At 43.3% G+C, this 41,694-nt stretch carries 33 protein-coding genes; 9 read left to right on the top strand and 24 right to left on the bottom strand.

Annotation, left to right across the window (positions count from 1 at the left end; genetic code table 11):
- From LG34_RS06890 to LG34_RS06875, 4 genes are all read right to left on the bottom strand, one after another.
- A partial coding sequence (locus LG34_RS06890) for a DUF1667 domain-containing protein (RefSeq protein ID WP_109215444.1) occupies positions 1-285 on the bottom strand: 285 nt, incomplete at its 3' end.
- Complete coding sequence (locus LG34_RS06885; RefSeq protein ID WP_109215443.1) at positions 285-1,550, bottom strand: NAD(P)/FAD-dependent oxidoreductase; 1,266 nt, start codon at positions 1,548-1,550, stop codon at positions 285-287. The genes LG34_RS06885 and LG34_RS06890, both read right to left, overlap by 1 nt.
- Before the next feature lies 1 nt (position 1,551).
- Positions 1,552-2,988, bottom strand: coding sequence for an NAD(P)/FAD-dependent oxidoreductase (locus LG34_RS06880; RefSeq protein ID WP_109215442.1), 1,437 nt, complete (start codon positions 2,986-2,988; stop codon positions 1,552-1,554).
- Between the two features lie 307 nt (positions 2,989-3,295).
- Positions 3,296-3,490 (bottom strand): ATP-binding protein, encoded by a 195-nt coding sequence (locus LG34_RS06875; RefSeq protein WP_333491079.1) that lies wholly within the window; start codon positions 3,488-3,490, stop codon positions 3,296-3,298.
- A gap of 394 nt (positions 3,491-3,884) precedes the next feature.
- On the opposite strand from LG34_RS06875, the gene LG34_RS06870 reads away from it, so the two are divergent.
- The 6 genes from LG34_RS06870 (at position 3,885) to LG34_RS06845 (ending at position 9,566) form a co-directional block, all read left to right on the top strand.
- Entirely contained in the window at positions 3,885-5,108 is a 1,224-nt protein-coding gene (locus LG34_RS06870) for an NRAMP family divalent metal transporter (protein ID WP_109215440.1), read from the top strand.
- Between the two features lie 16 nt (positions 5,109-5,124).
- Positions 5,125-5,853 (top strand): 5-oxoprolinase subunit PxpB, encoded by a 729-nt coding sequence (pxpB, locus tag LG34_RS06865; protein WP_109215439.1) that lies wholly within the window; start codon positions 5,125-5,127, stop codon positions 5,851-5,853.
- A gap of 3 nt (positions 5,854-5,856) precedes the next feature.
- A complete protein-coding gene (locus LG34_RS06860) occupies positions 5,857-6,864 on the top strand; it encodes a biotin-dependent carboxyltransferase family protein (RefSeq protein ID WP_109215438.1) in 1,008 nt (335 codons plus the stop codon).
- A gap of 104 nt (positions 6,865-6,968) precedes the next feature.
- Positions 6,969-7,403, top strand: coding sequence for an acetyl-CoA carboxylase biotin carboxyl carrier protein (gene accB / locus LG34_RS06855; protein WP_109215437.1), 435 nt, complete (start codon positions 6,969-6,971; stop codon positions 7,401-7,403).
- Between the two features lie 12 nt (positions 7,404-7,415).
- Positions 7,416-8,762, top strand: coding sequence for an acetyl-CoA carboxylase biotin carboxylase subunit (gene accC / locus LG34_RS06850; RefSeq protein WP_109215436.1), 1,347 nt, complete (start codon positions 7,416-7,418; stop codon positions 8,760-8,762).
- A 33-nt stretch (positions 8,763-8,795) separates the two neighbouring features.
- Positions 8,796-9,566, top strand: coding sequence for a LamB/YcsF family protein (locus LG34_RS06845; RefSeq protein WP_109215435.1), 771 nt, complete (start codon positions 8,796-8,798; stop codon positions 9,564-9,566).
- Between the two features lie 246 nt (positions 9,567-9,812).
- Here LG34_RS06845 and groL read toward each other — a convergent pair whose 3' ends face one another.
- The 3 genes from groL to LG34_RS06830 all read right to left on the bottom strand — a co-directional run bounded on the left by groL (position 9,813) and on the right by LG34_RS06830 (position 12,733).
- Entirely contained in the window at positions 9,813-11,438 is a 1,626-nt protein-coding gene (groL, locus tag LG34_RS06840) for a chaperonin GroEL (protein ID WP_021739516.1), read from the bottom strand.
- A gap of 24 nt (positions 11,439-11,462) precedes the next feature.
- Positions 11,463-11,747: a co-chaperone GroES gene (gene groES / locus LG34_RS06835; RefSeq protein WP_022036466.1), complete on the bottom strand. Its 285-nt coding sequence runs from the start codon at positions 11,745-11,747 to the stop codon at positions 11,463-11,465.
- 206 nt (positions 11,748-11,953) lie between these two features.
- Positions 11,954-12,733, bottom strand: coding sequence for a Cof-type HAD-IIB family hydrolase (locus LG34_RS06830; protein WP_109215434.1), 780 nt, complete (start codon positions 12,731-12,733; stop codon positions 11,954-11,956).
- Positions 12,734-13,045: 312 nt separating this feature from the next.
- Between LG34_RS06830 and LG34_RS06825 the strand changes: the two genes are divergently transcribed.
- Together LG34_RS06825 and LG34_RS06820 are read left to right on the top strand one after the other, a co-directional pair.
- Positions 13,046-13,459 carry a hypothetical protein gene (locus LG34_RS06825; protein ID WP_109215433.1) on the top strand — a complete coding sequence of 138 codons (414 nt, stop codon included), beginning with the start codon at positions 13,046-13,048 and terminating at the stop codon, positions 13,457-13,459.
- A gap of 436 nt (positions 13,460-13,895) precedes the next feature.
- Positions 13,896-15,239, top strand: coding sequence for an MATE family efflux transporter (locus LG34_RS06820; RefSeq protein WP_109215432.1), 1,344 nt, complete (start codon positions 13,896-13,898; stop codon positions 15,237-15,239).
- 184 nt (positions 15,240-15,423) lie between these two features.
- On the opposite strand, the gene LG34_RS06815 is transcribed toward LG34_RS06820, so the two are convergent.
- From LG34_RS06815 to LG34_RS06745, 15 genes are all read right to left on the bottom strand, one after another.
- On the bottom strand, positions 15,424-16,917 hold the full coding sequence (locus LG34_RS06815) for a glutamate synthase subunit beta (protein ID WP_109215431.1): 1,494 nt from the start codon (positions 16,915-16,917) through the stop codon (positions 15,424-15,426).
- A 103-nt stretch (positions 16,918-17,020) separates the two neighbouring features.
- Positions 17,021-21,565: a glutamate synthase large subunit gene (gene gltB, locus LG34_RS06810; protein WP_109215430.1), complete on the bottom strand. Its 4,545-nt coding sequence runs from the start codon at positions 21,563-21,565 to the stop codon at positions 17,021-17,023.
- Between the two features lie 591 nt (positions 21,566-22,156).
- Entirely contained in the window at positions 22,157-23,638 is a 1,482-nt protein-coding gene (gene panF, locus LG34_RS06805; RefSeq protein WP_109215429.1) for a sodium/pantothenate symporter, read from the bottom strand.
- Positions 23,631-23,885 (bottom strand): YhdT family protein, encoded by a 255-nt coding sequence (locus LG34_RS06800; protein WP_109215428.1) that lies wholly within the window; start codon positions 23,883-23,885, stop codon positions 23,631-23,633. The genes panF and LG34_RS06800 overlap by 8 nt, the downstream gene beginning before the upstream one ends.
- A gap of 222 nt (positions 23,886-24,107) precedes the next feature.
- Entirely contained in the window at positions 24,108-24,770 is a 663-nt protein-coding gene (locus LG34_RS06795; RefSeq protein WP_109215427.1) for an HAD hydrolase-like protein, read from the bottom strand.
- A gap of 37 nt (positions 24,771-24,807) precedes the next feature.
- Complete coding sequence (folK, locus tag LG34_RS06790; protein WP_109215426.1) at positions 24,808-25,638, bottom strand: 2-amino-4-hydroxy-6-hydroxymethyldihydropteridine diphosphokinase; 831 nt, start codon at positions 25,636-25,638, stop codon at positions 24,808-24,810.
- A 136-nt stretch (positions 25,639-25,774) separates the two neighbouring features.
- Complete coding sequence (gene folP, locus LG34_RS06785; RefSeq protein ID WP_109215425.1) at positions 25,775-26,581, bottom strand: dihydropteroate synthase; 807 nt, start codon at positions 26,579-26,581, stop codon at positions 25,775-25,777.
- 181 nt (positions 26,582-26,762) lie between these two features.
- Positions 26,763-27,407, bottom strand: coding sequence for an HD domain-containing protein (locus tag LG34_RS06780; RefSeq protein WP_109215424.1), 645 nt, complete (start codon positions 27,405-27,407; stop codon positions 26,763-26,765).
- A 206-nt stretch (positions 27,408-27,613) separates the two neighbouring features.
- The gene (locus LG34_RS06775; protein WP_158582241.1) at positions 27,614-28,981 is read right to left on the bottom strand and encodes a bifunctional folylpolyglutamate synthase/dihydrofolate synthase; all 1,368 of its coding nucleotides are present in this window, start codon (positions 28,979-28,981) and stop codon (positions 27,614-27,616) included.
- Positions 28,978-29,532, bottom strand: coding sequence for a 5-formyltetrahydrofolate cyclo-ligase (locus LG34_RS06770; protein WP_109215422.1), 555 nt, complete (start codon positions 29,530-29,532; stop codon positions 28,978-28,980). The genes LG34_RS06775 and LG34_RS06770 overlap by 4 nt, the downstream gene beginning before the upstream one ends.
- A 218-nt stretch (positions 29,533-29,750) precedes the next feature.
- Positions 29,751-30,077, bottom strand: coding sequence for a rhodanese-like domain-containing protein (locus LG34_RS06765; protein WP_158582240.1), 327 nt, complete (start codon positions 30,075-30,077; stop codon positions 29,751-29,753).
- A 95-nt stretch (positions 30,078-30,172) separates the two neighbouring features.
- Positions 30,173-31,144, bottom strand: a complete 972-nt coding sequence (locus LG34_RS06760; RefSeq protein WP_109215420.1) for an alpha/beta fold hydrolase — start codon at positions 31,142-31,144, stop codon at positions 30,173-30,175.
- Between the two features lie 24 nt (positions 31,145-31,168).
- Positions 31,169-32,524, bottom strand: a complete 1,356-nt coding sequence (locus LG34_RS06755; RefSeq protein WP_109215419.1) for an MFS transporter — start codon at positions 32,522-32,524, stop codon at positions 31,169-31,171.
- Positions 32,525-32,652: 128 nt separating this feature from the next.
- Positions 32,653-33,339 (bottom strand): TetR/AcrR family transcriptional regulator, encoded by a 687-nt coding sequence (locus tag LG34_RS06750; RefSeq protein ID WP_109215418.1) that lies wholly within the window; start codon positions 33,337-33,339, stop codon positions 32,653-32,655.
- A gap of 305 nt (positions 33,340-33,644) precedes the next feature.
- Positions 33,645-35,657 carry a sodium-translocating pyrophosphatase gene (locus LG34_RS06745; RefSeq protein WP_109215417.1) on the bottom strand — a complete coding sequence of 671 codons (2,013 nt, stop codon included), beginning with the start codon at positions 35,655-35,657 and terminating at the stop codon, positions 33,645-33,647.
- Positions 35,658-36,094: 437 nt separating this feature from the next.
- Here LG34_RS06745 and LG34_RS06740 point away from each other — a divergent pair, with 437 nt between their 5' ends.
- Positions 36,095-37,369, top strand: a complete 1,275-nt coding sequence (locus tag LG34_RS06740) for a M18 family aminopeptidase (protein ID WP_109215416.1) — start codon at positions 36,095-36,097, stop codon at positions 37,367-37,369.
- 359 nt (positions 37,370-37,728) lie between these two features.
- Here LG34_RS06740 and LG34_RS06735 read toward each other — a convergent pair whose 3' ends face one another.
- Both LG34_RS06735 and LG34_RS06730 read right to left on the bottom strand, forming a co-directional pair.
- Complete coding sequence (locus LG34_RS06735) at positions 37,729-39,969, bottom strand: DNA gyrase/topoisomerase IV subunit A (RefSeq protein ID WP_109215415.1); 2,241 nt, start codon at positions 39,967-39,969, stop codon at positions 37,729-37,731.
- 182 nt (positions 39,970-40,151) lie between these two features.
- The coding region (locus tag LG34_RS06730; protein WP_109215414.1) for a DNA gyrase/topoisomerase IV subunit B at positions 40,152-41,694 on the bottom strand (1,543 nt) is incomplete at its 5' end.

Below are 41,694 nucleotides of genomic sequence, written 5' to 3'. Positions count from 1 at the left end.
AACCGGTGCTGTAAGTGTCACTCCTTTTAATGCCATCAGGCATTCCCGGATTTTCCCTTTTGGAATATCCGATGCCGTTTTCACCGATACCACCGGCAGATTGCCGCCCATTACCGGAACCGTGGATGTCACGATTCTTCTTGGATCTGTCAGCTCTTTTCTGGCATAATCATCCCCGCGTTTGCAGGTATTTCCACTTACGGATATCACCTGCACGCCATCCATTTCCACTGTCAGATTACAGCCCAGCGGGCAGCCGATACAAATCAGTTCTTTTCGTTCCATTATGCTTCCCCCTGTTCGATTCGAATTGTTATTTTGGATAAATGCTCATATTCCTGCAGTTTTTTCTTCTGCAAAATCACCTGCTCCATTTCACCCGGTGACATAACTTTCTTTTTTAAACGCATGATACAGGTATCGTCAAAATAAACACAAAGCTCACAGTTTTTGTATACATTTCCGACCCGGAAGCGTACAATCTGTTTGTCCTGCATCCGATGCGGATGAACGGAAGACGGCACCGTATAGCGCACACCACCCTCCGGGCAAATATTGATTTCTGTTGCATCTTCCGCAAACTGCTGTGTCACATATTCTGCCGCGAACGTTCCTGCCGCCCCGGCTTCCTCTGACACATAATCCACCAGATCATGCACATGCAGGACATTTCCACATGCAAACACACCCGGAATATTTGTCTCAAGGCTCTCATTGACTACCGGTCCGGAAGTCACCGGACTTAATTCCACACCTAATTTTCCGGAAAGCTCATTTTCCGGAATCAGACCACAGGATAACAGTAAGGTATCACATTCGTAGGTTTCTTCTGTTCCCGGAATTGGTTTTAACTTCTCGTCCACCTGCGCGATGGTCACTGCCTCTACCCGGTCTTTTCCTTTGATATCCACCACGGTATGACTCAGTTTCAATGGGATATTATAATCATCCAGACACTGTACAATGTTTCGTTTCAAGCCGCCGGAATACGGCATCAGTTCTGCCACCACCTGCACTTTTGCACCTTCAAAGGTCATACGTCGTGCCATGATCAATCCGATGTCCCCGGAACCAAGAATAACCACTTTTTTGCCCGGCATCCGTCCCTCAATATTAACGTAACGCTGTGCTGTTCCGGCGGAATAAATGCCTGCCGGACGATAGCCCGGAATATTTAAGGCTCCCCGCGGGCGCTCTCTGCATCCCATGGCCAGAACGATGGCTTCTGCCTCTACCACAAACATCCCCTGCTCCCGGTTCATGCAGGTAATTTTTTTATCCGGACTGATATCCACCACCATGGTTGTCAGCAGATATGGGATCTGCATCTTTTCCACTTCCGCAATAAAACGTGCCGCATATTCCGGTCCGGTCAGTTCTTCCTTAAAGGTATGCAGTCCAAATCCATTGTGAATACACTGGTTTAAAATTCCGCCCAGCTGCTCATCACGCTCCAGTATTAAAATATCTTTCACACCGGCCTTTCGTGCCGCAACCGCTGCTGCCAGACCTGCAGGTCCGCCGCCGATAATCGCAATTTTCGTTTTCATGCTACAGATCCTCCTTATCATATCCGGTCAGGAATCCTGAATTTCTGCCTTTTTTCGTAATTTCACTGATGTCGCATCCAAGTTCCCTTGCAAGAATCTCCACGGTCTTCGGGGAACAAAATCCTGCCTGACATCTCCCCATTCCGGCGCGGGTTCTGCGTTTTACGCCATCCAGTGTTGTCGCTCCCAATGGGCGGTGGATTGCATCTAAAATCTCACCCTCTGTCACCATCTCACAACGGCAGATGACGTTTGCGTATGCCGGATTTTTCTGAATCATCGCATGGCGTTCTTCCACAGTCAGTTCTTCCATGCAGACCACACCTTTTCTGGTAGATACAAACTCCAAATTATCCTCTGCCGGAAGCAGTTTTTCAATCAATTCTGCCACATAAACGCCAATGGCTGGTGCACTGGAAAGTCCCGGAGATTCAATCCCGGCCACATCGATAAAGCCCGGCGCATCTGCCACTTCCTCAATGATAAAATCATTTTTCTCTGTATGCGCCCGCAAACCGGCAAAGGATGTGATAGTCTGACGTTTTGGCAGGTTCGGTGTACTAAGTAGCGCACGCTGCTGCAGATCTTCCAGACCTTCTGCTGTGGTTGCGATATTTTCCTTATCTGATTCGTCTACCGCGGTCGGTCCCAGCATCAGATTGCCATGTACAGTCGGCGTTACAAGCACACCTTTTCCATACTTTGTCGGAAGCTGGAAAATCGTATGGGATACAAAGTCTCCAACCTTTTTATCCAGCAGGCAATACTCGCCTTTTCGTGGGATGATCTGAATTTTATGTTCGCTGACCATGTTGTGGAAAACGTCCGCGTAAACTCCGGCGGCATTTACCACCAGTTTTGTCTCATACACATGATCCTGCGTATGAATCTCATAATATCCGTCCTTTTTCACAATTTTCTGTACTTCCTGATTTAACAAAAACTCTGCGCCGTTGGTACATGCATTTTCTGCCAGTGCGATTGTCAATCCAAACGGACATACAATGCCGCCTGCCGGTGCATACAGTGCTGCCACAACCTGTTCGGACACCTGCGATTCCATCTGCCGCACTTCGTCGCCGGAAATAATCTCGCATCCTTCTACACCATTTTTCTCTGCCTTTTCCAGAAGTAGCTCCAGCTTTGGTCTGTCCGCCTCACTAAAACAAAGTACCAGCGAACCGTTTCGTTTATAGGAAAAATCCAGTTCCTTTGAAAGTGCTTCCATCATCCGGCTTCCCTGTACGTTCATTTTCGCTTTTAGGGTTCCCGGTGTCGCATCAAATCCCGCATGCACGATACCGCTGTTTGCCTTGCTGGTACCTTCACAGATATCGCTGCAGCGCTCCAGTACCGCAATGTTTCGTTTCTTTCGCATCAGCTCCCGGGCAATGGCACTTCCGGTGACACCTGCCCCAATGATCATTACATCATACATAAAATCGCTCTCCTTTTCTCAGTTTCGCTTCCTTCAGATCCAACTCATCAAATATTTTTTCATTCATAAATACTTATTTATACACTTTTCAAAAATCTGCTTGAACCTGATGAAATTAAAAAGAGCCGAACAAAAATAAACCATCTTCATGGTCTCCTTTTTGCTCAGCTCATAATCTCATGCAAATCAATATGTTATTTTCTGGGTTCATTGTAACACTTATTGCCACCAGACTCAAGTTACTACTACAAATTTTGCAATATTTCCTTCAATTTATCAAAATCCACCGGTTTTGCAATATGGGCATTCATCCCCGCATCCAGACAGCGTTGCACATCTCAGCAGCAGATACCGCAAACGGAATCTCAACACAAAAACGACTGCCTTTTCCAAGCGTACTGTCTCCCCGGATATTTCCACCCATTGCATCTGTCAGGCTTTTTGTGATTGCCATGCCAAGCCCCGTACCCTGTATTTCCTTTGTTTGCTTCTTTATATAAATGAAAAATTGCCGAAACGGTATGATTTAATCCTTCCAAAGTCAGTTCCAGAGAAGACTGTTCTTCTGTATTCTGCTGCAACAGCTCCTTTTCACAGACCAGTTCCGTCAGGAAATCTCCCTCTTCCAGATTGAGTTCCGGACAACATTGCCGCACTTTTTTAATTTTCCATTTCTTGTCAGTTTGTTAATTATAAGTCTTTTTCATACGATAATTGCCAACTTCGTAAACGTAAGTCCGAGAGTCAGAAAATAATGAGAGCAGACGTCTTAGTCTGCGACATTCTTTTCTGACTCTCGGACCGGACACTCCCAATACATAAAAGCAAAAAAATTTGTACTTCTTCTTATAATTATGTATAATAATATAGATATTAAATTTGTGAAGGAGCGTTGTATGAACAAAAACAATCAGAAAAAAAACGCTGGTGCCCTGATCGGTGCCGCATTCCTTATGGCGACTTCCGCCATTGGTCCGGGATTTTTGACCCAGACCGGAAAATTCACGGACAGCCTACATGGAAGTTTCGGCTTTGTTATTTTAATTTCCATCGTACTGGCTGCCATTGTACAGTTAAACGTATGGCGTGTACTCTGCGTATCCGGTATGCGTGGACAAGACGTTGCAAACAAAGTGCTTCCAGGACTTGGCTATGTGGTAGCATTCCTGGTCGTAGCCGGTGGTCTTGTATTTAACATCGGTAACGTCGGCGGCGGAGCCCTTGGTTTTAACACCTTACTCGGCATTCCGACAACAGTTGGATATTTCCTTGCAGGTGCCATTGCAGTCGTTGTTTTCTTATCTAAGAATGCATTAAAAGCCATGGATACCCTGACAAAAGTACTTGGTGGACTTATGATCGCCGTTATTTTCGTTGTGATCCTTATTGTCCGCCCACCAGTTGGCTATGCCTTAAAAGAAACCGTTGCACCATCTGCAGCAATGAGCGACACTTTCCCTGCCATCCTGACACTGCTTGGCGGAACCGTTGGCGGATATATCACCTTTGCCGGTGCACATCGTCTGATCGATGCAGGTATCACGAAAAAAGAAAACCTTGGTGAAATTAAGAAAAGTTCTGTTATGGGACTTGGTATCGCAACCATCGTCCGTGTACTGTTATTCCTCGCCATCCTTGGCGTCGTTGTTGCTACTGCAACTTCCGGTGCACATACACTGGATCCGTCCAACCCTGCCGCTGATGCATTCAAGATCGGTGCGGGTCAGATCGGATACCGCTTCTTTGGACTGGTACTTCTGTGTGCTGCCATCACCTCTATCGTAGGCTGCGCGTACACTTCCGTATCTTTCCTGAAGACATTCAGTAAATTTATCGAAAAAAATGAAAAATGGTTTATCGTTGGATTCATCATCCTCAGCACCGTCGTTATGGCACTGATCGGTCAGCCTGCTACTCTGCTTGTTCTGGCAGGAGCTTTAAACGGACTGATCCTTCCAATTACCCTTGGTGTATGCCTGATAGCTTCCAAAAAGAAGACTATCATGGGTGAGGATTACCATCATCCGACCTGGCTGCTGATCCTTGGTATCGTTGTTGTTGTCATCTCCGCATACCTTGGCATCACATCCCTCGGAAACCTTGCAACACTTTTTGCATAATGGAGCATGATCAATTATGAAAGACACAAAAATTCTTACCGCCGGAGATTCCTCCCTGCTCATTCAGTTTGGGCAGGAGATTTCTCCGGAAATCAATGCACAGATCACTGCGTTTGTGCATCTGATGAGAGAACAGCATGTGGAAGGTGTCACAGATGTGATTCCTGCATTCTCAAGCCTTCTCATCAACTATGATCCGCGCGTTATCGACTACCGCAAATTAAAACGCCGTCTGGAAAAATTATTAAAACTGGAAGTCAGCAAAAAAGCATCTTCTTCCCGTATTTTTGAAATTCCGGTGTGCTACGGCGGCGAATACGGCCCGGATCTGGAAAACATTGCAAAACACGCAAACCTTACCCCGCAGGAAGTCATTGATATTCACTCTTCCAGTGACTATCTGATCTACATGCTTGGATTTTTGCCGGGATTTTCTTATCTTGGCGGCCTGGATGAACGCATCCACACTCCGCGTCTGGCAAATCCGCGTATCAAAATCCCAGCCGGAAGCGTCGGCATCGGCGGTTCCCAGACCGGTATCTATCCGTTAGATTCACCGGGAGGATGGCAGTTACTGGGACTGACTCCGGTAAAAACGTATGATCCGAACCGTGAAGTTCCGATTCTTTTTGAAGCCGGCGATTACATTCGTTTTGTCCCGGTCAGCGAATCTGATTTTACAGCAATCAAAGATGAAGTGGAAAAAGGTACTTATACCTGCACGATTCATCAAAAGGAGGTGTAACCCATGGGCGTTCGTGTATTAAAAGGCGGCATGCTCACAACTGTACAGGATCTTGGAAGAACCGGCTATCAGAGCCAGGGCTTCGGTGTGTCCGGTGTCATGGATGTGCGCTCCTTTAAAATTGCAAACCTGCTTTTAGACAATCCGGAAAACGAAGCAGTCCTTGAATTTACCCTGATGGGACCGACACTGGAATTTACTTCCGAAACCATTATTGCCATCACCGGCGGCGATTTCCAGCCACAGGTAAACGGCAAACCCATCAAAAACTATACCGCAGTCTATATGCACCGTGGTGATATCTTATCCTTCCGCGGCGCCAGAACCGGCAGCCGTGGCTACATCGCTTTTTCCAGTTATCTGGACATTCCGGTGGTTATGGGAAGCCGTTCTACCAACATCAAATGCTCCATTGGCGGATACAAAGGACGCCGTCTGATGGATGGGGATTATGTTGGTTTCCGTATCAAACGCAGATATTTACCATATTACTTATCCCGTACTCTGGATCTGGATGAATTTGATCAGGATGAAGTGACCTTGCGTGTCATTATGGGACCACAGGATAAAGCATTTACCGCAGCAGGCAGAAAGACATTTCTGGAATCCGAATATACCGTAACCAGTGAATTTGACCGTATGGGATGCCGTCTGGAAGGACCGTTCATCGCATACAAGACCACTTCCGATATCATTTCAGACGGAATTGCCTTCGGATCTGTTCAGGTGCCAAGCCACGGAAAACCGATCATTCTGCTTTCCGACCGTCAAACCACCGGCGGATATGCAAAAATTGCCACTGTCATTTCCGTGGACATTCCGAAACTGGTTCAGCGAAAAACAGACCACAAGGTACGTTTTCAGGCAGTTACCGTAGAAGAAGCCCAGCAGCTCATGCAGGATGAACTTCATGAACTGCAGGAATTCCGCAAACAAATTTATCAGCCGTGTAAAGAAGTTCTGGACTGCAGACTTGTGGCAAAACGTTTATCAAAACTGTTTCAGGACTAGCTACTGAACTATTACAGGATTCTGTAGCAACAGATTGAAAATACATTCACAGGATCTTCCTATAGAATCCTTTTTATTGAACATCAAAGGAGTAACAAACTATCATGGATTTACAACAGATTGAAAAACTTGTACAGATTATCGAAAATTCCTCCATGCTGGAGTTTTCCATTCAGGAAGGCGATACAAAGATCAAAATGAGCCGCCGCGGAACCATGGGTGTTCCGGGAGAAGCAGCAGTCACCGTTGCACAGACTGCTCCTGCTGCCCCGATTGAAGAAGAAGCTGAGGACGAAACCTACATCACCTCCCCGATCGTCGGCACCTTCTATTCCGCTCCGTCTCCGGAAGCAAAAGCCTTCGTAAAAGTCGGTGACAGAGTCAAAGCCGGACAGACCGTATGCATTCTGGAAGCAATGAAACTGATGAATGAGATTGAAAGTGATTTTGACTGTGAAATCGAAGCCGTTCTGGCCAGCAATGAGCAGAAGATCGAATATGGCCAGCCACTGTTTAAGGTAAAAAAACTGGATGACTAAGGAGGCCTGCTGATGTTTCACAAAATATTAATCGCAAATCGTGGAGAAATCGCGGTCCGCATTATCCGCGCCTGCCGCAACATGGGCATCCGCAGCGTCGCCGTTTACTCCAAAGAAGATAAAAACAGTCTTCACGTACAGCTGGCAGATCAGCGTGTCTGCATCGGAGAAGGCCCTGCCCGCAACAATTACCTGAATATGGAGCGCATCATCACAGCTGCCCGCAATGTCGGCGCTGATGCCATTCATCCGGGCTTCGGATTTTTATCCGAAAATGCAGATTTTGTCCGTCTCTGTGACGAGTATGGTATCACCTTTATCGGACCGACTGCCGATGTCATCAACAGCATGGGAAACAAATCCCACGCCCGCAAAACAATGATGGATGCCAACGTTCCTGTCGTTCCAGGCACAAAAGAGCCTGTCTACGATGCAGAAACTGGTGAAAAATTTGCCGATGAGATCGGTTACCCGGTTATGATCAAGGCTTCCTCCGGCGGCGGTGGAAAAGGTATGCGTGTGGCAAAATCCAAAGATGAATTCGAATTTAATTTCAATATGGCACAGCGTGAATCAGCCAATTCCTTTGGCGATGACACCATGTATATTGAAAAATTCATTGAAAATCCACGCCACGTAGAGATTCAGATCATGGCAGATAACTTCGGAAATGTGGTTGCTCTTGGCGAGCGTGACTGCTCCGTACAGCGAAATCACCAAAAGCTGATTGAGGAGTCCCCGTCTCCTGCCATCACGGAAAAAATGCGTGCTTCTATGAATCATGACGCGATTCTTGCAGCAAAAGCTGTAAATTATACAAACGCCGGAACCGTTGAATTTATCGTAGATCCAAAAGGCACTTACTATTTCATGGAAATGAATACCCGTATTCAGGTAGAGCACGGTGTCACAGAAATGGTCACCGGCACAGACCTCATTATTGAGCAGATTCGCGTGGCTATGGGTGAGCCGTTAAGTTTTACCCAGAAGGATGTCACTCCGCGTGGTCATGCCATTGAGTGTCGTATCAATGCGGAAATCCCTGAGAAAAACTTTATGCCAAGTCCGGGTGTGGTCAAACATCTGCATCTGCCATCTGGAAACGGCGTCCGCGTAGATACTGCCCTTTACACTGGCTACCGAATTCCATCCGAATACGATTCCATGATTGCAAAAGTCATTGTTCATGCACCGAATCGTGATGCAGCATTGCAGAAAATGCGCTCCGCGCTGGACGAAATGGTAATCATGGGTGTGGAAACCAACCTTGATTTTCAGTATCGTATTTTGAAAAATCCAGAGTTCTGCGAAGGAAAAGCCGATACCGGCTTTATTGAACGGATTTTACGTCTGGACTAATAAATTTTCAAATCAGAAAGAGAGGTCTTTACCATGTATCAGGTAGACTTAAACAGTGACCTTGGCGAAAGTTTCGGCCGCTATACCATCGGAATGGATGAAAAAATCATTCCTCTTATTTCTTCTGCAAACATTGCCTGCGGTTATCATGCATCCGATCCTGTCGTAATACTGGAATCCATTGCCCGCACCAAAGAGGCAGGCATCAAGATTGGTGCACATCCGGGACTTCCGGATCTCATGGGATTTGGACGCAGAAATATGGCAATCTCCCCGGCAGAAGCAAAAGCTTACACCCTGTATCAGATCAGTGCCCTTGGCGGCATGTGTCAGGCAAACGGAATGCGCCTGCAGCACGTCAAACCACATGGAGCCTTATACAACATGGCAGCCAAGGATTATGAGCTGTCTATGGCCATCTGTGAGGCGATCCGCGACTATGATCCTGAGATCATTGTCATGGGATTATCCGGAAGTGAAATGATCCGCGCTGCCAAAGACTGTGGATTAAAAGCGGCCAGCGAAGTATTTGCAGACCGTGGCTATGAAGAAGATGGCACACTGGTCAACCGCCGTAAGGAAGGCGCGCTGATCAAAGATGAGGATGAGGCAATTGCCCGCGTCATTCGTATGGTAAAAGAAGGCGTTGTTACTGCTGTGACCGGAAAGGATATTCCGATTCAGACAGATTCCGTGTGCGTACACGGAGATGGTGAAAAAGCACTGCTTTTCGTAGAAAAAATCCGTAAGGCACTTACCGAAAATGATATTAAAATCCGTCCATTAGCCGAAATTGTGAAATAACGTTTGTTTTATGAGGAAGGAGAGTCCGAAAATAATACAAGCAGACGTCTTAGTCTGCGGTATTCTTTTCGGACTTTCACTCCTGCTTATATCGTAAATACACAGATTTACATTTAGATATTTTCTCAGTTTAAATAGCCCGGAGAACCAGAAAATAATACAAGCTGCCTTCTCAGGCTGCGGTATTCTTTTCTGGTTCTCCGGGCTTCAATAACCAAAATTATAAATTACAGGCACTCTGCCGAATTACATCATTCCCATTCCTGGTGCACCGCCTGCTGGCATTGCCGGAGCCGGCTCTTTGATATCTGCTACAACAGACTCTGTTGTTAATAAGGTAGAAGCAACGCTTGTTGCGTTCTGTAATGCACTTCTTGTTACTTTTACAGGATCAAGGATTCCTGCATCTACCATGTTTACATACTCTTCTTTTGCTGCATCAAATCCGACACCCGGCTCGCTCTCACGAACTTTGTTGATGATGACAGCGCCTTCAAGACCTGCATTTGCGGAAATGTAGAATAACGGAGCTTCCAGAGCTTTCAGGATTACTTTTGCTCCTGTCTTCTCATCACCTTCCAGTGTCTCAGCAAGTTTTGCAACCTCTTTTGTTGCATGGATGTATGCAGATCCGCCACCTGCAATGATTCCTTCCTCTACTGCTGCTTTTGTAGCTGCCAGAGCGTCTTCCATACGCAGTTTGCTTTCTTTCATCTCTGCTTCTGTAGCTGCACCTACACGGATCACTGCTACGCCGCCTGCCATCTTCGCAAGTCTCTCCTGCAGTTTCTCACGGTCGAAATCAGATGTAGTTGTCTCAATCTCTGCACGGATCTGAGCAACTCTTGCTTTAATTGCCTCAGAATCACCCTCACCGTCAACGATGATTGTGTTCTCTTTCTGAACTTTAACAGATTTTGCCTGACCAAGCTGATCTAATGTTACATCTTTTAATTCCAGACCAAGTTCGGAAGAAATTACAGTACCACCTGTCAGGATTGCGATATCCTGCAGCATTGCTTTTCTTCTGTCACCATATCCCGGTGCTTTTACGCCGACAACAGTGATTGTTCCACGTAATTTGTTTACGATCAGGTTTGTTAATGCATCACCCTCGATATCCTCAGCGATGATTAATAATTTTTTACCTGTCTGTAAGATCTGCTCTAACAGTGGTAAAATCTCCTGAATGTTTGTAATCTTCTTATCTGTGATCAAGATGTATGGCTCATCCAGGTTTGCTTCCATTTTATCCATATCAGTTGCCATGTATGCAGAAATATATCCACGGTCAAACTGCATACCTTCTACTAAGTCTAACTCTGTCTGCATTGTCTTGGACTCTTCGATTGTGATAACACCGTCTGCGGAAACTTTCTCCATAGCATCTGCTACCATATTTCCTACTGTCTCGTCGCCAGCGGAGATTGCTGCAACTTTCGCGATATGGTTCTTTCCGTCAACTTTCTGGCTCATAGCTGCGATTGCTTTTACAGCAGCCTCAGTTGCTTTCTTCATACCTCTTCTCATAACGATTGGGTTTGCACCTGCTTCCAGGTTTTTCATTCCCTCTTTGATCATTGCCTGAGCGAGAACGGTAGCGGTTGTTGTACCATCACCAGCTACATCATTTGTCTTTGTAGCTGCTTCTTTTACAAGCTGTGCACCCATGTTCTCGAATGCATCCTCAAGCTCAATATCTTTTGCGATTGTAACACCGTCATTTGTGATCAGTGGAGCACCAAAAGATTTATCCAGAACTACGTTTCTTCCTTTCGGTCCTAATGTAACACGAACGGTATCTGCTAATTTATCTACACCAGCTTCCAGAGCTTTTCTTGCCTCTGATCCATATTTTAATTCTTTTGCCATGATAATTTTCCTCCTTCAATTTTATTACTCTACTACAGCAAGGATGTCATTCTGTCTTACGATGATGTACTCCTCACCCTCTAATTTTACTTCGTTACCTGCATATTTAGAATAAATAACTTTATCACCCGGTTTTACCTGCATGGTTACTTCTTTGCCATCTACCATTCCGCCAGGTCCTACAGCGATTACTTCTGCTTCCTGTGGTTTCTCCTGTGCACTTGTTGTAAGGATCAGACCGGATTTTGTGGTCTCTTCTGCCTCTACCTGTTTTAATACAACTCTGTCACCTAATGGTACTAATTTCATGATGTGATTCCTCCTTATTCTATATATAAGTTCTATGCTTTCTTTTGTTTTATTAGCACTCATTTCTTCTGAGTGCTAACCGATAGTCATATAATAGTTTTTTTGCACCTGAATCGCAACTAAATAATTTCATATATATATGTGTATTTTTTCCACTTTTCTCATATATACTCTTTTTTTCTTACTTTTTCTCACTTTTTCATTTTTTAAATCAATGCAAAATGCTTCAGTGCATGATAAATACCGTCTTCATGCAACCCCCTGGTTACATAATCCGCATGCTCTTTGGCCACATCCGTTCCGTCCCCCATCGCAACTCCCACACCGGCAAACTCCAGCATGTCTACATCATTGGCACTGTCACCGAATGCATAGGTATCCTTTACATCAATTCCCAGTTTTTCGCATACAAAAGCAATTCCGCTCGCTTTGCTGTATCCTTTTGGTACTACTTCCATGGCCACATCCCCGTGAACCATAAAATCATAATCATCCTTTAATAATTCGATCACCGCCGGATAATCCCGATCATGGATTAAAACAGAAAACTTACTTGCTTCCCACTGTTCCTCATGCCCTTGAATCGGCAGCATACAGTCTTTCATAACCTCCAGCAGATATCTTCCGTATGCATCTCTGCTGATCTTGTCTGCATCCATGTACAGCATATGGCGGCCTTCCATAACCATGGCAATATCATAATCATAAAATATCTGTACTGCCTTTTTCAATAATTCCCGGTCAATCTCTTTGTACAGCATTTCTTTTCCTTTATATTCTATAAAGGTGCCACAACCGCAGACAATGCCGTCAAATCCCATACCGAGCAACTCTTCACTGTTGATAAACACGCGTGTCCTTCCACTGCAGAGGAAGGTCTGATGTCCGTTCTCCTGAAGCTGATGAATTGCTTCTTTTGTGCTCTGTGGAATGTTATTGTCCCTGTCCCATAAAGTCCCGTCAATATCAAAAAAAATCGCTGCCATATATGTATGTGTTCCTTTCTTCTTACCTCATTTTTCCTGTTTTCTGATTATAACGGTTTTTACATACAAATGCAAATATTCAGGGTAAGGCATAAAGCACTTTTTCCAGATGAAAAATCGTTCCTTTATTTTGAAGATTTTCTTAATATTCTTTGAATTCGCAGTTTCGCCACATCGTACATGCTATAATAAGTAGAAACAGGTAAAATCGACAACACATGAGACTTGATACATGATTCTGGTCAACGTAGTCTATTACATTCTTCTCAGAATCATTGCATTTTCTCACCGACATTAAGAGGAGGTTACATTATGGCATATCCACATAAACGGCACCGTTTTCAAAAATTTATTGTTTTTCTGTTTGCTATCGTGATTATTTTACTGGTTAGCTATTTTGTTGCCTTGCCAAAAATAAAAACAAAAGCCGCCGGTGTTGTAGCTGAAAAACTTCTGGAGTCACAAATCACATCCGATACATCTGCCATTGCAGGCGTCAATGCCCAGGAAATCCTTGATGCCATGAACGATACAGACCGTGCAACCGTAGATCAGATCATTACGAATCATATGTCCGCAGATACAATGAAAGAAGCTTCTTCCTACATCACCAGCGGCGATACTGCCGGATTGAAGCAGTTTGCAAAAGATACGCTGACTGCGTCTGAGCTGGAACAGATCAAAGAGCTTTATAATAAGTATAAAGGACAGGTTTCGATGAAGTAAAGCGTAACACTATATTAAAAAGGAGCCAAAAAACTTACCTTGTTAGCTAACAATCGCTGCCAAGGTAAGTTTTCTCCGCTCCCTTATCTACAACATAATAGCTTACTGAAAACAGTACTGCAATATTTCTTGCGTAACTTGAAAACGCTTATGCCATAGCAAATTTATCATAATAAACAAGTACTTCTCATTCCGATAAATTTAGTTTTTTATTTTTTCACTCTTTTTACTTTATTCAACAACTCCTGATTAGCATTCTTTACAAATCCACAATTATCCCTATAAAAAATCCAATTAACAAGTCAAAGTGACAAGATGTCACCCAAAAGTGGTAGCTAAAAATATCAATGTGCCATATAATACAATAGAGGATTGTGTTTTGGCAGAGTCCTATGTAAAATAATCGGACAAGGATGAGAAGAAAAAGGAGATTCTTATGGGAACAAATGAAAAAAATATGACCACTGGATCACCTGGAAAACTGATCATTACTTTTGCTATACCACTGATGCTTGGAAATATCTTTCAGCAGTTTTATACGATGGCAGATACCATGATCGTCGGACAGGTGGTAGGGGTTGAAGCACTGGCGGCAGTAGGCGCCGGAGACTGGCTGGTATGGTTGGTGTTCGGTATCATGACAGGTATCACACAGGGTTTTTCTATTCTGGTAGCTCAGTTTTATGGAGCAAGGGAAAAAGAAAATCTGAAATGCGCGGTGGCGAAAAGCTATATCATGACAGCACTGCTTTCTGTGATTGTACTTGCGGTAAGTGAAGGGGCAGTTTATCATGTTCTTTTGTTTTTACAGACACCGGATAATGTCATTGACCTGACAATGCTATATCTTCGGCTGATCTTTGCCGGAATTCCGATCATAGCAGCTTATAATATATTTGCAGCGATTCTTCGAGCACTGGGTAACAGCAAATCTCCACTGATAGCAATGACCGTAGCAGCGTTGATCAATGTGGGACTGGACCTGTTATTTGTGGCAGTTTTTGGCTGGGGTGTAGCCGGAGCAGCAGTGGCGACAGTCATCGCACAGGGATTTTCAGCCCTGTACTGTCTGATGGTGTTACGGAAAATTCCGGATATCCGACTGGAAAAACAGGACTTCTACAGACAGCCGGCAATGAGTCTGCGGCTTTTGAAAGTGGCGACTCCTCTTGCGATCCAGAATGTGATCATCTCTGTAGGGGGGCTTACAGTACAGTATGTAGTCAATGGATTTGGATTCCTGTTTGTGGCTGGATTTACAGCATCAAACAAATTATATGGAGTTTTAGAGATGGCTGCCGTTTCATACGGATATGCAATTACAACCTATGTAGGCCAGAATCTTGGTGCAAAGAAATATCAGAGAATCCGGAAAGGCGTGCATAGCGGAACTTATATGGCATTGCTTACTTCTGTTGTGATCTCAGGTGTGATGGTGTTATTCGGACGCAATATATTGTCACTGTTTGTATCCGGCGAACCGGAACAGATCCGACAGGTGTTAGACATTGCATATAAATACTTGTTTATTATGGCAATTTTTCTATGGGTACTGTATCTGCTGTATGTATATCGTTCGGCGATTCAGGGTCTGGGTAATACCCTGATTCCCCTCGCCAGTGGCATTGCAGAATTTGTGATGCGTGTCAGTGTTGCATTATTGTTACCAAAACTGATCGGTGAAGACGGAATTTTTTATGCGGAAATTTGTGCCTGGACCAGCGCAGCTGTTTTATTGTTTATAAGTTATATGATTATTATACGAAAATACAAAGAATAAGGTTTAGAGGAATAAGGTTTTAATATGATATAAAGAGGGATTGTTCATCAATGATAACAAATCAAGAACAATCCCCTTTATTAAGTGTACCTATATTCTATTTTCCTTCGCCACTAAGTATGATTCTAATATTTTTTCTTTTTTGCCAGTATAGGGATAAAAGGAATTCATTCGTTTAATAAAACTATTGTACCGAAAGATAAGAATATCCCATCAGGCTCTCATCTACTTCTCTGGCTGCTTCGCGTCCCTCACGGATTGCCCATACAACCAGTGACTGTCCTCTGTGCATATCGCCTGCGGTAAAGACTTTTTTCACATTCGTCTTGTAACGGCCTTCTTCGGTTTCTACGTTTGTTCTCGCGTTTAATTTCACTCCAAAGGCATCTGCCACATATTTCTCTGTACCGAGAAATCCTGCTGCGATAAGTACCAGATCTGCATCCAGTTTCTGCTCACTGCCTTCCACCGGAACCATGTTCATGCGACCGGTTTTCTCATCTTTTTTCGCCTCCAGTTTTACAGTGATCAGACCTGTCAGATTGCCGTTTTTATCTTTCAGAAACTCTTTTACCGTTGTCTGATAGATTCGCGGATCATGTCCGAATACGGCAATGGCTTCTTCCTGACCGTAATCTGTCTTGCAGATTTTTGGCCATTCCGGCCACGGATTGTTCGCAGCACGCTGATCCGGAGCTTTCGGCATCATCTCAAGCTGTGTTACGGATACTGCTCCATGACGGATGCTTGTTCCCACACAGTCATTTCCGGTGTCACCACCACCGATGATCACAACTTTTTTGCCCTTTGCAGAGACAAATTTTTTATCTTTCAGATCAGAATCGAGCAAACTCTTTGTGGTCTGTGACAGGAAATCCACTGCAAAATAAATACCTTTTGCATCTCTGCCCGGTGCATTGATATCACGCGGATTTTTGGCACCGCAGGCAAGTACCACAGCATCATACTCTTTCATAAGTTTTGCTGCTTTTTCGTCTTTTCCCACATTCACTCCGGTGACAAAGTTGATGCCTTCTTCGGTCATCACATTGATTTTGCGGTCGATGATGTGTTTTTCCAGTTTCATATTCGGAATGCCATACATCAGCAGTCCACCCACACGGTCATCGCGCTCATATACGGTTACCCGATGGCCTCTGCGGTTTAACTGGTCTGCTACGGCCAGACCAGCCGGGCCGGATCCGATGACAGCCACTTTTTTCCCTGTACGCACTTTTGGCGGATTTGCCTTCGCATAACCTTTTTCATATGCATGTTCAATAATTCCGTACTCATTGTCCCGCACGGTGACCGGATCATCATGCAGACCGCAGGTACATGCAGCCTCACACAGTGCCGGGCAGACGCGGGATGTAAATTCCGGGAAGTTGTTGGTTTTGTGCAGACGCTCGTAAGCCTGCTCCCATGTTCCCATATAGATCAGGTCATTCCACTCCGGCACCAGATTGTGCAGTGGGCAGCCGCTGGTCATGCCCATGAGTGTCATACCTGACTGACAGAAGGGAACGCCGCATGCCATGCAGCGTGATCCCTGAATCTCCTGTTTTTTCTTTGAGAGGTGGATGTGGAATTCATCAAAATTTTTGATTCTTTCTTTCGGTTCAACCGCTTTGCTTACCTCTCGGTCATATTCCATAAATCCTGTTGGTTTTCCCATTTTAATCCTCCTGTTTTACCGAAATTCATCATAATTCACCATAAGGGCTTCACTTCCGTAAAACTATATTTTTATAGAAGTGAAGTCTTCTCATGTAAAATTTCTATGCCTGAGCCTCAAGATTTGCATAAAATGCTTCAATCTGAGCCTGCTCTACGTTGTAGCCCTTTTCCTCCATCTGTACGATGGTTGTCAGCATATGATGATAATCATATGGCACTACTTTTTTGAATTTCGGCAGATATTCTCCGAAGTTATCCAGAATTTCTTTTCCTTTTACGGAATTGGTCAAAGCGACATGTTCCTGAATCAGTTCTTTCAATTCCTGTACATCGTATTTGTTGGTCAATTCCTCGGTAAATACCATTTCTTTATTGGTTCTTGTATACAGATCGTTGTCCTCATCCAGTACATATGCGACACCGCCGCTCATACCTGCTGCGAAGTTCTTGCCTGTTTTTCCGATAACAACTACGCGTCCGCCGGTCATATACTCACATCCATGATCACCGACACCCTCAACGACTGCAATTGCACCGGAGTTTCTGACTGCAAAACGCTCTCCTGCCACACCGTTGATAAATGCTTTTCCGCTGGTTGCACCGTAAAGTGCTACGTTACCGATGACAATGTTTTCATCCTGACGGTATTTGATGCCTTTCGGCGGATATACGACCAGTTTTCCACCGGAAAGTCCTTTTCCGAAGTAATCATTGCTGTCACCTTCCAGCTCCAGTGTCAGGCCGTTCGGAATGAAGGCTCCGAAACTCTGTCCACCGGCTCCGTTACATTTTACCACGTAAGTATCATCTTCCAGTGTATCTTTGTATTTTCTTGTAATCTCAGAACCAAAAATGGTACCAAAGGAACGGTTGATATTAGAAACATTGATTTCAATGCTTCGTTTCTGTTTCTGCTCAAGTGCCGTTTTCATCTGTTTTAACAGCACTTTCTCATCGGCTGTTTTCTGCAGTTCGAAATCGTATACTTTTTTCGGATCAAAGATTACTTTATCCTTTGAGTTTGCAAACGGATTCTCCAGAATGTTCTTCAGATCCAGTTTTGCAGCGTGACCGGTTAAGTTGTCACGTACTTTCAGCAGATCAGAACGTCCAACCAGCTCATCTACCGTGCGGACACCAAGTTTTGCCATATGTTCGCGAAGCTCCTGAGCGATAAAACGCATGAAATTCATAACATATTCCGGTTTTCCGGCAAAACGTTTTCTCAGTTCCGGATTCTGTGTAGCGATACCAACCGGACATGTATCCAGGTTGCAGACACGCATCATGACGCATCCCATCGTTACCAGTGGAGCTGTAGCAAAACCGAATTCCTCTGCACCAAGCATTGCCGCTACAGCAACATCACGACCACTCATGAGTTTTCCGTCTGTCTCAATGCGGACTTTATTTCTCAGGCCGTTCATGATCAGTGTCTGATGCGTCTCAGCGAGACCAAGCTCCCAAGGAAGTCCTGCATTGTGGATGGAACTTCTCGGTGCAGCACCGGTTCCTCCGTCATAACCAGAAATCAAGATAACTTGTGCACCGGCTTTTGCAACACCGGCTGCGACAGTTCCGACACCTGCTTCTGATACCAGTTTTACAGAAATTCGTGCTCTTGTGTTTGCATTTTTCAGGTCAAAGATCAGCTGTTCCAAATCCTCGATGGAGTAAATATCGTGATGAGGCGGCGGTGAGATCAGACTTACACCCGGTGTGGAAAGTCTTGTTTTTGCAATCCACGGATATACTTTTTTACCCGGTAAATGTCCACCTTCTCCCGGTTTTGCGCCCTGTGCCATTTTGATCTGAATTTCCTGCGCGCTGACAAGGTAACGGCTGGTTACACCAAATCGTCCGGAAGCAACCTGTTTGATAGCAGAGCACCGCTCCGTATCCAGTCGTTCCAGGCTCTCACCACCTTCACCGGAATTGGATTTACCATGTAACCGGTTCATGGCGATGGCAAGTGTCTCATGCGCTTCCTGTGAAATAGAACCGTAGGACATCGCACCTGTTTTAAATCTTGTCACGATGGAGTCAACGCTCTCCACTTCATCGATTGGAATACCTGACTTCGGATATTTGAAATCAAGCGTTCCACGAATATTCATAATGTCGGTCTCATTGTTGACCAGCTTTGTATACTCTTTAAATAAATCATAATCCCCACGTTTTGTGGACTCCTGCAGCAGATGGATCGTCTGTGGATTGTACAGATGTTTCTGTGCTCCGCTGCGCATCTTGTGATGTCCTTTGCTGTCCAGTGTCAGCTCCGTCTGTAATCCAAGCGGATCAAATGCCATGGAATGCAGCTCATTTACATCATTTTCAATATCAGAAATCGTGATGCCACCGATTCTGCTGACAGTATCTGTAAAATATTTATCAATAACGCTTCGATCAATACCGATGGCTTCGAAAATCTTGGATCCCTGATAGGACTGAATTGTAGAAATACCCATCTTGGAAGCAATTTTTACAATTCCATGTAATACTGCAGAGTTGTAATCATTGATCGCAGCATAATAATCTTTGTCAAGCAGATGATCATCTACCAGCTGCTCAATCGTATCCTGCGCCAGATATGGGTTGATGGCACAGGCACCATAACCAAGCAGTGTTGCAAAATGGTGGATCTCACGCGGCTCACCACTCTCCAGGATCATTGCCACTGCAGTTCTTTTCTTTGTCTGGATCAGATGTTGCTGCATTGCAGAAACTGCCAGAAGTGACGGAATTGCCACATGGTTCTCATCCACGCCACGGTCGGACAGGATCAGGATGTTTGTGCCGTCACGATATGCACGGTCTGCCTCAACAAACAGGCGGTCAATGGCTTTCTCCAGACTTGTATTTTTATAATAAATAATCGGAACAACGCCAACTTTGAAGCCTTCCTTTTTCATATGTTTGATTTTCAGAAGGTCAGTATTTGTCAAGATCGGATTTTTGATTTTCAGTACCTGACAGTTTTTCGGCTCTTCCTCCAGAATGTTTCCATCTTCACCAACATAAACTGTTGTGGATGTGACAATCTCCTCACGGATAGCATCGATTGGCGGGTTTGTAACCTGTGCAAACAGCTGTTTGAAATAGTTAAACAGTGGCTGATGATCATCGGATAATACAGCCAGCGGTGTATCAATACCCATGGCTGCTGTGGATTCCGCACCGGTTTTTGCCATCGGAAGCATGACTGTCTTTACAGACTCATAAGAATAACCAAAAGCTTTCTGGATGCGGTGCAGATCATCGCCGGTGTAACGCGGTACACGCACATTCGGAATTTTCAGATCTTTCAATTCTACCAGGTATTCATCCAGCCACTGTCCATAAGGACGTTTGCCCGCATAAGATTCTTTCAGCTCATCATCATCGATGACACGCCCTTTGACGGTATCAACCAAAAGCATTTTGCCCGGACGCAGACGGTCTTTTGTAACAACCTTTGTCGGATCTACATCCAGCACACCTACTTCAGATGCAAGAATCAGATAATCATCATCTGTAATGTAATAACGGGACGGACGCAGACCATTGCGGTCAAGGACAGCTCCCATGATATCTCCGTCACTGAATACGATGGATGCAGGACCATCCCATGGCTCCATCATCGTTGCATAATACTGGTAAAAATCTTTTTTCTTCTGACTCATCAAATGGTTGTTTGCCCACGGCTCCGGAATAGTGATCATAACTGCCAGCGGAAGTTCCATACCACTCATTACAAGGAACTCCAGTGTATTATCAAGCATTGCGGAATCGGAGCCGGATGTATTGACCACCGGAAGCACCTTGGATAACTGACCTTTCAGATGTTCAGACTCCATGGTCTCCTCGCGGGCCAGCATCTTATCGGAGTTACCCTTGATCGTATTGATCTCACCATTATGTACCATAAAGCGGTTCGGATGTGCTCGCTCCCAGCTCGGATTGGTATTTGTGGAGAATCTGGAATGAACCATTGCAATGGCAGATTCATAATCCGGATCCTGCAGATCTTTGAAAAACAGACGCAGCTCGTTTACGAGGAACATTCCTTTGTAAACGATCGTTCTGCTTGACAGAGATACTACATAGGTATTGTCGTTAGACTGTTCAAAAACGCGGCGTGCCACATACAGGCGGCGGTCAAAATCCAGACCTTTTTCCACATCATCCGGACGTTTGATAAATGCCTGCATAATGTATGGCATGCAGTCTACGGCTTTCTGTCCAATGACAGTCGGATCAGTCGGCACTTCACGCCATGCCAGCAGCTCCAGACCCTCTTTTTCTATGATGACTTCAAACATCTTCTTTGCCTGATTGCGCTTTAACTCGTCCTGTGGGAAGAAAAACATACCAATTCCGTAATCTCTTTCTTCACCTAAAAAGACGCCGGAGGATTTCATGGTTTTGGAGAAGAATCTGTGAGATATCTGTAACAGAATACCTACTCCATCACCAGTTTTTCCTTCGGCGTCTTTGCCAGCTCTATGTTTTAAGTTTTCAACAATTTTTAATGCGTTCTCAACCGTCTGATGTGTTTTCACACCTTTAATGTTTACCACAGCACCAATACCGCAGTTGTCATGCTCGAACCTTGGATCGTACATGCCGACAGCCTTGGCGTTGCTCTCGTTCATATGAAGTTTCATAACATCTTCCTTTCTGCAGACATTTTCAGTTTTTACAATACCTTAGTTAGTCTTTCTGTAATCCGTTAAATACTCTTTTTTATCTGTATTCAACGCAAACTGATTGATTGGATATACTATACCGCTTTTTCGGGCAAATGTAAACCTACTTTTTTTCTTAAGTTGTCAGATAATTAGATAACTTATTTTTTATCACATTATTGTCTCTAAATTATTTTAATTATCTGTTTATTTTGTTTTGTTTCGCACAATTTCACTTTGTATTTCTTTATAAAAAAATTTACCTGTAGGAATCAAATTCATGTGTTACAGGTAATTTTTTCAAATTTTGCATTCAATTCATTCTTTTTTGTGGATATTGGCTAAAATTTACTATTATGAAGGGCGAAATCAGAGACTCCTTCTGCAACCGCTAATCGCTTGTCGCAGAAGGAGTCTCTGATTTCGCCATTTCAGTAATTATAATATTGCCAATCAATTACTAAAACTTTATAACAGCACTTAATCGTAAATTGGCATATACTATGTAATATCTATTTTTCATAGAAAAGTCTTTCATTTAAACCACACGCTTACCCGTACGTTTCACACCTAAAAATACAATTTCAGCACTTTATCGTCTGTTTTTTTGCCAACTATGGAACCGATCAACATGCAAACCAGTGATACACTGATTCCAATCAAAATCTGATGCAAATTTGCGATTTTTAATCCAAAGAGCATAGTCACACAATAGCATACCGTTCCACCGATAATCGCACTGACAGCTCCGGCTTTGTTCGCTTTTTTCCAGAACATACCAAGCAGGAAAATCCAGAAAAATGCACTTTCCAGTCCACCAAAAGCAAACATATTGATCTTCCAGATTACACTTGGCGGATTGATGGAAATTCCGAAAATAATAAGTCCGATCACCAAAGTACAGATCTGGCTCAGCATAGTTGTTGTTTTCTCAGATACCGCATGTCCTTTTTTCTCTTTCTCATGCATATACACATCTTTTACGATAGAAGATGTGGTACTCAGCAGCAGTGATGAAATGGTGGAAATGGATGCTGCGATCGGTCCAATAATACAAATTCCAGATACCAGCGGTTTTAAGGAACCTGCAATGGCAAGCGGAATGATATTGTCTACGCTGTTTCCGTAATCTGCCAGATTTCCAGTCAACACACCTGCGGATAACACGCCAATAAAGTTCATACCGATATTCATGGCACCAACTACAACGGTTCCCAGAATAATGGCATGATGCAGGGATTTTGTATCTTTGTAACTTAAGCAACGCACTGCTGACTGCGGTAATCCCAATGTAAAGATACCAACCAGCATCCACTGGGAAATATACAGGCTTACCGGCATATTTCCACCGGATAATGGCTCCAGCATCTCCGGCTTGGTCGATGCGATATTATTCATAATTGTCTCGTAACCGCCACCCTGACGGATGATACCAATCATTAGAATTACCATGCCCACAAGCATGACCATGGCACAGATGGCATCTGTAATTGCCACACCACGGAATCCTCCGACAGTTGTGTAGATAACTACTACAAGACCGAATACGATCAGACCGGTCAGATAAGAATATCCCGTTACTGCTTCGAATAATTTTGCGCCACCGACAAACTGTGCCACCATGGTTGCCGCAAAGAAAATAACAATGATAATGGCGGAAATATTTGCCAGCGCATCAGACTGATACCGATGTCTGATCACATCAATGATCGTTACCGCATCAATTTTTCGTGATACCATGGCCATTTTTTTACCAAGAACACCAAGCACCAGCAGTAATGCAGTTACCTGAACCACAGACATATAGATCCATCCAAATCCGACGCTCCATGCCTGTCCCGGTCCGCCGACAAAGGAACTTACGGAACTGTAAGTTGCTACCGTGGTCATCGCCAGTACAAAACCGCCCAGACTGCGGGAACCGATAAAATAATCTTTTACAAAGCCTTCAGAGGCTCTTTTTGCAGATGCGCGGCGCACATAAATACTTACAATCAGCATAATGATCATAAAAATAAACACCGGCATCAATGCCAGAATATTCTTATTCATCTTCATTTTCCTCCTCCAGATCAAAATCTTTGAATACGCGTTTCATCAGATATACAACGACAATAATGGAAAAAATCCAGGTACCGATGCATCCCGTGATGGCCCATAACGGAGTATGGAAAACGGTGATATGTAACTTACTTACCCCAAAACCTGCAACTATCCAGAACACGATAATTGCAATGACTGCCCAAAGGACAGATTTTGCCTCTTTTGCGATCTGCCGCAATTTTTCCTTTCGCTTCATGACGTCCTCCCTTAATTCTGGCTCGTGTCAACGACTCCATTTTTCTTTTTTTATATAAATTGCTGTGATTCTTTCTTCTCTGATTTTCTTATGTACACTCAAACAATTACGAATCCACTTATTCCTGATAACTTTCTTTTTTAAAGAATAATTTCAGAAATATCGTTTGCATACATTTTTCAGTAGATGTAAGAATTCACTTCATTTCAAAATTGTAATACGCTACAGCAATGCTTCTCTGAGTATCTTCTGGTCATCATAAACTGCTACTGCACCGGCACTCAGTAATTCCTCTGCGGTTCCAAATCCATAGCTTACTCCAATACAGTCAATGCCAGCTTCTTTTGCACCATCCGCATCATAATGGGTATCCCCAAGAAGTACGGTTTTCTCTTTTGAAAAATCAGCATACTGCTGTTCCATGCGACGAAATGCCTCTCGCAATACCTGCATTTTCGTATCGATTTTCCCATCGTGGCTTGCTCCCACAACTTCATCCAATTCTGAGATCAGATTAAATTTTTCCAGGATCTGGCGGCACTGTGCCTCCGGCTTGGAAGAAGTGATTACCTGAATATAACCGGCTTCTTGAAAAGCCTGAATCGTCTCGCGTATCCCTTCAAACAATTCACATTCATATACACCAGTCGGAATATAACGCTCCCGGTAACGTGCAATTGCTTCCTCTATCTGATTCTCTTCAAATCCCAGATATTTTCTAAAAGACAGGCGAAATGGCGGTCCGATAAATTTACGGATTTCCTGTTCACCTTCCAGATGAATTCCATAGGGTTCCAGGGCATATTCCAGACATTTTTTCACGCCTTCGTAGGTGTTTGCCATTGTTCCGTCCATGTCCCAGAAAATAAATTTATATTTCTTCATTTACTACTCCAATTACTCTTTTTCTTTATATCAGTACTTATCTGTGTTCTGCCTTTTCCAGCAGTTCCTGACGCAGTTGTGCCACCGTTCTGTGCAATACCGGGTGTACTTTTCCCGGACAAAGCATATTCAATGGTTCCAGTACAAACAGGCGATTCTGCATATCCACATGTGGAATGATCAGATCCGCTTCTGCGATTATTTCATCGTCATAAAAAATAATATCCAGATCGACAGTACGTGGACCCCAGTGAATCAGACGTTCCCGACCAAGTTCTGCTTCGATTTTATTCAATAGATGCAGTAATTCCTGCGGTGTAAATAAAGTCTCCAGTTCTACTGCCCCATTTAAAAATGGCGGCTGATCTGTATAGCCGTAAGGTGCTGTCTCTATCAGATTGGATACTTTTACTTTACGGATTTCTCTACATTCATGCAACAAGTTCACTGCTGCCTGCAAAAACTGCTGCCGTTCCCCGAGATTGGAACCGACAGACAGATACACCTTATGCCAGCCACGACTGATTTCTACGGATACATTTTCCAGTGGCAGACCAATCGGTGCCCATGGTTTCTGAATCTCTAGGTCAAGCTTCTGTAATAAAGGGAATTCCAGCAGCAATGCCTGTGCCATCTGCTCTGCCACAGCCTCGATCAACTTAAAAGTATGTGTCTGCATATACTTTGTCATAAAATGGCAGATTTTTCCATAATCTGTGGAATATTCCAGTTCATCGGAATATCCTGCTGCTCTCGTATCAGTATATAACGTCGCATTGATCAGAAACTTCTGTCCCAGTTTGGTTTCTTCCGAAAATACGCCATGATGCCCGAATACTTCCAGATTTTGTATTTTAATACGATCCATATCGGATTCTTCTCTCCTCTCTGTTTGCATTCCAATGGCTGAATTTTCCACAGCCAGCTTTTTATTTTCATTTTTTCCTGTCTCGAATCTGTATTTTCATCATTACAGGTATCCGAAGACCAATCATCCAGATTTTTTACGCATTCAAAATCGCTTTTGTCATCTGAATAGCCTGTTTATTAGCTTTTATATCATGCACACGCACAAATGCATACCCCTGCTGAACGGCAAATACAGTCGTAACAGCTGTTCCCACAGCACGGTCAGTCACCGGTGTATCAAGCGTCAGTCCAATCACAGATTTACGTGAAGTTCCAAGCAACAACGGATAGCCCAGCTTTTTCAGATCATCCATATATTTAATCGTTGTCAGATTCTGCTCATAAGTTTTTCCAAATCCAACGCCCGGATCCAGAATAATCCTGTCATCTGCGATACCAGCCTTTTTCGCCAGTTCTACGCACTCGGCGGTTTCCTGATACCATTCACTTAAAAAATCGCCATAATCGCTATTGTCGCGATTATGCATCAGGCAACATGCCGCATCTGCTTTTGCGATCACATCTGCCATCTTCGGATCGTATTTCAGTCCCCAGATATCATTGATCAAATCCGCACCGACTGCAATTCCAGCTTCTGCTACCGCACTTTTATAAGTGTCCAGAGATACCGGAACATCAAATCTGGCTTTTACCGCCTCAATGATTGGTGCCACACGGTCAATTTCTTCCTGATCTGTGATCTGTACATGTCCCGGTCTGGTAGATTCTCCACCAATATCGATGATATCTGCTCCCTCTGCCAGCATTTCTTCTGTATGACGCAGTGCAGCATCCATACAATTGAAATTGCCACCATCAGAAAATGAATCCGGGGTCACATTCAAAATGCCCATAATATAAGTCTCATGATCCGTGTCGAAATTTTTCTTTCCTATTATCATTTCTTTCCCTCTACTAAATTGTTATGTTCTTCTTTATTGTCAAAACGTTCCGCAATTTTTCTAGCTGTTTCCCATATCTTCTAAAATCAAATATATCATCGACTATTTCCGTTTTTCTTCACTGTTTTGTATTTTAGCCACTGTTTTCATGTAAAAAATCACATTAGCCCTCACTATAAGTTTACCAGCAAATCGTCTGATTACGTTCTTCTTTCTTCCATTTACAGGAGTCTGATGCCTCACAGAAAAAACAGTTTCTTGAAAGATGATCCGCTCTGCGAATATAGTATTCCATCGTATAAAGCTCTCCTTCATCTTCTTCTCTGCCATGATGCACACCCACGATCTGTAATGTTTCCTTCATCCATTCTGTCGGATATTCAATTTCCATCAACAGTTTTTTTGCAATCCGCACACCGGCAACGCTGTGATGTTCCCCGGTCTCATACTGCGCCACTCTGCCAATATCATGCAACAGACCGGTCACATAAAACTGATCTTTTTTCTCTTGGATGTTATCTGCATTCAGGTATGTTTCCTCTGCATAGTCAACATTGTCATTTTGCATATCTGTCACATGTTGTCCTGCAATTGTCATATTGTTTTCCAGTGCATTGACATGCGCTCTCGTTTCTGTTTTTTGCCAATGGTCTTTCAAATGTGTCCTATATTCATCTTCCAGATACATCATCCATGCCATCCGGCAGACATCCAGCGCATGTGACAGTTCATGATGACAGTACATTCTGTCCTGTTCCATCTCCTGCACACGTTTCTGCAATTGCAAAAATTCCGGGTGTTTCAGTAGTTTTTCCGTAAATTTCATAAATCTTTCTTTTCCTGTTTCTGTGCAACTGTTACTGTTCTGGTGTTATCCATTATCAAATTATTTTTTTCATGCAAATTTACCCATTCCGACTGTCTCTTCCATGCAAAGTTTTAATCTGACTAACCTAATTTTGCAATCAATGCTACTCAAATTGTCTACACGAACTAATTTACTTATGTGATTTTTATCCTAACACCAGTAGTTTATTTTTCACTCTCATATGTATTACACACATCCCTCAGATATGACAGAGAACCAAAAGCCAGTATCATATCCTCTTTCTGCGCATCCCGTAAAGCATATAATACCGCATCCTGGATATTTTCACAATATTGTGCGTGAATATTTTGTCTCAAAAGTTGCTTTTCCAGCTCTTTTCCGTCCAATGCACGGGGATTCTTTGGTGTCACTGTATACACATGATCTCCCGGCTGAAACATCATTGCAATCATTTTTTCATAATCTTTGTCCGCCAGAACGCCCATAATATATACGATTCTACGCTCAGAAAAACCATCGTCCAATGTTTTTCTCAGTTTGCGCACTGCATCTTCATTGTGTGCCCCATCCAGATAGAAATCCGGTTCCGTTCCAATTTGTTCCATACGACCGTGCCAGGTGGTATGTGAAAGTCCCTGTTGAATCACAGTTTCTGTGATTTTCGGATACTTTTTCTGTAAAATATGCAATATATTTAACACACAGACCGCATTTTCTACCTGAAATGCACCACAGAGAGACAGGTTAACCGTAATGCATGGGGAATCACTTGCTGACTCGTCTTTCCGAATATTATTTTTTACAGTATCCGCTGCAATACATACCTTATTACTATTCATCGGTGTTTTCCACTCAAACGCATACCGGCCACCTATTTGTGTCACATTCTGGACCTGCGTGGCATCCGCAAGAAACAGTTCTGCCTGCATTTCTTCTGCTTTCCTTTTAATGACTTCCATTGCCTCCGGTTTCTGCTGCATGGTAACTATCGGCACCTGCGATTTGATAATGCCGCTTTTTACAGTTGCGATCTCTGCCAGTGAGTTTCCAAGGAAACGGATGTGATCCATACTGATGGATGTCAACACGCTGACCAGTGGCTTTCTGATCAGATTGGTCGCATCTGTCGCACCGCCCATTCCGACTTCCAGCAATGCAATATCACATTTTTCCTCATAAAACCATAAAAAAGCTGCCGCGGTTTCCACCTCAAACCGGGTAGGATGTGCCTTTCCCTGTGCCACCAGTTTCTCACAGGCCGCTTTTACCTTGGTAAAAAGCTGTGCCAGCCGCTCTTTTTTTATATTTATACCATTCATCTGAAATTCATCTTCATAAGCAAATACATCCGGCGTGCAGAATCTTCCCACACGATATCCGGATTCTGTCAGGACCTGTGAAAGCATAGCGCCCACAGAACCTTTTCCGTTTGTACCGCCGATATGCACCAGTGGAATTTCATCCTGTATATTGCCAAGTTCTGCCATCAGATTCTGAATGCTGGTCAAACCTAACTGACTGCCATATTTTTTTGTTTCTTCCAGAAAATCCATTGCTTCTATATAATTCATTGCCTTTTCCATACTCCTTTTTCTGTCACGAGATATTCCATAGGAAGATCATTTTCTTCTGTTGGCAGTTGATCCGCCACCTGCAGTTCATAAGCCACTCCTACTTTTACACAATCTGTTTTTCCTTCAAAAAACCGGTCATAGTAGCCTTTGCCATATCCCATACGGCTACCCTGACGGTCAAAAGCTACTCCCGGCACAAGCACCAGAGCTTCTTCCCAATCAATTGGATTTGTCTCCACCGGTTCCATCACATGAAAAGTACCTTCCTCCAGTTGTGAAAAACTGCTGATTTCAAAATATCGCATTGTTTCTCCAAATACTTTCGGGAAAGCAATCCGTTTCTGCTGCCGCCAGCCTTCTTCCATCACCGGACAGATATCTACTTCATTTCCAAGCGGCGCATATACCAGCATTTTTTCTGCCTGCTGAAATAAATTGCTTGAAATGATATTCTGGCAGATTCGATCTGATTTTTCTTTTACTTCCATCTCGCTCATTTTATTTCGCAGCATCTTATACTGTTTTCTGATTTCTTTCTTTTCCATCATTTTCAGCTCTCATTCTATATCATGACTCCTCGCGTTCCTGCTAATTATCTCTTCATACTATAATATATTTTCTTTCCGCAAATCACAATACAAATGCGGCATAATATCATTTTTTTGATATTATGCCGCATTTGTAAATTAATTTAACAATTATTAGCACTTATTTCAAATTTTCTTGGAAGCTTCTGTTATATTTTTACATAGCCTCAAATTACTATTTATTTCAGCTTCTTCAATGAGCCTTCATGTTCTTCCATTCTTCCACCCGGAATTGCATTTTCATATCCCATTTTTTTCAATTTTTTCGCAGCTTTTTTTGGATCATTATCATAGCTTCCAACGATATAAATCTTCTTTTCCTTATCCGGCACACGTTTTTCGATCAGTTCTAACTGCATCATTGGAATATTGATACTGCCACTGATATATCCCCGTTTATATACATCCTTGGCACGAACATCAATCAGCACTGCATTTTTATCTGTTCTTGACTCATTGATAGCATCATTTACCGTTAAAACCTTAAATCGATCAAAAATCCCCATTTTTTGTTTCTCCTTCGCTTTGTTATGTCTTTCTATGCTGTTTCGCATATTCTTGCATGTAAAACAGTATATAGCGATTAAAAAAATCTAACAAGTTATTTCTGAAAAAATTCCAGCACTGTATTCACATACCTGTCCATCGTCTCATCATCGCTGCTATAGGTTTCATGCTTAGTTCCCGGCAGATAGAGATATTCACAGTCAGCCACACCGTTCTTTTTAATCTTATCCGCAAATTTCTGTATTTCACTTGTCCACACATAATCGTCCTGCTCTGCCTGAACGATCAGCATCGGGGCTGTATACGTTTTCCAAGCATGATGCATCAGGTAAGTGTTCATCTTTGCAGCATTTGCCAACCAGCCATAAGATGCCGCACAGATCTGCATCTCTTTTGTTGCTTTTCTGCGTTCGTTAAACCGGGTAAATCTCGCCTTTGATGTTGACGCACTAGTCTCAAACGTTTCGCTGGCATCATAAGGTTTCTGTCCCATGACATAATGCTCTGCTTTTCCAATCAGACACTGAAGCGTTGATACGGATGCAGAAATCCCCCAGGGAACATTTGCGGTATGCGGCCGGATCATCGGTGAATTCAAAATCACATGTGCAAACCACTCTGGCTTCCATGATACTGCAATCGCTCCAATCGCCCCTCCCATCGAATGGGCAAACAGATTGAACGGCAAATCCGGATATTCCTTTTTTGCCATCTGACAAACCTTCAGAAAATCTCTGACATAACGTTTCCATGTATCAATATGTACCAGCGAAGAATCTTCTGTCAGACGATAGCTCCATCCATGTCCGCAATGTTCCGCCAGATACACATGATACCCAGCCTGCAAAAAGTAATAGACCAGTTCATCATATTTCGGATAAGATTCCGTAAATCCATGACAGATCATGATTACGCCTTTTGGGGTGTCTGCCTCATAACGCATCACATGCAATTTTCCTGTTGCATCAGAACTGTCTGTGTACCCACTTTTACATCGTTGTTTCAAATATAGCTCCACCGTTTCCTTCATCGTTACATCATAATTTATTTCCTGTATAATTTCCATAGTGTTATTCCTTTTCATATAAGATTATTTCCCGCTAATAATCCCGTTAATTCTTTTTTCATTATAAAACGCAAGGATAATACCGCCAACACAGCAAAATACTGCTGCTCCAAATGCTGCGACTCGATAACCGGTTCCGTTTCCCGCTCCAATCGTAGAAACAGCTGTAAAAATCAGCATGGAAAGGCTCTGCCCAAGTTTAAATGCAAAGGTTCTTGCTGCATAAAACATGCCTTCCCGGTTGCTTCCGGAAGTTATAGCATCACTCTGTGCGATATCTGCAACAACTGCCTGCGGGAGAATTCCGAAAATTGCCATCGGCAGCGCTGCTGCAACCATAAGAATCAGTCCCTGTACGTTTTCCGATATCAAAGAAATTTTTCCCATAAAACCGGTATAAAAATAAGCCAGACTGAATACCACAAATGCAAACAGAATCATCTTTTTCTTTCCGATCTTCAGTGTCAGCTTATTAACCGGTATATAAAATACCAGAGACAATGCAGTCATTCCAACAAAATAAATCGTTGTCATTGTCTCCGGAAGACGTAACAGACTGGTCACAAAAAACGGAAGTCCGGTCTGGAACATGGTCAGTGCAATCCAGTAAAAAATATCAGATCCGACAAATTTGCGAAATTCCCCATTTTTAAATGTTTCCACAAGAGAACGGAATGCGGATTCTTTTGCCGGAGCCGTATTGACATACTCTTTTTCCTTGATACAAAATACCGGAACAAGCATACAGATAAATGCAATCACTGCCATAATCGTAAAAGTCACACGAATTGCCCCGACTCTTCCAAACGCCGGAATAAACATGCCCCAGATCGTCGGTGCCAGATAAGCGACTGCAGTTCCTGCAATAAATGTAAAAGAAATCACTGTGGAAATATTCAGACGCTCCTGCTGCGTATGTCCGAGTTCCGGAATCAGCGCATTATAAGGTGTGCAATATGCCGTAATTGATAAATAATATGCCAGAATCATAATTAATAAAAATACTGCATTGATCCGGCTGTTTTTATTCACCGGTGACCAGAACACCAACACCGTGGAAAGTGCCAGGGGCAGGGATGCCCATTTCAAAAACGGAATTCTTCGACCGTGTTTCGAGGTACACCGGTCGGATAACGATGCGATCATCGGATCGGTAAACGCATCAAAAATACGTCCGAACGCGGTAATTCCTCCGATAATCGTAAAAATACCAAATACCACCAGTCCCTGTGGAATAAATACCGTCTGTCCCTGACTGATTGCTACCTGATCCGGCTGATAAAAGTATACCAGCCAGTTTGAAATAATTCCTGACAGCATTGCCCAGCCAAACTGACCTGCTGCAAACTGCCATATTTTTGCCGTTGAAAGTTTCTTCATAATAATACCGTCTCCTTTTCTATCTTATCTTTTCTCATGATTCATCATAAAAAAATTTAAACTACATTATTTATCTGTTATTCTATAATGGAATAACCCCTCCAACCATCTCCAAAGTCCACACAGCATCATTCATAATCAGAACCATTCTGTGTCAGTCCCTTCAAAATCAACCTTGTCATCACCTGAAGCTGTACGTTTCCTTCTACCATCTGATCTGAAGTTAAAATGTCTCCTCCCACTGCCAGTTTTTCCATCAGTGACAACAGGGTATGTGTCAGTGAAAAATACATTTCATCTACCGAACAGGAAAAAGTAAGACTCCGATCTTCCAGCCCTGTTTCCAGTGCATTTGTCACATATGGTTTCAACTTCAAAATGCCATCTTCGTAATCAGACAGACCTTCTTTGGAAATCTCATATTTTTTTACAAACACATCAAATTCCTGTAAAAATTTCAAAAATGCTTTCTCTTCTTCAAAAATCCGGCAGAAAATATGTAAAATCTGTTCCAAACGCTGATAACCGCTCCACTTCTTTAAAGAAACAGATTCCGCTCTTTCCAGCTCTGTCAGATATTTTCCTGCCACCTGTTCCCAGTAGTGTCCCGCAGTTTCAATCACCAGTTCGATTTTCGTAGAAAAATAACGATATACCGTCGCAGCACCCACACCGGCATGTTTCGCAATTTCTTCTATTGAAGTGTCTTCGATACATTTTTTCTCAAACAAGGTTATCGATGCCGTCAGAATCTGCTTTCTTTTCTGCTGTGCCTGTCGTTCTCTTGTGCTGAGTGCTATTTTATCTCCACTCATATGTTTATCACCTTCTTTTATGATAGTAATACTATCACTTTTATCCTTATTTTACAATATAATTCTACAATCATTTTATTTTTTATATATTTTTACCAATTCCAAACCTTTTCTGATATATCTGCCAAAATAATTCGTAAACTACTTACAATAACGTCCCGGCTGTTTTTTATATAGCTTTGTACAACAAAAAGAGAACCTCCGATTCCTGCCTGAGACAGGAACCGGAGGTTCTCTCTTCTTATCCAATATTTATTTCATCAAACACATATGAATATTCTTCGTCAACGATCTATTATCTTATCTTAGAAAAATAACAGTCCACCAACCTGTAAGAACAGTGGGGCGAATACTAATGACACGATTGTCATAAGTTTGATCAGGATATTGATGGAAGGACCTGATGTATCCTTGAACGGATCACCTACAGTATCACCAACAACGGCTGCTTTGTGCGGCTCGCTTCCTTTTCCACCATGATTTCCACCCTCGATGAATTTCTTAGCGTTGTCCCATGCTCCACCGGCGTTAGCCATGAAGATAGCCATCATAACACCAGTAACCAGAGCACCTGCAAGCAGACCACCAAGAGCTTCTGTACCAAGCAGGAGACCAACGACAATCGGAACAACGATTGCAAGAACACCCGGAACGATCATCTCTTTTAAGGATGCCTGTGTAGAGATACCTACGCAAGTTTTGTAATCCGGTTTGCTTGTTCCCTCAAGGATTCCTTTGTCAGCTCTGAACTGACGACGAACTTCCTCGATCATTTTGTAAGCAGCTTTGGAAACTGCTTCCATTGTGATGGATGAGAACAGGAATGGTAACATGGCACCGATGAACAGACCAGCGATAACAACCGGGTTCAGGATACTGATACCGGACTCCATCAGATTAACTGCTTCTGCATAACTTACGAAAAGTGCAAGAGCTGTCAGAGCTGCGGAACCGATAGCAAAACCTTTACCGATAGCTGCTGTTGTGTTACCTACAGAATCCAGAGAGTCTGTGATGTCACGAACGCTCTCATCCAGACCGGACATCTCTGCAATACCACCTGCATTATCTGCGATCGGACCATATGCATCAACGGCTACTGTGCTTCCTGTTGTAGCAAGCATACCTACGGCTGCAAGAGCGATACCGTATACACCAGCCATCATGAAAGCTACGATAATTGCAACTGCGATCAGAACAACCGGTAATGCACAGGACTGCATACCAACTGCAAGACCACTGATGATATTTGTAGCAGATCCTGTCTCAGACTGATCTGCGATTTTCTGTACATGTCTGTAATGATCAGATGTATACCACTCTGTGATTTTACCGATCAGCAGACCAACAATCAGACCTGCAACGATTGCAACAAACGGTTTCATAGAACCAAGCATAACTTTGGAAAGAATTGCAGCGAGCACGATTGTGATCACATAAGAAACATTCTCACCAGTGTTCAGTGCTTTCTGCGGATTCACACCATCTTTACCACGTACAAAGAAAATACCGATGATAGAAGCGATGATTCCAACTGCGGAAAGTACTAACGGATAGAAAGCTGCTCCAATGGTTCCTGCTGCTCCGATGTAAGATGTAGATGCTGCAATACCAAGTGTGATTGCAGAAATGATAGAACCTACATAAGACTCGAAAAGGTCAGCTCCCATACCAGCAACGTCACCTACGTTGTCACCTACGTTATCAGCGATAACGGCCGGGTTACGAGGATCATCTTCCGGGATACCAGCTTCTACTTTACCAACAAGGTCAGCTCCAACGTCAGCAGCTTTTGTATAGATACCACCACCAACACGGGCAAATAAAGCAACGAAAGAAGCACCGAGACTGAAGCCGAACAGGATGGATGCGTTTCCTGTCAGAACATAAATGATGCTGACACCAAACAGACCAAGTCCAACTACACAAAGTCCCATAACTGCACCGCCACGGAATGCAACGGATAAAGCAGCTGCCATACCTTTCTCTTTTGCAGCATTTGCTGTTCTGACATTTGCTCTTGTAGCAACTGTCATACCACAGAAACCAGCAATAATAGAGAAGAAAGCTCCAATTAAGAAACAAATAGCTGTTGTCCAGCCAATTGCAAATCCTACTGCCACGAATACAATGACAATAATGATTGCGAGAATTTTGTACTCAGCGAATAAGAACGCGCGAGCACCTTCATGGATTGCTGCTGCAATTTCTTTCATACGGTCTGTACCTTCAGACTGTTTTTTTACATTGGCAGCTAATCCTGCGGCAACCAATAAAGCAATGATGCCGATGATTGGAATAATAATAGTCCAAGTCATGATGTATTAACTCTCCCTTCAATAGTCATAAAGTATGTTCTAACTTCCATACTTCATTGTGAATAACTAATCTCCGCAACTTTCATATTTCATGCCATACATTCTTATTTCATATCAAAAATGATGCCATGTCTATAAAAGCCTGCAAAAATTGTCTAGGCATTATACTAGCATATGCAAAATAGGCTTGTCAACGATTGTTATGCAATTATCAATCTGTTCTGTGCAAATCCAACTATTTTACCTTTGATATCACCATTCTTTTCGTCATTATTCCATATGCTTTTTCCGCTTTTTTCCACATTTTTTCAAGAATCACTATTTTTCATAATAAATCAGATTCAATTTCATTTTCCATAAATGTATGTTTTATGCTACAATAATGCATGGCATTTTTAATGCTTTATTACTAATTATATTATTCGAGGTGAATGTTTATGCAGTCAGATATTGCAACAGAATTAATACAGTTTATAAAGACAAGTCCATCTGCTTTTCATGCAGTAGATACGATGAAAAAAGAGTTCCTGGCAAATGGATTTACAGCCCTGGAAGAAAACGAGCGCTGGAGTCTGAAAGCCGGCGGACAATATTTTGTCACTCGAAACGACTCTTCCATCATTGCTTTTTCCATCCCGGAAAATGGATTTGACGGCATGCGTATCATGGCCAGCCACAGCGACTCTCCTTCCTTTAAAATCAAGGAAAATCCGGAAATAGAAGTGGAAAAACAATATATCAAACTCAACGTGGAACGCTACGGTGGCATGATTTTTGCACCTTGGTTTGACCGTCCGCTTTCTGTAGCTGGACGTCTGATCCTCAAAAATCCTTCCACCGGGAAACTGGAAAGTAAACTGGTCAATGTAGACCGTGATCTGGTCATGATACCCAACCTGGCCATCCATATGAACAGGGAAGTAAACAGCGGCTATAAATATAATGCACAAAAAGACATGCTTCCGCTTTACGGTATGAGTACAGCAAAGGACACCTTTATGGAAACAATCGCTCAGGCAGCAAATGTGTCTGTCAACGATATTCTCGGACACGATCTCTTCTTATATAACAGAGAATCTGCCAGCATCTGGGGAGCCAATGAGGAATTCATTTCCGCTCCGCAACTCGATGATCTGCAATGTGCATTTTCATCCATGAAAGGTTTCTTGTACGGAGGAAAAAACAATTTTCTTGCTTTACATTGTGTATTTGATAACGAAGAGGTCGGAAGCGGCACCAAACAGGGAGCTGCGTCTACTTTTTTACGTGATACCCTGCAGCGTATCCATGAAGTATTAGGCTATGACAGAGAGGATTACCGCATTCATCTGGCTAACAGCCTGATGCTCTCCGCTGACAATGCTCACGCAGTTCATCCAAATCACACTGATATGGCCGATCCAACCAACCGTCCTTATCTCAATAACGGTATTGTGATTAAATTCAATGCCAACCAGAAGTACTGTACAGACGCCGTATCAGCAGCTATGTTTCGTGATATCTGTAATCAGGCTGATGTTCCGGTTCAGACCTTTACCAACCGCTCTGATATCGCCGGCGGATCCACACTTGGAAATATCTCCAACACACAGGTTGCATTAAATACCGTAGATATTGGACTGCCACAGCTGGCTATGCACTCACCATACGAAACAGCCGGTGTCAAAGATACCGAGTACCTCGTACAGGCTGCACAGGAATTCTTCAATTAAATTCCTGTTTAGGTAAATTTGGTGGCTAAACGTGAGGTATCGAAGACGAAATTAAGTCACCAAACTTGCCTGCACACTGCGCCGCGCGAGAATTTACACAATAACAATATTTCTGTTACGACTCGCGCATAATTTACACAATAAAAACGCACCTGAAGTTCAATAGATCATTCCGGTATCTTTCGGTTAGGAAGTGTTTCCAGAAGATAAAAGGTCGTCCAGCGGATTACACATTATTTGAAGCACTATACATGCTCATAAACAATAAATATGTAAGAAAAGATGAACAGTCTTATCATGATTGAGTGAAACTCCTCCAGTTGGACTATTCATCTTTTTTGCTTTCACCTAAACAGGAATTACTTCTTCACGCCCCGCGTATCACGGTTTGCGATTCTCAGCCGGTTCAGATGAACGGCTTTTTCTTTGATCATGATAATCTGTTCTTCTTCTCCCGTCAACTGCCATACTGCCGTAAGCAATTCGCCATCGGTCATGCGCATGCCGCGCACACCGACCGCTCCTTTTTTCTTCTCCGGGATATCTTCTGTGGCAAAACGCAGGAAATAGTTTTTCTGTGACTGAAGTACCATTGTAGACTCCGGCTCCGCCACTGCCAGATACAGAATCTTATCGTTTTCCTGCAGTTTTGTGGCTGCAGTGGTTCTCTTTGATACGTCAAATTCGCTGCCGGATACCACTTTACACATAGACTGTTCTGTCACAAACAGCAGTTTTTTATCCATGATATGCTCCAGAGCCATGACAGAGATAATGTTCTCACTGCTGCTGTCATAATTACTGATATTATCCACCGGAATTCCTTTATCACGAAATTTTCCATATGGAATATCAGCAACTTTTACCAGATGCATCTGACCATTATCCGTAAACAGACAGATTTTTCCGTCACTCATGCACGGAACAATCTGTTTATTCTCACTGTCTGCTGCTTCCTTGTTTCGCTCATATACAGAATTGTCCACAGTTTTCACATAACCGAAGCGATCCATCAACAATACAACCGGCACCGCTTCTGCCTCTTTTTCTTTGTATACAGCAACTTTTCCGTTTTCGATCACAGTCAGTCGTGGATGGGAAAATTCTTTTTTCAGTGCTTTCAGCTCTTTGATGATGACTTTTGCCATTGCCGCGCGGCTTCCAAGGATTTCCTGATACAGTGCAATGTTTTTCAGTGTCTCCTCATGTTCTGCCATCAGGGCTTCGATCTCCAGTCCGATCAGCTTGTACAGACGCATTTCCAAAATGGCAGTCGCCTGACGCTCGGAAAAATGAAGCATGGAAGCTGTCTTTTCGGAAAGTTTAGATTTGAATTTGATTCCTTCCGTCTCTCCGGTGATCAGGCATTTTTTCGCCTGTTTGATATTTTTGCTTCCGCGCAGGATTTCGATGATCAGATCAATGACATCACAGGCCTTGATCAGACCTTCCTGAATCTCACACTTGTCCTGTTCTTTTTTCAACAGTGTTGTATACTTGCGGGTTGCAAGCTCATACTGAAACTGTACGTTGTGACGGATCACGGACACCAGTCCCATGGTCTCCGGTTTGCCATTTGCTACGGCCAACATGTTTACGCCAAAAGTATCTTCCAGTCGTGTCTTCTTATATAAAAGGTTGCACAAGTTCTGCGCATCGGCTCCTTTTTTCAGATCAATGACGATACGGATACCTGCCTTGGAAGACTGGTTGGAAATATCCACAATATCGGATGTTTTTTTCGTCTCAACCAGACTGTATACATCATTCAGGAATTTACCGATATTTGCGCCGATCATGGTGTATGGGATCTCGGTAATAACGATACGCTCTTTTCCGCCTTTTATCGGCTCGATCTCTACTTTTCCACGCAGTTTGATTTTGCCGTTTCCGGATTCATAAATAGAAACCAGTTCGTCTTTGTTGATGACGATTCCGCCTGTCGGGAAATCCGGTCCCGGAATGTACTCCATCATTTCTTCTGTGGTGATATCCGGATTTTTCATATATGCGATCACGCCGTCAATGATTTCACCCAGATTGTGCGGCGGAATGCTGGTCGCCATACCTACCGCAATGCCCTCTGCACCGTTGATCAGAATGTTTGGCACTTTTACCGGAAGTACGGAAGGTTCCTTCTCTGTCGCATCAAAGTTCGGGATAAAATCTACCACATCTTTGTCTAAATCTGCCAGATACGCCTGCTGCGTGATTTTCTGCAGACGTGCCTCGGTATAACGCATTGCTGCGGCGCCATCACCTTCGATGGAGCCAAAGTTTCCGTGTCCATCCACCAACGGCATACCATATTTGAAGTCCTGCGCCATAACGACCAGGGCTCCATAAATAGAACTGTCACCATGCGGATGATATTTACCCATGGTATCGCCGACTATACGCGCACACTTACGATACGGGCGGTCATAGCGGATGCCCAGCTCGTGCATATCATACAGCGTTCTGCGCTGTACCGGCTTTAATCCGTCCCGCACATCCGGCAGGGCACGGGCAATAATAACACTCATTGCATAGTCAATATATGATTTTTGCATGATCTCCGAATACTCAGTCCTGATAATCTGCTCTCTGTTTTCTGCCATGTTTTTCTCCTACAATCATCATTCAGGGTTCGCCTGCGAATCCTGATCCAAATCAGAAGATACTTATTTTTCTGATCTGGACTTTTTATTCTTTTCATTTATCGGATATTTGTAAAATCTGCTTCCATTATTATCAGATATCAATTCTACATTGCTTACTTGCAATTTCGTCACTTCATTTATTAGATATCTAATTCTGCATCGTTAGCATGCTCATAAATAAATGCTTTTCGTGGCGGTACATCCGTCCCCATCAGCATTTCTGTCACATCCGATGCCATACGTCCATCCTCAATCTCTACTTTTTTCAGCATACGTGTCTCCGGATCCAGCGTTGTCTCCCAGAGCTGTTCTGCATCCATCTCGCCCAGACCTTTGTAACGCTGCAATGTGAAACTTCCGGTGTGCGTCTTGCGGTAACGCTCCAGTGCCGCATCATCATAAAGATATTCTTCTTTTCCCTTTGACGGAATCACTTTATAAAGTGGCGGCATCGCAATGTATACATGCCCCTCAAAAATCAGTTCCGGCATAAAGCGATAGAACAGGGTCAGAAGCAATGTGGAAATATGCGCACCATCCACGTCGGCATCTGCCATAATAACGATCTTGTCATAACGCAATTTGGAAATATCGAAATCGTTGCCGTATCCCTCGGAAAAACCGCATCCAAACGCATTGATCATGGTCTTGATCTCCGCATTGGCCAGCACTTTATCAATACTTGCTTTCTCAACATTCAAAATTTTTCCACGGATTGGAAGAATCGCCTGGAAATTACGATCGCGGGCAGTCTTTGCGGAACCACCGGCAGAATCTCCCTCGACGATGAAAATCTCACATTTGGAAGCATCCCTGCTCTCACAGTTTGCCAGTTTTCCGTTGGAATCAAAAGAAAATTTCTGCTTTGTCAGCAAGTTTGTCTTTGCCTTTTCTTCTGTCTTACGGATTTTTGCCGCTTTCTCCGCGCAGGATAATACTATTTTCAGTGTCTCCAGATTTTTGTCAAAAAACAGCTGAATCTCGTCACCGGTTACCTTCGCCGTAATACGGGAGGCATCCTGATTGTCCAGTTTTGTCTTGGTCTGTCCCTCAAAACGCGGATCCGGATGTTTGATGGAAATGACCGCCGTCATACCGTTACGCACATCTGCACCGGTGAAATTTGCATCCTTTTCCTTCAAAATTCCAAGTTGGCGGGCATATTGATTCATAACGGTTGTAAAAATCGTCTTGAAACCGGTAATATGCGTGCCGCCCTCTGCATTGTAAATATTGTTGCAGAATCCCATGATATTCTCATGAAATTCATTCGTATACTGAAAAGCCGCCTCTACGGTAATACCTTCGCTCTCACCCTTGAAATAAACCACATCATGAAGCACTTCCGCCTTTTTGTTCAGATCGCGGACAAAGCCGATGATTCCTTCCTCTTCATGATACACGATATGCTCCGGTTCTTCTCCGCGAAGATCCTCATATATAATTGTCAGCTTTGGATTCAGATAAGCTGTCTCATGCAGACGGCTTTTTACCTCATCCTCCTTAAACCGTGTTTTTTCAAAAATCTCCGGATCCGGAAGAAAATTGATTTTTGTTCCTGTTTTTTTTGTTTTTCCAATAATCGGTAATAAACCATCTACCAGTGGCTCCACTGCCACACCACGCTCATATCTGTCATGGTGAATTGCTCCGTCTCTGCTGATCTGCACATCCAGATAGGTA

This window comes from Eubacterium ramulus (assembly GCF_003122485.1).
In the GTDB taxonomy this organism is placed as follows: domain Bacteria; phylum Bacillota; class Clostridia; order Lachnospirales; family Lachnospiraceae; genus Eubacterium_I; species Eubacterium_I ramulus_A.
The sequence above is the reverse complement of the archived record's forward strand: the minus strand, read 5'-3'. Positions and strand labels throughout refer to the sequence as shown.

Excerpts from the sequence above, each read along its gene's own strand:
- panF (WP_109215429.1), bottom strand. The coding sequence starts at position 23,638 with ATGAATAAGAATATTCTGGCATTGATGCCGGTGTTTATTTTTATGATC.
- LG34_RS06755 (WP_109215419.1), bottom strand. The coding sequence starts at position 32,524 with ATGAAGAAACTTTCAACGGCAAAAATATGGCAGTTTGCAGCAGGTCAG.
- groL (WP_021739516.1), bottom strand. The coding sequence starts at position 11,438 with ATGGCAAAAGAATTAAAATATGGATCAGAGGCAAGAAAAGCTCTGGAA.
- LG34_RS06880 (WP_109215442.1), bottom strand. The coding sequence starts at position 2,988 with ATGTATGATGTAATGATCATTGGGGCAGGTGTCACCGGAAGTGCCATT.
- LG34_RS06780 (WP_109215424.1), bottom strand. The coding sequence starts at position 27,407 with ATGAAATTTACGGAAAAACTACTGAAACACCCGGAATTTTTGCAATTG.
- LG34_RS06775 (WP_158582241.1), bottom strand. The coding sequence starts at position 28,981 with ATGAATTATATAGAAGCAATGGATTTTCTGGAAGAAACAAAAAAATAT.
- LG34_RS06735 (WP_109215415.1), bottom strand. The coding sequence starts at position 39,969 with ATGGCAGAAAACAGAGAGCAGATTATCAGGACTGAGTATTCGGAGATC.
- LG34_RS06740 (WP_109215416.1), top strand. The coding sequence starts at position 36,095 with ATGCAGTCAGATATTGCAACAGAATTAATACAGTTTATAAAGACAAGT.
- LG34_RS06820 (WP_109215432.1), top strand. The coding sequence starts at position 13,896 with ATGGGAACAAATGAAAAAAATATGACCACTGGATCACCTGGAAAACTG.
- LG34_RS06860 (WP_109215438.1), top strand. The coding sequence starts at position 5,857 with ATGGGCGTTCGTGTATTAAAAGGCGGCATGCTCACAACTGTACAGGAT.
- LG34_RS06830 (WP_109215434.1), bottom strand. The coding sequence starts at position 12,733 with ATGGCAGCGATTTTTTTTGATATTGACGGGACTTTATGGGACAGGGAC.
- LG34_RS06825 (WP_109215433.1), top strand. The coding sequence starts at position 13,046 with ATGGCATATCCACATAAACGGCACCGTTTTCAAAAATTTATTGTTTTT.
- accC (WP_109215436.1), top strand. The coding sequence starts at position 7,416 with ATGTTTCACAAAATATTAATCGCAAATCGTGGAGAAATCGCGGTCCGC.
- LG34_RS06795 (WP_109215427.1), bottom strand. The coding sequence starts at position 24,770 with ATGAAGAAATATAAATTTATTTTCTGGGACATGGACGGAACAATGGCA.
- pxpB (WP_109215439.1), top strand. The coding sequence starts at position 5,125 with ATGAAAGACACAAAAATTCTTACCGCCGGAGATTCCTCCCTGCTCATT.
- LG34_RS06760 (WP_109215420.1), bottom strand. The coding sequence starts at position 31,144 with ATGGAAATTATACAGGAAATAAATTATGATGTAACGATGAAGGAAACG.
- LG34_RS06870 (WP_109215440.1), top strand. The coding sequence starts at position 3,885 with ATGAACAAAAACAATCAGAAAAAAAACGCTGGTGCCCTGATCGGTGCC.
- accB (WP_109215437.1), top strand. The coding sequence starts at position 6,969 with ATGGATTTACAACAGATTGAAAAACTTGTACAGATTATCGAAAATTCC.
- LG34_RS06765 (WP_158582240.1), bottom strand. The coding sequence starts at position 30,077 with ATGGGGATTTTTGATCGATTTAAGGTTTTAACGGTAAATGATGCTATC.
- folK (WP_109215426.1), bottom strand. The coding sequence starts at position 25,638 with ATGGATCGTATTAAAATACAAAATCTGGAAGTATTCGGGCATCATGGC.
- gltB (WP_109215430.1), bottom strand. The coding sequence starts at position 21,565 with ATGAAACTTCATATGAACGAGAGCAACGCCAAGGCTGTCGGCATGTAC.
- LG34_RS06750 (WP_109215418.1), bottom strand. The coding sequence starts at position 33,339 with ATGAGTGGAGATAAAATAGCACTCAGCACAAGAGAACGACAGGCACAG.
- folP (WP_109215425.1), bottom strand. The coding sequence starts at position 26,581 with ATGATAATAGGAAAGAAAAATTTCGACACGGATCATGAGACTTATATT.
- LG34_RS06815 (WP_109215431.1), bottom strand. The coding sequence starts at position 16,917 with ATGGGAAAACCAACAGGATTTATGGAATATGACCGAGAGGTAAGCAAA.
- LG34_RS06800 (WP_109215428.1), bottom strand. The coding sequence starts at position 23,885 with ATGAAGCGAAAGGAAAAATTGCGGCAGATCGCAAAAGAGGCAAAATCT.
- LG34_RS06745 (WP_109215417.1), bottom strand. The coding sequence starts at position 35,657 with ATGACTTGGACTATTATTATTCCAATCATCGGCATCATTGCTTTATTG.
- LG34_RS06845 (WP_109215435.1), top strand. The coding sequence starts at position 8,796 with ATGTATCAGGTAGACTTAAACAGTGACCTTGGCGAAAGTTTCGGCCGC.
- LG34_RS06885 (WP_109215443.1), bottom strand. The coding sequence starts at position 1,550 with ATGAAAACGAAAATTGCGATTATCGGCGGCGGACCTGCAGGTCTGGCA.
- LG34_RS06770 (WP_109215422.1), bottom strand. The coding sequence starts at position 29,532 with ATGATGGAAAAGAAAGAAATCAGAAAACAGTATAAGATGCTGCGAAAT.
- groES (WP_022036466.1), bottom strand. The coding sequence starts at position 11,747 with ATGAAATTAGTACCATTAGGTGACAGAGTTGTATTAAAACAGGTAGAG.